Source organism: Salinispora mooreana, assembly GCF_000379065.1.
Classification (GTDB): domain Bacteria; phylum Actinomycetota; class Actinomycetes; order Mycobacteriales; family Micromonosporaceae; genus Micromonospora; species Micromonospora mooreana.
Map to the genome: position 1 here is coordinate 4,388,771 of NZ_KB900614.1, position 57,015 is coordinate 4,445,785.

Genomic DNA, 57,015 nt, shown 5'->3' on the forward strand with positions numbered 1-57,015 from the left:
GAACTACGCCACCTGTTCAACACCCTGATCATCGAACCCAGCCGCCGCCGCTGCGACCCACTGCTCTGGTCCGTACGCCGACGCCGTCACCAAGCACGAGCCATGACCAGCCACTACACCCGACAAGCCCTCACCGAACCGTGATCACAATCCCCGGCTGGAGTACTAGATCCGCTACACCCTTAATGGGAAGGACAGCGACGACGGAGAGTGCGAGTACTACGGCTGCGATGGTAGCGAGTACGGTCGGGCCCGCGACCGTGAAGAGCCACCCGGCGAGGGCAAGACCGATAGGCGTGAATGAGGTGTTGGCCAGGGAATCGACCGACATGACGCGCCCGAGCTTCTCCTTCGGGGTCGAGGATTGCAGCGCACTGAGCCACAGCACTGCGAAACCGCCAAGACCAGCGCCTGCGATAAACGAGAGAGGCACCATGAGAAGGCTGGAGGCGCCCAATGCCAAGCCTACGAGTTGGGGTAGCTGAGCTAACAGGCAGAGCATCGCCGCGTAGCCGGGTCGACGTGGGCGCCGGGTGCCGGCCGCCGTGGCCCCGATAAGTGAGCCAGCGGCTTCTGCCGCTACCACCAGACCATATAGCCGCTCACTTCCGGTACCGAGCACTAAGGGTAGGAGTATGAATATCGGGCCATTGACTAATGCCAACTGAACCGTACCCTGAATCATGATGGACAACATCCAGGGTCTGGTTCGCATATGTTGCAGTCCTTCGAGGAAGTCTTGCCAGACGCTCGCCTGCGGTTGGCCCGGCTGAGGTGCGGCATCGCGAATCACCAGCAACGTGCCGATACTGATCAAGAAGGTCGCCAGGTCAATGATGAGCGTGGTCCGCGCCGATGTCGCAGCAATCATGGCCCCTGCGGCTGCGGCTCCGGCTACTGCGGCGATGCGGTTCGACATCGCGCGTAGCGCGTTGCCCGGTGGGATGAGCTCGGGCGGGAGTAGTGACGGAAGTAGCGCCCCGTATGCAGGCCGGTATAGTCCGAGACCAAGACCCATCACGAGCGCCGAGGCGAGCAAGGTGGGCAAAGGAGCCTGTGGGCCGGCAATGAGGATCGCCGCGAGGGCCGCAAGCCGTATCAGGTCGGAGACTATGATCATGATGGTGCGGCGGCGGCGGTCAGCGAGGACGCCGCCAACGAGAACGGACACCACGCCGCCGAGGGCGACCATCGCCAGCACCAGACTGATAGCGCGAGCAGCATCGGGCCGTGGTAGCAGGAACAGCGCGATAGCGACCCCGAAGACCGCGTCGCCGAAGATGTTGATCGTCTGTCCCAGCCACGCCGCGCGAAAATCTTTGTGTCGCAACGGCTCAAGAATCTTCATTGCTGCTACTCCAACCGGGTGCCTGCAGTGCTCGCAGGGCCTTCGATGCCAAAGGTCACGCCAAACGGATCCAGGAACTGGGTGATCACCGTGTCCCCTGTTGCCATCAGTGGATAGTGAAGTTCAATGCATCCCCACTCACTGATATGCTCTCGGGCTCGGGCGAAATCATCGACGGTCCAATATACAACCGGCGAACCGCCCGGATTGTTGCGATCATCTGGCCTGAGTTGGCTCACGGTTTGCGGATCTTGAGGGCGGCACGGCTGTGAACTGCGGCGATGCGCTCGGGGCGGGTCGTTTTCACGCACTAAGGGATGTCTCGTAGGGTCGTGGGGTGGCGTTCGTACGGCGGGTGCGGACGGCTTCAGGGGCCACGGCGGTGCAGATCGCCGAGTACGTGGCGGGACGTCAGCGGATCGTGGCGCACGTCGGGTCGGCGCATACCGAGGCCGAGCTGGGTGTGCTGCTCGAGCGGGCTCGTGAGCTGTTGGTCGATCCCGCCCAGGGTGTGTTGGAGTTCCCGGTCGATCCGGTGCCGCGGGTCACGGCTTTGGTCAGGCCCGCCGAGGTGCCCGGGCTGTTCGACGGTCCGCGGCCGCCGGCAGGGGTTCGCGACGGTGTGGGCCGGGTGCTGTCCACGGATTCCAGGGTGCTCTACGAGGCCTTGGCCGGGGTCTATGCCGATCTGGGGTTCGACGTGCTCGGCGACGCGGTGTTCGCCGATCTGGTGATCGCACGAGTCGTGGAACCGACCTCGCTGCGCGACGCGGGCCGGGTCCTGACCGATCTGGGTCGGCGTCCTGCCAGCTACGCGACGATGAAACGCACCCTGGCCCGCGCCGGCCCGCAGGGCGGTTACCGGGATCGGGTCGCCTCAGCTTGTTTCGCCCACGCCGCGGCCAGCGGGGACATCACCTTGTGTCTCTACGACGTCACGACCCTGTACTTCGAGGCGGAGAAGGAGGATGACCTGCGCAGGGTCGGCTACTCCAAGGAACGCCGGGTCGACCCGCAGATCGTGGTCGGGCTGCTGGTCGACCGCGGCGGGTTCCCGCTGGAGATCGGCTGCTTCGCCGGGAACCAGGCCGAGACCGCCACGATCATCCCGATCATCACCGCGTTTCAGGCCCGCCACCGGGTGGCCGACATGGTCGTGGTCGCCGACGCCGGGATGCTCTCCGCGGGCAACCTGCGCAAGCTCGACGAGGCCGGTCTGCGGTTCATCGTCGGCTCGCGGGTGACCAAGGCCCCCCGATCGATCTCGCCAGCCACTTCCACTGGCACGGTGACGCATTCACCGACGGGCAGGTCATCGACACCATCACCCCCAAAACCGGCCACCACAACGAGAACAACAAGGCCGTACGCGCCGAACCGGCCTGGAACCCGCACACCCATCCCGGCTCGTGGCGCGCGGTCTGGGCCTACTCCCACAAACGAGCCGTGCGCGACCGGCGCACCCTCGCCGCGCAGGAGCAACGAGCCCGCGCCGCCGTCGACGGGCAGAAAACGGCCCGGACTCCGAGGTTCGTCAAAACCAGCAACGGGGCACAGACCCTCGATCAAGCTTCGCTGGACCGCGCCCGCCGACTGGTGGGCCTGAAGGGCTACGTCACCAACATCGCCGGCACCGTCATGCCCGCAGACGAGGCCATCAGCTCCTACCACGACCTCTGGCAGGTCGAGGCGTCGTTTCGGATGAGCAAGTCCGACCTGGCCGCCCAGCCCATGTCCCACCACACGCAAGACGCCATCGAGGCGCACCTGACCATCGTGTTCGCCGCCCTCGCCGTCTCCCGCGAGGTCCAAACCCGCACCGGCCTATCCATCCGCAACGTCGTGCGCCAACTTCGACCCCTGCGCTCCGCGACCATCGCGATCAACGGCACCAGCCAAACCCTCCCACCGGCCGTCCCCACCGACCAGCAAGCCATCCTCGACGCCCTGAACCTGCCAGACATCACGCACTAACCAAATGAGCCAACTCGGGAAGCACCGCAACTCTCAGAGGGTGGTTCGGAAGCGTATGTCCGGACTGGGTTTGACCGCTCATTAGGGGCCTTGGTGGTCGGGGTTACGTCGACGGTGGGGTCAGGGTGAACAGTCCGGCCTCGGGTTCGGTGAGGATCTGGCGGGTGACGAGGCGTTTGAGCTTGGCGCGGAGGTTCTCGGTGTCCTTCGCGGTGGTGCCGGTGCCCAGGGCCTGGCAGATGTCCTTGGCGCGCATCGGTGTGGTGGCGGTGTGGAACACGGTGAGGATCTGTTGGTAGGCGGGGCTGGCGATGGTCGGGTCAGCGGGTGGTGCCGCGTCGAGTGGGTCGCCGAGGCTCAGGAGCGTTTTGCGGGTGATGGCGAGTTCGGNGACTTCGGTCTCGGCCGTGGTGAGCTGTTCGTTGAGGGTGGCGATTTGGGCGCGGAGCCGTTCGACGGTGAGGCCGGCGGCGGTTTCGCGTTCGGTGAGCAGGGTCAGTAGCGACGGCGGGGTCACCGCTGCTGGCCTGTGTCGCGCCAGGACGTGGTGGCGGTGCCGGTGAGCCGGCGGATGAGGTTCGCTGTGGAGGCCCACCAGGTGCGGGACACCGCGGAGGCGGGTCGGCTCTCGTACTCGCGGACCAGGCGGCGGTGCAGCATCAGGGTGCCGTGGGTCTGCTCCACCACCCACCGGCGTTTCACCGGCACGAACCCGGCCGTCGTGTCGGACCGAAGGACCTGCTCGACGTCGATATTTCGGATGGCGCCGTGGATCTGCACGTCGTCTTTGAACCCGGCATCGACCCACGCCTTGGTAACCGTCGGGGTGTGCGCTACCACGTTGTCCAGCAGTTTCACACCGATCGTGTTGTCGGTGACCGACGCGGCGGTGACCACCACCGCGATGATCAACCCGAGGGCGTCGACCGCGAGGCCTCGCTTGCGCCCCGGGACCTTCTTCGCCGCGTCCTTGCCGGTCGTGGCGGCCGGGACGTGGTTGGCCGCCCGGATCGACTGGGTGTCCAGCGCCACCGCGGTCGGATCCTCCCGGCGGCCGGCCCGCTCCCGCGCCTGACAGCGCAGCAGATCGTGGATCACCTGGTCGGTGCCATCATCACGCCACAGGGCGAAGTAGTAGTAGGTGGCCGACTTCGGCGGCAGGTCGTGTGGCAGGTAAGCCCACTGACACCCGGTCCGGTTCTGGTAGAAGATCGCGTTCACGATCTCCCGCAACTCGTAGCGGCCCTGATGCCCCGACACCGACGGATGCCGGTCCTTCCACGCCTGCAGAAACGGCCCGACCACCGCCCACTGATCATCGGTCAGGTCACTCGGATACGCCGCACGTCCATTCATGATCAGCCCAACGCGGCCGGGCCTCCCCGGTTACGACTACGGCTCACATTCACATGCCAACCCAAACCTCTAAGGGACGAAAGCTACCGAACCACCCTCTCATCTCAAAGAGATTCCTCAACATCGTGAAGATCTTGGCTTGACTCAAGGTGAGTTTGTTGTTCACGTAGAGCAGTCGATCCCCTAGACTCGCCCTCTGGCCGACCTTGACGGGGAGGGCAGGCGGATGGACGACGACCTCCAGGACGCGCAAGACGCCATTAAACTGTGCGCACAGCGGTGGAGCCTGGAAATCCTCACGACCCTCGGCCAGCGGCCGATGCGATTCTCGGAGCTGCTGCGCGAGATCCGACCGGCGCCGAGTTCGAAATCCCTCAATGACGCCCTGCGCCGTCTGCGCGACGGTGGCTTAGTGCACCACGTTGACGACGCAGGTGCCGGTACCTACACTCTCACCGCCGCCGGCACCCACCTGCTGCCGCTGCTTTCATCGTTCATGCGGGAAATATGGCGTTGGTCAGAGACCTACCGCGTCGGTTGCGTGCGGTCGACAGGTGCAGACGCGGCACCGGCGTAGACCGAGGGTGCACCCCGAAAGCCACAGCCGATGAATCCCGTAGCACTGGGGCTGGTGCTCTCCGGCGGCGCACTTGCCGGCCTGACGCTGCCGCACGCGTACACGCGGCTGGCGACCAAGCCGGCAGTGGCCGCGGGCCCGTCGAAGTTGGGCGTGGCCGAAGGGGACACCTCGGCGGCGGCCAGGAGCGTGCGGCCAGTGGCCGTATCCGCACTGTGCGGTATCGGGATGGCTGTCGCCTCCGGCGGCCTCGCTTGGCTCCTGCGCGACGCCCGCGGCGGCCTGCCCCTGCTCGCGGTGTGGTTGGTGGTGATGCACAACGGCGTGCTGCTCGCCGCCGTTGACGTCGCGATCCGCAGGCTGCCTACGCTCGTGATAAGCATCGCCGCTCTCGCCGTCGGCACTGTGCTGGCCGGTGAGGCAGCGATCACGGGCCAAGCTCAAATGCTGGTCACCGCCACGCTCGCCGCGGCTGCGCTTGGCGGCCTATACCTGGCCTTGGTCATCGTGGCGGGCAGCGGAATGGGCCTGGGCGACGTGCGGCTGGCCGCGCTGCTCGGTGCGGCATTGGGTGCCATCAGCTGGCCTGCGGTGTTCCTCGGCGGCCTACTGCCCTTCGTGCTCGCCGTACCCGAAGCGCTAGCACGCCTGGCGCTGCGCCGTGCGCACAGCATTGCCTTTGGTCCGTACCTGGTCGCCGGGGCGCTGATAGCGGCTGTGTTCTGTAGTTGATCGAACGCCCTGACCAGACTCCGTGCCGACCCGCGGCACCCGCGCCTATGTCCAGCGACCAACCACCGAAGGCCGAACGAAACGCGAGATCCTCCGCTGCCTGAAGCGCTACCTCGCCCGCGAAATCTTCAGGACTATAATCGGGGTCGTCGGGCCAACGCTTGCTTGACCAAACACAGGGGCGTCGAGCAGGCCGCGTTGAAGTGTCTGTACCTGGTGACTCGCTCCCTGGACCCTACCGGAGCAGGCAGAACCCGATGGACGATGCGCTGGAAGCCCGTGTTGAACGCCTTCGCCTTGACCTTCAGCGACCGTTCCCAGCCGCTGAAACCTACATACCAAGTTGCCGGAACGTCCGACGGTGGACCGTCAGCGCTGGCCGAGAAAGACCCGCAAGCGTGGGGTGAAGTGGAAGTTTAGATCCTCGCCGACGGTGGACCGCCAGCGCTGGCCGGTTGGGCTCCTGGTCGACGTTCCCGCGCCGAGTCAGTTGAGATCCTCGCCGACGGTGGACCGCCGGCGCTGGCTGGCCGACGTTGGCCAGGAGCCGCCGACCCGGTTGAGATCCTCGCCGACGGTGGACCGCCGGCGCTGGCGGTCTCCAGCACCCCCGCTACCTTGGCGCACGCCGCGATGTTGAGATCCTCGCCGACGGTGGACCGTCGGCGCTGGCAAGGAGGTTGAGCGGCGGGGACAGTTCCCGGACGCGTTGAGATCCTCGCCGACGGTGGACGGTCGGCGCTGGCTGCAAGGTGAACAACACCTACGGCGTGCGGTGCCCGGTTGAGATCCTCGCCGACGGTGGACCGTCGGCGCTGGACGACGCCCGGATACAGCGGGTCGTCGGTGTAGGAGTTGAGATCCTCGCCGACGGTGGACCGTCGGCGCTGGGTTCGTGGAGCGGTGGCCGATGGTGTTGGGCACGTGTTGAGATCCTCGCCGACGGTGGACCGTCGGCGCTGGCGAACAGGCACGTGAGCTGCTAGCCAAGGCAGTAGTTGAGATCCTCGCCGACGGTGGACCGTCGGCGCTGGCTGAGCGGGACCGGGGCCGGGCTCATCGCGGCCTGGTTGTTGAGATCCTCGCCGACGGTGGACCGTCGGCGCTGGATGTAGCCGGTCTGCCCGCAGAACTGGATATACGGGTCGGGTTGAGATCCTCGCCGACGGTGGACCGTCGGCGCCGGCCACGCCGAGCAGGCCACGCCACTCCCGCGGAACCGTTGAGATCCTCGCCGACGGTGGACCGTCGGCGCTGGCGGAGGCCCTAGATCGAGAGGGAACCTCGACCATGAGTGTTGAGATCCTCGCCGACGGTGGACCGTCGGCGCTGGCTCCTGGGGGGTCAGTCATGCCCTGCGGGCACGCGGAGAGTTGAGATCCTCGCCGACGGTGGACCGTCGGCGCTGGCAACGACCTGCCGGACAGCCCGGAAGCCGCTTATGTGTTGAGATCCTCGCCGACGGTGGACCGTCGGCGCTGGGGGCGTACTTCCCGGCGGGACCGCACTGCCCTTCGGTGTTGAGATCCTCGCCGACGGTGGACCGTCGGCGCTGGGTAATCCGCTCCAACACGGCCGCCTCATCGGTGGTGTTGAGATCCTCGCCGACGGTGGACCGTCGGCGCTGGCGGGGTCGCTTCGAAGGACAACGACGAGATCACCGCCTGGTTGAGATCCTCGCCGACGGTGGACCGTCGGCGCTGGCTGTCGCGCTGACGCTGACGATGACCTCGACGAGCGTGTTGAGATCCTCGCCGACGGTGGACCGTCGGCGCTGGCAGACCGCGCCGACCTCGTCCGGGATCGAATGGCCAGTTGAGATCCTCGCCGACGGTGAACCGTCGGCGCTGGACGAAATTCCGTAATCTACTACGTAGATTCGTAGAGTTGAGATCCTCGCCGACGGTGGACCGTCGGCGCTGGTCATGTGTGAGCCTGACGCGCTGCGGCAGGGCTACGTTGAGATCCTCGCCGACGGTGGACCGTCGGCGCTGGCGGCGAAACGGCCGCAGCTTGCGCTACGACATAGGGGTTGAGATCCTCGCCGACGGTGGACCGTCGGCGCTGGTGGCCCGGATCCGAGATCAGCAGCGGCGTGCCGAGCAGGTTGAGATCCTCGCCGACGGTGGACCGTCGGCGCTGGCCACGAGGTGACCGCGAGGCTGGCTGGCCGGCTGTGGTTGAGATCCTCGCCGACGGTGGACCGTCGGCGCTGGCGGTGGGGTCTGGGGCTGCTCCCCTGACCGGCACCCGAGTTGAGATCCTCGCCGACGGTGGACCGTCGGCGCTGGTTCGGGGGGCGAGTGCGGGCATCAAGCCCCGACCGTTGAGATCCTCGCCGACGGTGGACCGTCGGCGCTGGCTGCAAGCCGTCGATATCGGCTACCTGTACGACAGTATCGTTGAGATCCTCGCCGACGGTGGACCGTCGGCGCTGGATGATCACCATCCCTCAGTGGTCGCGCGCAAAAAAGTTGAGATCCTCGCCGACGGTGGACCGTCGGCGCTGGAAGACGGGCGCGCTGCTGGCCGCGCAGGTCGGTGCGGGTTGAGATCCTCGCCGACGGTGGACCGTCGGCGCTGGCCGCCAGGACCCCGACATCCCTCGAAACACCCGTTGAGTTGAGATCCTCGCCGACGGTGGACCGTCGACGCTGGCTTCCGGGCCGCGTTCAATGCGATCTCAGGATTCTGGTTGAGATCCTCGCCGACGGTGGACCGTCGGCGCTGGCCGGCGCGTTGCTCATGATGGCCTCGACCTACCCCGTTGAGATCCTCGCCGACGGTGGACCGTCGGCGCTGGCTGCCCTTGGCCACAACCCGGCCCGCACCGTCCCGTTGAGATCCTCGCCGACGGTGGACCGTCGGCGCTGGCGGCCCGCGCCGGTGTGGTCGGCGAGCCAGCGCAACGGTTGAGATCCTCGCCGACGGTGGACCGTCGGCGCTGGCGTGGCGTCTGTCCATGCCTCGACTCGGTCCCGGTGCAGTTGAGATCCTCGCCGACGGTGGACCGTCGGCGCTGGCGAACAGGCACGTGAGCTGCTAGCCAAGGCAGTAGTTGAGATCCTCGCCGACGGTGGACCGTCGGCGCTGGACGTGGTCGTTGACCCCCGCACGGGAGAGATCGTGCCGGGTTGAGATCCTCGCCGACGGTGGACCGTCGGCGCTGGATGTCGACTATCACCGACCGTGTTCGATACGCATGCGAGTTGAGATCCTCGCCGACGGTGGACCGTCGGCGCTGGCAAGTGCCTCGACGGTGATCGTAGGCGGATGAACGTTGAGATCCTCGCCGACGGTGGACCGTCGGCGCTGGCAAGTGCCTCGACGGTGATCGTAGGCGGATGAACGTTGAGATCCTCGCCGACGGTGGACCGTCGGCGCTGGCAGGCCAACCCGAACCTCGGGTATCGGAAGAACACCCGTTGAGATCCTCGCCGACGGTGGACCGTCGGCGCTGGGCACCCGAGCCCACGAGGACACCGTGACCACACAGTGGTTGAGATCCTCGCCGACGGTGGACCGTCGGCGCTGGCTCGGTCGACTTTTCGCCGTCCGGAACATCCGTGATGTTGAGATCCTCGCCGACGGTGGACCGTCGGCGCTGGACCACTCCCAGCAAGGAGCACAACCATCATGACGCCTGTTGAGATCCTCGCCGACGGTGGACCGTCGGCGCTGGCTACCGCTGAGGGCGTCGGCGCTGAGGGTGGCGAGTCGTGTTGAGATCCTCGCCGACGGTGGACCGTCGGCGCTGGAGACGGGCGTACACGCGGGTGCTCAACCACATCAGCAGTTGAGATCCTCGCCGACGGTGGACCGTCGGCGCTGGTGTCCCACCTCGTCGCCCTTGCGGTTGACGCGGTACTGGTTGAGATCCTCGCCGACGGTGGACCGTCGGCGCTGGCCGCCGAGGGCTTCGTCCAGGTACGTCGGGTCGATTGTTGAGATCCTCGCCGACGGTGGACCGTCGGCGCTGGGCTTTCTGGGCTGCGGATTTGGTGTCGTGGCTGTCGCTAGCTTTGAATGGCAGGTGAGCGGTGTCCGCTTTGTTGGTTTTCTTGCCTGGGAACCTCGCGCTTGTTGCTATCGCGCTTGGGGTTCTTAGATCTTTAAAGTAGGTGGTCGCCGTGGTGGGGTGCGAGCTGTGCGACGCCGAGTCGTTCCACGTGGCGGAGTGTGTCTTTAGTGAGGTGGTAGAGCCGAATGTCGTCGGTGGTGTGGCTGATGGTGTCGGAGAGCTTCTGGCGGAAGGTCGGGTACTGGGCAGCGGTGCAGGCAATTTCGAAAACAGACTTTTGCACTCTGATGCCGTGGCCTTCGCAGATCTTGGCTACCTGCCGTAGGCGTCGTTGGCCTTCCGGAGTGGTGGTGTCGACGTCGTAGGTGACCAGGTACTCCATTATGCGGGGCTCCACGGGTTGTAGTGGGGTGTGTCGCTGCGTAGGTGCCGGGCGAGGAGTCGGGCTTGGATGAGTGGTAGGACGGCTGCGGGAATGTCTCTGCCGAGTTGCCGGTGGGCCCAAGGGCGGGCGCGGGCTTCGCTCCAGAGGGTCAGGTAGGCGCGGCGGCCGTCGTCGTTGATTTCGTGGGCTCCGCCGGGATGTTGGGTGAAGTGGTGAGGTGTGAGCTGGCGGCGGTTGAAGGCGGTGAAGACCATCCGGTCGACTTGGAGGTGGCGCATTTCTTCCATCAGGTCTAGGGCGAGAGCGGGCTTTCCTGGTCGGATGCCATGCAGGTAGCCGATGTAAGGGTCTAGGCCGACGTGTTCGAGTGCGCCGTGGACGGCGATGCGGAGCATGCCATAGCCGAAGGACAGGGCGGCGTTGACGGGGTCGGTGGGTGGTCTGCTGATTCGATGGGTGGGTGCGGTGACTTGAGCGTGGTCAACGAGTAGGTGTCGCCAGGTGGCAACGTATCGCTTGGCGGCTTGACCTTCGATGCCGAGAATGACGTTGATGTTGTTGGTGTCGGGGAGTTTGGCGAGGTCGTCGGCGATGGCGGATGCGGTTGCGCGAAGGGCCTGTTGTCTAGTGGTTCGGGCGTCGGCGGCGGCGCGTAGCAGAACCTGTCGGGTGTTGTGGAGTTTGCCGGCGACGAAGGCGCGGGCGACTGCGGCGCGGCGGTCGGGTTCGCGGAGGGCGTCGTGTTGGGCGACTCTCAGCAGGGGGTTGCCGCCTTGTGGGCCGATGACGCGGGCGCGGAACCGACCGTTGCTGGTTAGCCAGGTTACGGATCGTTGGTCGGCTGCGCAGCGGTGTAGGAAGTCATCGGTGAGGTTGACACCGCCGAAGGCTACGACGTGGTCGATTCGGACAAGGGGGAGACGTTTCGCGCCGTTTTCGGGGTGAAAGACCCGGACGGCGTCGTGGTCGAGGTGGACGCTGCTACCCGGCGTCAGGATGTAGAGGGTGTTTTTGATCAGTTCAGGCATCCCAATCACCGGTTGGTCGGGGTGTGTAGAGGTCGGTGGGGTTGGCTAGGGCCCGGGGTAAGCAGTCGTCGAGCAGTGAGCAGCGTCGGCATCGGCGGTCTGCTATTGGTGGTGGTAGTTGTGGTGCGAGCAGCATTGCGTGAAGTGCGCGGGAGGTCTGGTTGACGGTGGTGATCAAATCGTTGGTCAGCTGTACCCGGTGTCGTCGCCGGTCGAAGTGTGTGAACACCTCTGCATGGGAGACATCGAGGTCGCGGCCGAGTATTTCGCGTAGGCAGAGGGCTTGGGCGGCAGCCTGTACATCGGCTGGTCCCCCGGGCTGGTACCGGCCGATCTTGTGTTCGACGGGGATTGCAGTGCCATGGCCGATCTCGACGACATCACATCGGCCATAGAGACCGAGGATGTCGCTCCAGACGGGTACGGCGTAGTGCTGCCGGTACCCGGGGGCGGCCGTGGCGCGGGTGCCGGGCCGGTCGACGCGTTCGTGGGCCAGGTGGCCACGAACAGTGTTGATGTCGTCGGTGAACACGCCGTCGACGTGGATGAGGGCAGCCTGGCGGGGACAGTAGGCATAGTGCTCTAATGCCGACAGTGGGATGCGGCCGGCGTTGCGGTCCCCGTCGGGCCACCAGGTCATCGTCGAGACTCCTCAGTCCTGCAGGATGTCGAAGGTCACGCCAGCCGGCAGTTCGCTGACGTCGGAAGTGATCTTGTAGTCGGTGAAGGTGCGGGGGGTTCCGACGCCGCTGGCAAGAGCGACTTGGACCCGGTCCAGCAAGGGCTGGGCAGGGGCGTTGCCGTAGGCATTGGAGTGGCTGAAGACGTACAGGCCGCGCATGGTCATGATGCCGCGAGTCGCAGTGCGATCATGATCGAACATGAACTGCAGCGTCTTGTAGAGGGCGGTGAGGTCCTCGGTAGTCACGCCCGTTTTTTGGGCCAGGGCGGCGGAGTAGTGGAACTGCGCCCGGTACAGGCCGTAGGGCACAGTCCATTTGCTACCCATTTCGGTCTTTTCGCCCTTGTCAATGTCTTCCTGGCGTGTCTGAGTTACCCGGGTAATGGCGTGTGAGACGGGTAGGACGGGGTGGATAGAGCGGGCCATGCCGAACTGCAGGGGGCCGCGGATCTGACCCAGTGCTTTGGTCTCACCGGTGGAAAGCACCGCGCCGAACAAGCGTACGTCGATGTATCGGTCGGTCATCCACCGCCGGGCAGCTTCGGCTTGCTCGGGAGAGATCTTTCGAGATTTAAGTTCGATGCCAGTTGCTTTGTACGATTCGGCGGTGCGGGTGTTGAGGGCGTGTCCGGCCTCGACGAACACGTTATAGCGGTCGGCCTGGTAGTCGAGGGCGTCGGCGGTCAGCCCGATCGTGTCGCGGATCTTCCGCTTGAGTGCAACATCGGTGACTAGGCCGTGTCCGGTGGCTTCGTCGACACGGGGTCGGTTGCCGCCATCGGGGTCACCGTTGGGGTTACCGTCGGTAACGTCGAAGAAGATTACTGCATCGTGTCGGACCGCCGGATCGGTCGTCTGGGGCTTCACTGTTCGTGGTTCCCTTCGTTGGTGTCGTGCTCGTCGGTGGGTAGGTCGTCGGCCGGGACTTCTGGGGCTTTGCCGGTCATGGCCATCCGGATGTCATGTGCCTGCTGATGGAAGTAGCCGAGGATGAACCATGACTGGCTTTCCGTGTCATGTAGGGGAGCGACCGGATCGGTGAGCCGGTCCTTTAGTTCACGCACCCGTGCCCGGTAGCGGCCGGCGGCCCGACCGGCACGCTCGGCGTTCTGGCGGCTGATGGGATTGCTGCTGTCGTCGCCTGCGGTGCTGTCCAGCTTCTTGAGCCAGGCAGGGTAGAGCTGGCAGCCTTGCACAAGGGCGATCCGAGGGTTGGCCACCGCACCGGCGAAGTAGCGGTGAAAGAATGTGGTGTTGGGCTGCTCGCTCTGCCGGTAGGCGGTGCGCTGGAGTGACTCGAGTACGGCGAAGAGCCGCCCGTACAGGTAGGCCGGGTTGTCCTGCTTTTCGTCCAGCACGGCGGTGGGTCCTCTTCCTGTTCGTTGCGGGTGACGGGTGAGTACGACCCGTAGTAGCGCGGCCCGTGGGCCGTCGATTCGCAGGTCGGTGCGGATCCGGCGGATAGCATGGGCGAGAAGGTGGGGTGGGAGTGTTCCTCCGTGCAGGCCGCTGTGCAGGAGCAGTTGCGCTAGGTCATCAGGTCGGTCGGCGGCCTTGTCCCAGAGTTCGATGTACCGTCCGCCGCGTTCAGATCTGTCCGGCAGCCACTGGCCAGAGCATCGGACTAGCATCCAGATGGGGTATGCGTTTGGAACTTCTTGGCCTCGGGCGAGGATCTGGTGGTCGTTGAACCAGGCGTCGACGTTGTCCTCGGCCTTGGTGAGCGGCATCTCCAGCCAGTGGTGAACCACGAGCCGGGCCACGTTGCCGGACAGCGTGGCCGAGCAGAAGGTCAGTCGGTCATCGGGCCGTCTACGTTTCCGGCCGGTGACCAGCGAGTGGAGGTACTCGCTGATTTCCTCGGGCTTACGGTCGAGCATGGCGATGGTTTCGCTGTTGGCGCCGTTGCTGACCCACCAGGCGAGACGCGTTCGTTGGCGAGGGTAGGTGAATGTGAATCGCTGTTCGGACAGTATGGCGCTGAGGTTGGCGACGGCAGCCTGACCGCAGGACACGCAGATCGGCGATCCGGCGAGCCCTTCGTTGAAGTCGTACGTGTGGATGCGCTTGTTCGCCGACAGCAGCGCGACCTCTTGGTCTGCTCGTGGGACCAGGGCCTTGGGCAGCGATTGTGGTATCCGATCCAGCAGGGGCTGGTCCGGCTGGCCACAGACCAGGCACAAGCCTCGCTGACCACTCCCGTCGGCACTGGCGCCGCTCTTGCGTTCCTGTACGACCGCCTCCCACAGTGTCCACAGCGTGTCCTGTTCAGTCGCTCGCCTACCGCCGACTGATATGACGACAAGGTCGCGCGATGACCACTTCTCGTCGTCGGGCGGCTGGGGTAGCTCTCGACGGTCATAGAAGGCCACGAGTGCCCGTGCTGTCGTATCGTCCGGATGTTCGCGCAGCCAGCGACGGGACAGGTCGACGAACGACTCGTGTGCCTGCGCCACCCGTTCGGGTTTGGCTTTGTCGTCCGCCCAGCCGAGGACGTATTGGGCATCATCGGCGCCAATCGCCGGGGCGATCCCCGATGTGCGGCCGGCGTTTGGCACTAGGATCGGCAAGCCGGTCTTCGTGGGTCGTTCACCCGATGCCTTCAAAGGAACCAGTCGACGTAGCTGCCCCTCGCTGTTGAGGTTCAACTGCCACCGAACGTTTCGGATCCGACTGTACGGGCGGCTATCCTCACCGTCAGCATCGTTCGGGCTACGGAACTCAACCAGGTGGCGTAGCAACATCACGCCACCCCCGCTATCCCGACGCCATCACCTGGTATCCCGCGTGCCGGAACGTGTAGCACGCCCTTTTCCAAACGGGCGGTGAACCAGTCAAACTTGGTAGGTGGGCCGTAATGGATACGATGCAGCATGATTCCCAGGTCCTCAGTCAGGTCGATCGGCTTGCGCTCGTCCGGGGGGAAAAACGAGACGGGAAATTCCTTCGAGCCTAGGAAGGGCTGCTGGTAGCACGCGCCACGGTTGACCCGTCGCCGAAACTGCTCACGGTAGGCGACGTCCCTCTTGTCGGCGTGTGCTGCCAGCTCGACCTGGGCATAAATGCGGTACTCGACGTCCCGCAGGCACAACGCGCTACGTTGGTCTCGGCTAGCCACCGTGTTGATCCGACGTCCTTTGTTGACAGCATCGGCGAGGCTGGGAAGGTCGCTAGTCTCGTTGCGGCGCAGGTTGAACTGCTGGATTGGCCGTAGCACCTCGATTTTCACCGGAACCCAGCGGAATTCTGGCTTCCAGAAGATCGCATCCAGCACGCCGGTGGCCGCCGTAGGGGTCATCACGGGGTAGCTCACCCGCTCTACCCGTAGCTCGGGTCTCGTGAAGAGGGCAGCCTCGCCGCGCACCTGTACCACCACTGGCGGATGAGAACGCTGTCCTGGTTTGTCACTCACGGCTGATGATCCTTTTCCATTGATCAGGTGGAAGTTAGCCCTGTTGGCGAGCTATCGCCCTGCTCACCGCCGCATTCGTGGGTAGCGCGACGGGGTTGCTGACCTGGTGGGGCGGCGCAAGCCAGTCCAATGCCGTTCTGACTGCGGCGGCAACCTTCGGCGGCACGACGGTCTTGGTCGTGCGGCTGGTCCAGTTCATGCGGGGCAAGAGCAAGTAGCCCTGGATGGCGCGCTTGTCTGGCGAGCCGCTGCAGGGAGGCTCGCCAGACAGGCGCCTGCGCGTCGGGCTACCACAGGTAGTCCTTTCCTTCGTTGTCCAGGGCTATGCCGTATCCGTCGTCGTAGTCCCCGTACCACTCACACAGGTCACCGATGACAGGGAGGAGGTGGGGTGACACGTCTGCTGCTCGTGCGGTACTGCGGCGCAGGTTGACGATGTACGGCTGTAGGTCCCGCAGCATTCTCATGTCCGGGTAGGGGCCGCGTAGGGCCTGCAGGCACCTGTCAATGATCTTCGCGCCACTGTGGTCGCCGCCGTACCGGACGACGACCGGAACAGTGTCCTCGTTGATCATTCGGAAGGCCAACTCGCGCCGTCGTTGAGTGCTACCTGTGGCCTTCAAGGGGCCATCTGCCACGGCGACAAAGTCCCACCGGCTCCGGCTGGCCCTGATGGCTTTAGAGGTACTACCCGGGCCTTCGATGTCAAGAGTTCCGTATAGTTCTCTGAAGTACTCATCCAGGGCCGCCTGGTTCTCAGGGTCGCTATCGGGGCCGAAGTACATGTGCGCCACTTCGATCTGCGTGGGGTATGAGGGCGGAAGCCCCCCGTCGGCCGGGTCAAAGATTATGACCAGCCCGCCGCGCTGGCCAAGGTCACCTTCTCGATTACACCGGCCAGCGACCTGCGCTAGTGATTCGGGAGGTCCGATTGCTCGGAATGCCACCGGGAAGTTCAGGTCGACCCCTGCCTCGATCAAAGAAGTGCTGATTAGCAAAACCGACTTGCCATCTGCCAGTATGCGCTGGACAGCTCTTAGTGCACTCTTGCGGTGGGCCGGGCACATTCCAGTGGACAGGTGTAGCACCGCCATCTCGTCGCTGGCTACATTTTGAGCATGGCGAAAAGCAGTTCTCGCGTCACGCACAGTGTTGACCACCATCAGGGCCTGCCGATGTGTAGCGGCTTCATTCACCATGTCCACAAGGGATGGTTTCGGCTTGAGCCGCCAGTCGTACTTCACTCGCTGGCACTCGGCAAAAAAAGACTCCGGGTCCGGCAGAATCTCGCGCGATTCCAACGCCTTGAGGGGGTCGAGCGCGTGAACAGCAGGCTGAGTGGCCGATGACAACACCACGGTCACCCCAAACCGCTGCGTCAGGATCCGCAGCGCATCGGCAATCTGCGGTAACAGATCGTGCGGTAATGCCTGCACCTCATCTAGAACTAGCACGGAATCGGCGATCCGGTGCAGCTTGCGCATGCGAGACTGCGTCCGGCCGAACAGCGACTCGAAGAGCTGGACCGTGGTGGTAACGATGAAGGGCGCATCCCAGTTTTCCGACGCGAGGCGCCGCCACGAGTGATATTGACCGCTAGAGTCAGAATCGTTGATCTCAACGTGGCTATGATGTTCAAGGACAACCCGCTCGGCGTGTGGGTCCTCGGGGTCGAGGAGGTCTCTGTAGACCGCCGCATTCTGTTCGGTGATAGTAATGAAGGGAACCGCGACGATCACCCGTCGCTTACCATGCAGCGCTGCGTGCTTCAAGGCGAATCCAGCAGCGGCGATAGTCTTCGCGGTCCCAGTCGGAGCGGTCAACCGAAAGATGCCAGGCTCCCGCTCAGCGGCAGCGATCGCTGCGGCGAACAGCCGTTGTCGATGACCATCCATCGCACCAGGCGCCCGGAGCCGCAGATATTTCGCACGCCGGGCCAGGAAGCGACTGAGCAGGGCCGGAGCATCCAGGTCAGGGCCTACCCTCGGACGACTGCCCTCCACATGGGCCTTAGTGTCAAGCACATCGGCATCAACCAGGCAGGAGAACAGGAATCGTAGGAGGAACTCTCTCGTCATCGGCTCTGCACTGTCGTCAAGTTCGACAGGCATAACAGGAATTTGGGCAAACATTTCGGGAAGCGCTACTCGAAGAATCTTCTCAACCTCAGCCCACGGACCGGACCGCAGTCGTTCCTCCGCGGCAGCATCTTCACCAAAGAGGGCGTCAACCTGCCCCTGATTAGTCAAGCCGCCATGGTGTCCGGCCACAGCGAACTCCACCGGCCGGAGACGGTGACGACGGGCCAACTGCACGCCGAAAGACTTGTGATCCAAGCCCACCCGACCGTTCGTCGGCTCGACGAGCAGCAACTTGTCCTGCCACGCCTGCCAGCACTTGCCGCCGTCATGGACAAGGCCTGTCCACCACGCCAACTCGCCGAGCCCGAAGGGTGACGCGAACAGCCGAGCCAGATCCGCCGTGCCGCGTAAGTGATCTTCGAGCCGATGCCGAACTCCGAAGTGGTTCTTGCTGTGCGCCCACACCTGAAGACTCCTTGAGGTCAGTGAGACCGGCATGCAACCACGGCAGTACGACGAAATATCGCCCCGCTTCGCGGGACTGTAAAATTACTGACAGATTGATTGAGGTTGCCATCGCGCGAGCCCTGCTGGTTTGGGGCGTTACCGCGTCGGTCGTCGGCAAGTGCTTTGATCATTAGATCCGTCAGGCCGATGAAGGACATTGCGGCACTACATGCTGACTCGGCGTGGCGCCTTCGGAAGACCGTAACCACAGGGTCGGAGTGCTGGGATTGCCTTCGGAGCAGTGCTTATACCGCTACAGGAGATTTCGGTAAGCGAGCACAGCAACGTAGCGCCGCGACCTGTTTCCTTGGCGGGAAGTTCAGAAGTCGCAGGTAGTCAGCGTGCGGAGATGGGTGAGGCGTCGGGTTAGGAAACCGTTGCTCTATCCCCTGAGCTACGAGGGTGCGAGAGCCCAGTCTAGCGACCCGGGGGTTCACCTGGGGTGGCAGGGAGTGGCCCACGTTCACCCACGTCACCCGGACCACCGTTGTCGCAGCTCAGGAGCACACCCCGAGCACACGAATCCCGGGTTGCGACCGGCGGTCGGCCGTGGTGATCCGCGTTGGCACCGGTTCACCCCGGTTGGCATCCGCTGGAGAGCACACACCGCGCACATAATCGATGGTCATCGTCTCGAAATTTCCCTGCCAGGACTCGCGGGCGGGTGGGAGCGCTGCCCCCTCCGCGAGCTTCGGGCGGCGGCTCAGTCACGAAGCTGACGAAGGGTTGTCAGCGTTCGGCATGAGTCCCGTACGACGCTTAGGGCACAGCTCGACGTGCCCGCTGCGTTGCGGGGAACGCGGACCTCGATCAGTCCGACGTCCCGCACCGATGACGGGTCGAAGCCGACGCCGTAGCGCTCGCTCCAGACCAGGTCGCGGATGGATCCCGCGCCGATTCAGGCGTCCGGCAGACCGGAGTCCCGAACGACGCCCAGTGCCCGGATCAGCCACGGGCTGCGCCGGATCAGGTCCCGCAGTTCGTCTTTCCGCATTGTTTCTCCTGGGTGCCGCGGTTGGATTCCTGGTCATTCGAACAACCGGCCCACGAGAGCGCCCTGGCCGGACTGCAGGACGTGCGCGGCTCGTAGCGGTACCCAGAAGCACTCGAACCGGGTTGGCTGCCGCTCGCCGTCGTGCTCTTCCTGGCTCGCCCACCGTTCGGGCGTCGCCCCGTGCAGCGTCAACTCGAAGATGTGGCGACGCTGGATCTCGAAGCGGAGCGGGGTGATGTCGTACTCGACCTCGCCCAGCTTGCGCACGATGGTGAAGCCCGTTAGTCCGGTCTCTTCGCGGGCCTCGCGCAGCGCCGCGTCCGCGGGGTCCTCACCCGGGTGGACGCTGCCGCCGGGCACCTGGATGCCTACCTCCTCGTAGCTGAAGTCAGTGTGGCGGAAGACGAGCAAGTGCCCTTCCCGCACGACGTAGCAGAGAACCTTGCTGGTGATCACCTTCTCGGGCACGGTGCCTTCCTCCACTCCTTTCCTCTGGTGCGTCTATCCGGGGTCTGGCAGGTGTCTATCGGGCAGGCCCAAGATGGCTTCCTGGGCCGCTCGGGCGAGAGTGGCCTGGGTGGTGGCGGGTAGTCCGAGCTTGTTCCAGTGTGTCAACGCCGCCCCAATCCTGACCACCGTGGTCCGGCTGAATCTGGACCACCTCGGTTTGGTTGGTCTTTAGTTGTTGGTCTTGGTGGCTGCGGGGACGCGGCCGAGGTCGCGGTCTTTGAGTCGGTAGCTGTCGCCTTTGAGGGAGATGACTTCGGCGTGGTGGACGAGGCGGTCGATCATGGCTGCGGCGACGATGTCGTCGCCGAAGACTTCGCCCCAGCGGCCGAAGGGTTTGTTGCTGGTGACGATCAGTGAGGCTCGTTCGTAGCGGTTGGAGACCAGTTGGAAGAACAGATTCGCGGCTTCGGCTTCGAAGGGGATGTAGCCGACCTCGTCGACGATCAGTAGCGGGATCCGACCGAGTTTGACCAGTTCGTCTTGCAGGCGGCCGGCGTGGTGGGCGTCGGCGAGGCGGGACACCCATCCTGCGGCGGTGGCGAACGCGACGCGGTGTCCGGCTTGGCAGGCGCGGATCCCGAGGCCGGTGGACAGGTGGGTTTTGCCGGTGCCGGGTGGGCCCAAGAAGACGACGTTGTCCTTCGATGCTACGAAGTCGAGGGTGCCGAGGTGAGCGATGGTCTCCCGCTTCAACGATCGTTGGTGCTCGTAGTCGAACTCCTCGAGACTCTTGCGGGCCGGGAAGCGGGCAGCTCGGATTCGACCTTCACCGCCGTGGGCTTCGCGGGCCGCGACTTCGCGTTGCAAGCAGGCAGCGAGGAACTCCTCATGAGTCCACGACTCCGCCCGGGCCCGCTCGGCGAGGCGTTGCACCGACGCGGCGAGGGAGGGTGCTTTCAGTGCGCGGCTGAGGAATGTGATCTCGGAGGAGACGTTGCGGTTGCTGGATTTGGTGGCCATCACGCAGCCACCTCTTTCAGGCCGAATATCTGGTCATAGTCGCTGAGTTGCCGCTGCTCGACCTCGGCGGCGGCCGGCGCCGGTGCCTGCCGGGCAGCAGTGCGCAGATCGGCGGCGGCCAGACGGTGAGCCGGATCGGTGATGCTCTGATGCGTGGCCCAGCAGCGGTCGTGTCGGGCGACCTGGCGGCTGTCGCAGAACACCTGCACCCGATCGGCGTCAGCGGTGATATCGACACGACGCCCGACGACCGAGGGATGCACCGAATAGTCGTTGCCGTCCAGACGCACGTAGTGATCTCGGGGCAGCCGCGTGGTCTGTCGCCAGCCGACCACCGGCGCCACCGGAGGCAGCGACAGCATCGCGGCCCGATCGGCGTCCCACCGCTGCACCGGGCGGCAGCCCAACGCCCGGTGTTGGCGGTTGTTCGCCCGCACCAGCCACTCGGTGCGTTGAAGTCCTCCGGCGAGCCGAACCGACGCCCAGGCAGAAACGACGTCTCCAGATAGCCGTTGGCCCGCTCGACCAGGCCCTTGGCCTCCGGGTCCGCCGGCCGGCACTGAATCACCTTAATGCCGAGAGTGCAGGTCCGGCGACTGCCGCGACGGGATCATCACCGCCGACAGCCACCGCGAATACCCCGACACCATCACCAACACCGGCGGCCGACCGACCTGCCCGAAACCCAACGCCACATCCACCGGCGGGAACCACAGATCACACTGCGCCAACTCACCCGGCAGATACTCCGTCCGCTGGCTCGGGTCGGGCCGGCGGAACAACGGCCGCAACTGCTGCACCCGATCACAGAACACCGTCTTACCCCGGGTCCACCCGACCCGCTCCATGATCACCGTCGAGGGCATGTCCGGGAACTCCGCCAACAACGCCCGGATCTGCGGCTCGACCGCATCCACGATCGACCCCGTCGCCGCCCGCCGATACCGCGGCGGCTCATCACTGGCCAGGGCCTTCTTCACAGTGTTGCGAGACATCCTCAACCGCCGTGCGATGGCCTGAATCGCCATACCCTCCGACCGCCGCAGCCGCCGGATCTCTGCCCAGTCCTCCACGTTCAGCACCTCCCGATGCTTCAGGAGGTGGTCCCGATTCAGCCGGGGCGGATTCGAGCAGTCGTCGCAACGGTGACGATCGTCAGGGTGCCAGAGCGGTATGGAAGACGTCGGCCGGGGTGCGCCAGTTGAGGGTCTTGCGGGGCCGGTTGTTGAGGCGTTGCTCAACGGCGCGGAGGTCGGCCGCGGTGTGCTGCGATAGGTCCGTGCGCTTGGGGAAGTACTGGCGCAGTAGGCCATTGGTGTTCTCGTTCGTGCCACGCTGCCATGGGCGGCCGGGATGGGCGAAGAACACCCCGTCCCGCAGCAGCGGTGCAATCTGCTGGTGGTGGGCCATCTCCGCGCCCTGATCCCAGGTCAGAGTGAGGCGCGCGGCCTCGGGAAGTCCCGCCAGTACGGTCAGGAGTGCGTCGCGGACGGATTCGGCGGTGCGGTCGACGGGCAGGTGCACCAGCCGCAGGTATCGACTGGTGCGGTCGACCAGGGTAGCGATGGCGGACTGGCTCTGCCGACCGACGATGAGGTCTCCCTCCCAGTCACCGATCCGGGTGCGGTGCATGGCCGCAGCCGGCCGATGCTCGATCAACAGTGCGGGAGCCACGAAGCGGCAGCGGCGCTGATCGGCCCGACGACGCCGCTTCCTCAGCGGCCGGCCAGTGCGAAGTCGGCGAGTGAGCTGGCGGCTGAGTCCACCTCTGCCGCCGCGGTAGAGCGCCTGGTAGATCGTCTCGTGGCAGACGTGCCACGAGGGCTGGTCGGGATATGCCTGCCGAAGCCACGCGGCGATCTGCTGCGGGCTCCAATCCTCCTCCAGCTTGGTCTGAACAACGGCCCGCAGACCGATGTCGGCGAGTAGCCGGCCTCCCCGCGGGCGCTGAGCCCGCTGCCGGGCCCGCGCGTGCGCCAGATCGCCGTCATAGACGCCCTGGTCATGCGGACGGGTGTTGCGGCGCAACTCCCGACTCACTGTCGACGGCGCCCGGCCCAACTGCTCAGCGATCGCCCTGATCGTCAGGCCCTGCCTGCGCAGGGTGGCGATCCGTTGCCGTTCCAACAGCGACAGGTACCTGCCGGACCAGACGCCCTCAGCCAATCGGGCCGGCGGCACACCACCACTCTCCGCGCGCCACCGATAGCCGGTCTTGCGACCGATCCCCACAATGCGGCAAGCCTCGAACGTACCCATGCCTGACTGCAGCAGCCGCCAGTACTCCGTCTCCAGCTCGAGCCGGCGCTTCCGTCCTCGTCGTCCCATCAACACGCCTCACATGATCAGGTGTGTTGCGACAAGTACTGGAACCCGCCCGGAACCACGTGGTCAGTTTTCAGGCGGAGCCGACACAGTGGAAGATCACGTGCAAGGCGATTGCTGCCTGCAGACCACGGGTGAGGGTGCCCCTTTCCCGTTGACGGTGTAGAGCCGTGCCGGCGTGTGCCAATGCGGTGTGCCAGTCGCCGGAAGTGCGAGGTGCGCCGAGCAGCAGGCTTCGAACGTCTCCGGTGAACCTCGCCCACCTGCGGGCATCGGTTATGGGTGCCTGGTTGAGGTGTGCGGCGCGGTGCTCGGGGACTTGTGCCCAGACGTCGCCTTGCTCGTTGGGGTCCAGCCCTGCTGCGCGCATGAGGGCGCTGCACAAGATCAGGGAGTGTTCGCGCCGGGTGGTGGGGTGCTGGTGGAGGTAGGTGAGGAGGTGGCGGCTGTCGTGGTGGAACAGCGTGTGCGCGGTGGCCATTGCGTCGTGGCCGCCAAAGGCATGGGTTTCGGGTTCGTAGATGCCGCTGGTCCAGGTGGTCCCTTCGGTGAGTAGTCGGCTGGCCCTGTCTCCACTGTCGGGGCTGTTCGTGGGGAGGTAGCGGATGCGCCAGGCACCTTTACGGATGAACCACCAAAAGGTTATGAGGCTGGCGGTTCGGCGACGGGAAGGACTCGGCTGAGGTGGGCGACCGCTCGTTGCTCTCGCTCTTGGGCGGTCTGGCCGGGGTCGACCACGGATGACGGGTCGAAGTCGCGTCGTTCGTCAGCGGGTCACTCGCGCTCGGCTGGTTCATGGGGTGATGAGGCGATCGTCTATGCCGTAGTGGCCCCACCAGGTAGGCCGGTGTCTGCGGAGTGTGCCCCCGACGCGGGTCAGCAGGAGCCAGTTGCCGCTCTGGACCAGCGCCGCGTCCTCCTTCCGGGCGGTCAATACCCGGGCCACGGCCTTCATCATGTTCGGGATCCCCTTGTCGACCAGGTCGTCTGCCCGCATGGAGAAGTCGATGTCGACGTATGTCTGTGGCTCCCACTCCCAGCGGGCACCGTCGTCGGCCTCGGCATCGAAGTAGCCTTGGCTGCCTGAGGAGACGGTCAGCGCGTACCCGCGGGTGTCGTAGAGGCGGGCACTGAGCAGCTGTGGGGTGGTGCCGCTCGGCCTGGGCTTCTCGGCGGGTTCGGCTGACACGAGATCAGCCACGTGGTCCAGGGGCAGGTTACCGGCGAGGGTCAACCTGAACTCGACAGCCATCTCTGCGCCTCTCCTCAGTCTCGACGGACGATCTGCACGATCGTGCGGCTCGGCGTTACCGCGACGAGTTCTTTCAGCTTCTCGACGGGCCAGGTGTCGAACTGTGTCCGCAGGGCCGCGAGGTCTCCGTGCCAGTCGTGCAGGTTCAGCACCACGCGTTGGGTCTGCTCCCTGTCGACCTTGGCGCGGACCTCGCTCCAGACACCCCGTACCGGCTTGCCGAGAGTGGGCGAATAGCAGTCGAACACACGTGACCTTCGATCAGGTAGTCCGGGTCTTTGTCCGGGTTGCCGGAGTCGCCGGTGCGGAGCCGGGCGTCGGCGATCTCCTGCCTGGTGGGGTTCTGGTGGACCCGGTAGCTCGTGCTGGCGACTATATCGGCGCATTCGTTCTCGAGCTCCAACGGACGCCGCCCTTCGTCGTCCAACCTGGGTGGAATTCTGGTTCTCGGACCGGTCGGCGTCCCGCCCCTGACTCCGGTTGGCTGTCTGGTCCAGGGCGTGCCGTGGTCATGGTCATCCGATGGGGTGTCGTCGGCGGCATGAGGTGTCGGCGGCGGGTCACCGTGCTGGGAAGGGGTAGGGCTGGCCGGTGGGTGACCGCCAGCCCCTGTCAGTTTCCCGACGACCCCAACTGCCGGGCCTGCGCGATCGCCGCTTCGATGGCCTGCCGGGCCCCGCCGGTGCGCTGCACGACCAGCACCAGGACCTGCTTAATGGCCTCCAGGGCCTGTAGCAGCGGCCCGGGCTGCCCGCCCTGTAGGACCATGGCGACGAGTTGCTGCGCCTCACCGACTCCGGTGATGGCCCCGGCCGCCGCGTCACGGGCAGCGTCCACGGCACTCTGCACAGGCGCCAGCCCGGCGATCGTCTCCTGCGGGGTGGCTTCGTTCGGCACCGCAGCGGCGGCCGTCGTCGCCTCACCGATCGGACCAGCAAGTCTTCCCAGGCCGCCCTGGATGCCCGTGATCGCGTTGCGCACCCGTGCCACACCCGCCGCCACCGCAACGAAGCCCGCACCAGCAGCCCGCGACGCCGTCTCCTGCGCCTGACGGTCGGCGGCGGCGGCCGACCCCTGCGCGCGTTCCACCCCGGCCATCAACGCACGGAGTTCACCGGTGATCTTCTCGATCTGTGACACGTGGCCGGCATCCCCTATCGAGGAAAGTGGAAGTTCTCGACCGCTGAACCTACCGGGCTCCTCGCGAGGCCACTAGACACTGGGCGAGTCGGCACCGCAGGCGGCCAGTCGCATGAGCGGCTTCCGGTCCAGGTTCCAGCGCGTGTGGCGGGAGTGGATGCTACTGGCCTGTCAGTTGTCGCTGATACGCAACTGAGGCATGTCGTAGCGGCTCGCCTCGGGGATAAGAAGCATGACGGGCCCGCAAATCTCGATGATCAGCAAACGGATGGTTGACACGATCGGGGCCCGTAGCCCTTCGCGCGCATCGCGGCAACCCGTCAGTCCACAAGACGACGCCGCCATCTGAGATGGTCAGCCGTTGCCGAATTGTAGGAGTGGCACGTCGTACATCGTGGGATCGGGGACCCGGCGCATTGTCGGCGCGGCAACCTCCGTAACCAACATTTCGGTGAGGAACTGGACGGTGGCGGCAAGCAGGTGGCTGGTGTGGCCGGTGGCGCTGTGTTCCTTGAGGCCGACGCTGACGTGGATGTGCGGCAGGATCCGGTCCTCGGCCTCGTCGTAGGCGATGGTGCCGCCGCCGAGTGCTTCGACGTTGGACAGGTGCACGCGGTCCCACAGGGGTGCCTGGGGGTTGTCGAGGCGTTGGCATGTGCCGACGATCTCGACATTGCTGAAGCCGGCGATGAAGACGGGGATGTAGCCGTGGCGGATGCCGTTGATGCGGCAGGCGTCGGCGAGGGCGGTGAAGAAGTCCTCGCCGTGGTCGAACGTGACGCCGATCATGCGGCCGGGTGTGAGGTCGTGGCTACGCATACTGCATCTCCGGCTGTTGGCTGAGGGCCGGCCAGGGCCAGCGGGCAGGATCGCCGGTGCCGTAGGCGGCGAATGCGGCGGCGATGGTCTCGGGCTCGGCGCCGGCGGCGAGAAGGGTGTGCAGCAGGATGCGCGCCTTGTAGGGGTCGAGGAAGCCGGCGCCGATGAGCCCTCGGCGCTGCAGGTCGCTCTCGGAGCCGGGGAAGGCGTAGGTGGAGGCCAAGACCGGTCCGGCACCAGTACGGGAGGCGAGCACGACCGGGATCCTCGCCGCGAGGGCGGTGAGCTTCTCGACGAGGCGTTGAGGTACGTGGCCGACGCCGAACCCCGCCACGACGAGGCCGTCGAGCCCGTCGGCCCCGGCGAGGAGGGTGCCGTCGTCGCCCAGGGAGACGGTGTACAGCCCGACTCGTGGAACCCGGGTGACCGTCTCCAGCGGCACGGTCAGGCGGTGCGGTGGGTGGGTGAGCAGCCGTACTGTGCCTTCGACGACGTGGCCGAGCGGGCCGGTGTTCGGCGAGCGGAAGGTGCCGCCGCTGGTGGAGTGTGTCTTGCGGACGTGTCGGGCGGCGTGGATCTCGTCGGCAAAGACCACGAGGGCGCCAAGGCCGCGGGCGGCCGGGCTGGCGGCGGTGCGGATCGCGGCGAGGACGTTCGCGGGCCCGTCGGCGCCGGCGATCGTGGGGTTGCGCATCGCACCGGTGACTACAACCGGCGCCTCGCCGGTGTGGAGCAGGTGGAGCAGGTAGGCGGTTTCCTCGATGGTGTCGGTGCCCTGGGTGACCACGACGCCATCCATACCTCCGGTCGCGGTGTGGTCGGCGATCAGTGCGGCTAGCGCCGTGAGGTCGTCGAAGCTGAGCGAGGCGCCCGGCAGTTGGCGGAAGGTCTGGACGTACACGTCGATGCCAGTCTCGGCCAGTCCAGGTACAGCGGCGATGAGTTCCTCGGCGGTCAGGTTCGGCACGACGCCGCCAGCGTCGCTGCCGACGGTCATGGCGATTGTCCCGCCGAGGGAGAGCATCAAGACCGATGTCGGCTTCTCCGCCACCGCACCTCCTCGTCCGTGCCTGTGTGTCTGCGGCAGCCTGTCACAGTTTCTGAGTGAAGCGAAGGCTCAAGGGAGGCTGGCCAGGTAGCGGCAGGCTGCGTTGATCCCGTCAGTGGTCAGTAACCGGCTGCGCGGTCGGATCATCCCGTCGATGCCGACGGCGGCCAGCTCGGTGCAGCGTCGACGCAGCCAGGGCCATTCCAGGCCGAGGTACTCGGCGAGGACTCGTAGGCGGCGGGTGGACCGGCCCGATGCGGTGATGGAGCCGGCTTGGCCGCTGCGGGCAACGTCGTCGTAGCGGCGTAGCGCGACACGGCGATCGAGGGCGTCGACGTGCCAGAGTCCATCGGCGCGCACCCAGTTGGCGAGAATGACCTGCGTGTGTGGGGTCAGCACGAAGCCTTCGACGGTGGCGTACGCCGGGTCTGGACTCACGTGCACGGCGATGCGCAGGGATTCCATGAACGCTGCCGAGAGCAGCAGCAGGATGCGTTCCGCGTGGGGGCTGCCCCGCACGGCGGTTTCTGGGATGCAGAAGACGCGGGCGGCCGGGGCGGTGGGTGTGGTGAAGCGTTCGCTTGTGGCGTGCAGATAATCGATCTTGTGGCGGAAGAGCAGCCAGGTACTGGCTTCTTCGCCGTACTGCTCGCGGGTCCAGAAGACGGGCTGGTCGGTCGCGGCGTCGAGACGGTGGCTGATGTAGCGGGCGCAGAAGTCTGAGCCAAGCCACATCTGGCTCAAGGCGCTGAGGTCGGCGGCGACGTTGCGGCTGACTGCGGAGCCGGGTAGGTGGGCGTAGCGGCGGAGTTGGGGGACGCTGTCGGCGAGCGCGGCATCATCGGCCAGGAGAGCGTCGTCCATGCCGCACAGGGCCCACAGGATGCCGACGGTGAAGGCATCGAGGCGGTATGCCGGTACCGCCAATCCAAAGGTGGGCGTTGTGGCCACGGCGAGGATGGGCTCGTCGCCGTCCAGTAGTTCCGTCGCCACGAGTTCGCGCAGGCCGACGGCGGCGGCGTGGCCACCACCAAATGCCCGTGGGTAGCGGGCAGCGTGGAGACGGTCTTGGGCGGGGACGATGGTGAGGGTCAGGGTCGTAGCGGGTACGGCTCGGCCGTGCGGCAGGGTCAGCAATCGGTCGACCGGCCATGCCGGCGGGGGCGCCGTGAGTTGCACACCGGGCAGCGCTGATGCCCAATCCGCTGCCGCACCAGTGGCGATCCCACCCGGTGAGGCGGCGAACGCGGAAGCCGTCGGCGTGGTACGGCACCGCTGCTGGGAGACGGCGGCGCGCACCGCGCTGACGGTGGCAGCCACGGCGACACGCTCCTGGTGTCGCTCCAGTTCGACCAGCGCAAGCAGGTTGGTGAGCGCACCACCTGCGGCGAGCGCGGTGTCGCAAGCGGTTGCGAATTCCGAGGTCGGCCAGCGCAGGGCCTTTTCGATCTTCGCGATGAGATCCGAACTGACGTGCACGTGTTCACCGAGCCGCGCTTGTGACCAGCCGCGCTGTTCTCGCCATGATCGCAAGTGGGCGCCAAAGTAGTGCTTGGCAGAGGTATGCGGTGCGAGCTCGCGCGGAGTCTGGGCCATCCCAACCTCACGGATTGCGCCGGTTGTGTGCCCGGGGCAGCGGGCGGATTTGCCGGTCGCGGGGTAACGATTGGTGTTGCCCACGGTACACCGTGCACACAGCGACGTCCGTCCTACTTCACCTTCCCTGATCGGTTAGGTTGTGTGGCTGTGATTCTAACGGCGGTGGCGAAGATCTCGATCACAAGGAGACGTAGATCATTGTGGCCGACCAGCGCGATGGCTGTCTGAAAGTTCTCCTTTGCTTGGGCTAGCTGGTCGGACTGCCGGTGCAGATGGGCGGTGAGAAAGTCGCGTACGTCGGGTGGCGCGGTGGAGACGACGCGTGCGGCATACAGGACGGTGAGCGAAAAGGCTCAGCAGGCGTGGAGAAAGCCGAAGGCGGGTCGTTCAGTGGCTCGCCAGGGTGAGTAAAAGTGCCGGTCGTCGGGGATGGTGACGTGGTAGGCGACCAGGGCGTCGTTGAGCAAGGGTGGCCGGCTTCGTGGATGAGGTCGCGGGCGAGGACGATTGGGTGGTTGGTGTAGTCGGTGAAGACGGTGCCGGGCAGGCGGGGTGATGGTCCAGCTGAGCAAAGTGTCGTGGAGTGTCTTCCGTTCGAGGAGGCAGATGATTGGCGCGTGGTCGCGCAGGAGCGTGCCAAAGCCGGCCCTGACTGCCGCCACGAGCCCGTTCCGCACTTATCTCCAAGGCGGGTGGGCGGGTCGGCGTCGTTTCGGGATTGATGATGTAGTAGGGCGTGGTGGCGAGGGCCGAGCGGCGCAGTTGCTCCGGCTTCGGGTTGACCAGAATCGGGATCTTGTCACCAGGATCGGCGTGTAGGCGGGCGGTGTCGCTGGCCATGGCGTGGCGGTACCAGGCCAGCAGCGTGCCGTCGGCGGATCATGCCGCGGCTTCGGCACCTTCAAGCCAGTGGTGGGCAGGGCGTAGCTGAGCGGGGTGCTGGCGGGAGCGTTCGTGCCGAGGACGCGATGGATAGCGATGGTGCGTCGCCGGCGGTGCGGGTGAGCAGGAGTCAGTTGCCGTTCTGGACCAGTGCCACGTCCTCCTGTGGGGCGGTCAGCACCTGGGCCACGGCCTTCATCATGTTCGGGATCCCCTTGTCGACCAGGTCGCCAGCCTTCATGAAGAAGTCGATGTCGACGTACGTTTCCGGCTCCCACTCCCAGCGGGTGCCGTCGTCGGCCTCGGCATCGAAGTAGCCCTGGCTCCCTGAGGGGACGGTCAGCGCGAATCCACGGGTGCCGTAGAGGCGGGCACTGAACAGCCGCGGACGGGTACCGCTTGGTCTCGGCCTCTCGGTGACGTCGGCTCCCACGAGACCAGCCACATCGTCCAAGGAGAGGTCGCCCGCCAGGGTCAACCTGAACTCGACAGCCATCTCGACGGCCACCCTCCGTCTCAATCAACGATTTGCACCATCGCGCTTATTCGCCGTTACCGAACCGTGTTCCTTTGCGGCTCGCGATGCTGCGGCAGACGACGCCTCGCACGGCGGCGAGCCAGAACAAGCCCTCGCCGCCCCGATTCATAGGCGCGTCAGGGGTGGAGGATCCTGTCGTAGTCTTCGTCGTACCAGCCGTCGGTGTTGTGCTTTCGAAGGGTGCCCGCGACGCGAGTCAGCATCAGCACGTCGCCGTTGAGGGTCAGGGCCGCGTCCTCGGCCCTGCCGGCGAGGGTCCTGGCCACGGCCGCCAGCATATGGGTTTTGCCCTTGTCGGCCAGGGTGTCCTTGCGCATGTAGAAGCTGACGTCGACGTAGGTCTTCGGCTCCCATTCCCACAGAGCGCCACCGTCATTCTCGGCACTGTAGTAGCCGTGCCGGCCGCCGGTGATGTCCACGACGTACCCGCGCTCGTCGTTCAGGTCGGCGCTGAGCATTCTGCCGCCAGACGCCGTGGACGTCTCGACCGCTTCGGGAGCGGCCAGCTCCGCCACCTGTTCGAGCGGGATGTCGCCTTCCAGCGTCAGCCGGTACTCGACAGCCATCTGCACCCCTTCATCGGTCTCGCCGATCTCGCCGGCCGATGCGGATGAGGAACTCGTTGTCCTCGGTGAAGGTATCGGTGTCGCTGTATCGGGCAAGGGTGGCACGGACAGCGCTGTCGAACGCGTCGAGCCGGTCGCCAAACAGTTGTGGCGCGGCGAACGAGGTGGAGTGCAGGTACCCAAGGATGCTGTCCGCGGTCCAGGTTCGGATGACCGGCACGGCGTACTCCTCAACCTGACTGAACGGAGACTCACGCATGATCTCGCTGTACGGGCGGTGGTGATGCTGGAATAGGCTTTCGCCAGCGCGACGCTCCTCGCCGAGGAAGTCCTGGATGACCGTGCGGATTGCGGCCTTCCAGCCGTTGGTAGCAGTCCAGAAACTGTTGTCGGCGAAGATCGCGACCGCGCCGTCCGGGCTGACCTGCGCGTCCAACCGGGTTAGGGTCGCGGCCTGGTCGAGCCAGTGGAAGGCTCGGCAGATCGTCACCAGTTCGGCCTGCCATCCCGCCGGTGGCGTGAACTCCTCCGCCGTGACCTCCTGCAGCCGCAACTGAGCGTCGGCGGGTAGCTGCGGACGGAGCGCATCTTCGGCAGCAGCGAGCATGCCTGGATCGCTGTCGATGGCGATGATGTCATCGAAACGGCCAAGCAGAGCCTCCACCACGAGGCCGGTGCCGGTGCCTACGTCGAGAAGGCGCCGCGGCTGACAGTCAGGGACCGCAGCGTCCAAAACGTCGGCCACGATTGCCGGGATGCCGGGCCGGTACTGCCGGTAGAAATCGATGGTTCCGTCAAACAGACCCATGAACATCTCGGTGGGCGAGCTCGGTGATGTTGGCCGGGTAGCGGGGAGATCAGCTGCCACGGGCAGGCCAACGTCGTCGAGCCGTTCGGGCTGTGAATCGCTGGTCGTCCGTCCGATACCGGGATGACGATCATCCCGGCAGAGCCACCGGGAGCCTACGCCTCCCGGTGGGTGTTGCTCGTTGAGCGGAGAGGTATCGCGAAATGTGTGAGTTCAACCCGCGGTCATGCCTTTGACGTCGTAGTTGTCCCACCAGGTTGGCCGGTGTTCGCGTAGTTGTCCCGTGACTCGTGTCAGTAGGAGCCAGTTGCCGTTGAGCACGAACGCGGCGTCTTCCGGCCGGTTGGTGAGGACACGGGCCACGGCCGACACCATTGTTGGGACCACGTCTTCGGGTGGGTTGTTCTTGCGCAGGTCGAAGATGATGTTGGTGTAGGTGTCGGGTTCCCATTCCCACTGGGTGCCGTCGTCGTCTTCGGCGTCGAAGTAGCCGCTGCTGCCTGCGGAAACGGTGACGGTGTAGCCGAGTTCCTCCCCGAGGTCGGCGGTGAGCAGCCGGGGGTAGCCGGGCAGGGTTGACTCCTCGACGCCGTGCGGGGCGACGAGGGACGCGAGGTCTTCCAGGGGGATGTCGCCGGCTAGGGTCAGTCGGTATTCGATGCCCACGTGTTGCCTGCCTTCTCAGTTGCGTCGGACGATCTGAATGATCGCACCGTTTCGGGTCACTGCTGCCAGTTCCTTGAGGTGTGGGACCGGCCAGTCGTTGAACTGCATTCGCAGGCCGGCGATGTCGCCGCGCCAGTCGCACAGGTTCAACACCACTCGCTGGGTCTGTTGCCTCGCCACTTTCTGCGACACTTCCGTCCATACCCCGCGTACCGCCTTGCCGGCGGTGGGGGAGTAGCAGTCGAAGACGTGGCCCTCGATGAGGTAGTCCGGATCCTTGTCCGGCTTCCCCCTGTCGCCGGTGTTCTGGCGGGCGTCGGCGATTTCCTGCCGCGTCGGGTTCTGATGCACGCGGTAGCCGTCGTGGGCGAGAGTGTCGGCGCACTCGTTTTCTAACTCCAGCGAGCGTTGTACCACCGTGTCCTCTCGTGGTGGGATCTTCGTTCGGGGCCCAGTGGGCGAGCCGCCGGGAACGCCGGTTGGCGGCCGGCTCCAGGACGTGGGACTCGATTCGGGGATGGCTGGGTCATCCGTGGCGGCTGCTGTCGTGGTCGGGCCGTCGGCGGCAGCGGTGGAGTTGGGGGCGGGGCTGGCGGATGCAGGGCCACCAGCCCCGGTCAGTTTCCCGACGATCCCAGTTGTCGTGCTTCAGCGACCGCCGCCTCGATAGCCTGCCGGGTGGTGCCGGTACGTTCCACGAGAAGCACCACGATCTGCTTGGCTTCATTCAACGTCTGCAACAGGGGTCCTGGCTGCCCGCCGTGCAGAACGGCTCTGACGAGTTGCTGCACATCGCCGAGTTGACTAATCACCTGGGTCCCCGCATCGCGGGCGTTGTCCAGTGCGCTCTGCACCGGTGCCAACCCAGCGACCGTCTCCTGCGGCGTGCCCTGGCGGGGCACCGCCGCGGTCGCCTTTGCCGCCTCCCCAGCCGACGCGGAGAAGCGACCAAAGCCGGCCTGGACGTTCTGAATCGCGTCGTGGACCCGGGCCATACCGACGGCCACAGCGGCGAAGCCAGCGCCCGCGGCACGAGCGCCGACCTCCTGCGCCTGGCTACCGGCTGCGGCGGTCAGACCGCGAGCTTTGTCGACACCAGCGGTCAGGGCACCCAACTCGCTGTGGATCTTCTCGATGATCGACACGTGAAGCAATCCTCCGATCGGCGATGACGATGGCTGCGTCCTAACGGGTCGTGCCATCGTGCCAGTGACCGGCCTCGAGCGACTCGTCGGTCTGGTCTACATGGCACTGACTGCGGGCTTGCCGGTACCACGAAGCTGGGCGTAGACGCCGTGAGGCCCCTTGGCCTTGCACTCCACGAACATCTGCCGGATCACCCAAGACGTGCGCTCCGGGCCTTCCACGATCAACAGGTCAACGAGGTCCCTATCTCGCTCGAAGCGTGAGGTGGCGGTACTGCGGTCTACCGTCGGTATTCCGTGCTGCTGGCGCTATAGCCGAAGTGCCTGCCAGTCGAGCACGCCGTCACCGAGCGCGGCGACCGCCCCGACTAGGCCCAAACGGCGTGCTCGCACATCCGGGTCTTCTGCTATCACGAGGATGTCGTTGAAGAACGAGTCCACCGCGGCAGGCAGGTCACCACCTGCGGCGACAAGGTCACCGAGGTCTGCGTGTTCAGGAAGCCGGCCGACGGTCTTCCTGACGACCTCGTGCAGGTCGAGCTCCGCCGGTTCGGTCAGCGTCATCGGTTCGTATTCAGCGCCTCCGTTCGTCGCGATCCTTCTGGCTCGCTGCAGGGCGGCGGCGAGCCGCCGGAAGTCCGGGGTTTCGACGAGCTCGGTGAGTTGACGAAGCACGCGATCGGCGGTGCTGGGCTGGTCGGCGTGGATGATGACCGCGCGTACCCGGTCGACGGTGTGCCCCTCGTCGAGGAGTAGCTGCTCCAGCCGCCGTGTGACGAACTCAGTGACGGCGTCGATCGTTTCGCTGGTGACGGGCACGGGCTGTAGTCGAGCGGCTTCGGTGAGGGCGTTGCGCAGGGAAAGCCCGGCGAGGGAGGGTATGCAACGGTGGATCGCGATCGTCCCGACCGCAGCTCGACGGAGGGCGAAGGGGTCGCTGCTGCCGGTCGGCAGGCCCACCGTGGCGGCCAAGCCGATCAAAGAGTCCAGTCTGTCCGCCAAGGCCAGCAGGGCGCCAGGCGTGCTCTGCGGGAGCAGGTCGCCGGCGTACCGAGGCAGCTCAGCCTCGAACATGGCAGCGGCAACGGTTGCAGACTCACCGGCGTGCAGTGCGTACTCGCGGCCCATGACGCCAGCGAGGCTGGTCATCTCGGTCACCATCTGGGACCCGAGGTCAAACTTGACAATCTGCGAGGCTCGTTCGAGCGTCGCCAACTCACTGTCATCCAGGGGTACGCCGGACGCGAGGGTCTGGGCAAGGGCCGCGATGCGGTCTGCTCGATCGGACATGGAGCCGAGCTTGTCGGTGAAGGTAAGCCGGTACAGGCGTTCACGCATGGTGGTGATCGAAATTGTCTGGTCGGCGCGGTAGAAGTACGCCGCGTCCTCGAACCGTGCTCGCAGCACGGCCTCGTTGCCTGCCTGGACGGTCGTCGGGTTGATCGCGCCATTGGCGATCACGACGAAGTGGGGCAGGAGCTGGCCTTCGCTGTCACATACTGGCAGGTAGCGCTGGTGCTTGCGCATCACGGTGGTGAGGATGGCATCGGGTAGGCCCAGGTAGGTGGGGTCGAAGTCGCCCAAAATCGCCGTCGGTTGCTCGACCAGAAACGTGATCTGGTCGAGCAGGGATTCCTCGCCGTCGGCATCGATGCTGCCGCCGACGCTGGCGGCCGCCGTGCGGGCTGCATCGACGATGACCTGCCTGCGGACGGTCTCGTCAAGCACGATGCCGGCAGCGTCCAGTATCGGAAGGTACGCGTCGGCAGAGCTGACGGCGGCGATCCGCTGGTATGCGTTGCGATGCAGCCGCGTCTCGGTATCCGCCCGCAGATGTGAGGCGGTAACCGGGACCGGCTCGCTGCCCCACATGGCCAGCAGCCACCGGATCGGTCGGGTGAACGCCAACTCGGGATCGTTCCAGCGCATGTTCTTCGCCGACCGCAGGCCACCCACTACCGTGGACAGGATCTCGGCGAGGGCTTCGACGGCGGTACGGCCGTGCTCCTCGCGGTAGACGCAGACGTACTCGACGCCGTTAACGACGGTGGTGGACAAGGCATCCACGCTGACGCCGTTGGCGCGGGCGAACCCCTGGACCGCCGGCGTCGGCGCGCCATCTTTGAATGCTGCCGAGACACGCGGGCCACGCACGGTGGTGACAGCGTCGGTCTCCCGCTCAGCGACCTCGGCGACGATGGCGGTGATGCGTCGAGGCGTGGCGTGGACACGGATCGAACCGTAGGCGAGCCGGCCCGCTGCGAGTCGTGTGGTCAGCGCATGTTCGACCTGCTGGCGCGCGTCGTGAGCCTCGGTAGGTGGCATCTCTTCGATGCCGACTTCGAAGACGAGCAACTGCGGCCCTTCCTGCTTCGGCTGCTCCCGCCGGGCAGCGGCCGCAATCTCTGGCGGTACCACCTGACCGAGCGGGAAGCCCTCCTTCCTCCGGGTCTCAATCCACAGTCTGGCAACACTGTTGGACAGGCGGCGCATGCGGGCGAACTCACTGGCCCGGTCAGCGGTGGATACAGCGCCACGGGCGTCGAGGATGTTGAACGCGTGCGACATCTTGAGCACGAACGTGTGCGCCGGGATCGGTAGCCCGGCATCAATCATGCGTTGGGCCTCGGCCGCGTACGCCGACAGCAACTCCCGGTTGGTCGGCACATCGGCATCGTCGAGGTAGTAGCGCGACATTTCGTACTCGGCCTGCCCGAACACCTCGCCGTAGCTGACGCCGGGCGCGTACCTGATGTCCTTGAAGTGGCGTACCCCTTGCAGCGCCATGAGGATGCGCTCCATGCCGTAGGTGATCTCCACCGAGACCGGGTTGAGCGTGATGCCGCCGGCCTGCTGGAAGTAGGTGAACTGCGTGATCTCCAGTCCATCCAGCCACACTTCCCAGCCAAGACCCCACGCGCCCAGCGCCGGGGAGGCCCAGTTGTCCTCCACAAATCGCACGTCGTGCTTGGTGACGTCGATGCCGAGCGCCTGCAGGGAACCGAGGTAGAGCTCTTGGGCGTTGCCCGGCTCGGGCTTGAGGATCACCTGGACCTGGGTATGGCACTGGATCCGGTTAGGGTTCTGGCCGTATCGGGCGTCATCCGGACGAACCGACGGCTCGACGTAGGCGACCTTCCACGGCTCTGGGCCGAGGACCCGCAGGGCGGTCGCTGAGTTGAGGGTGCCCGCTCCGACCTCGGTGTTCATGGGTTGCACGGTCAGGCAGCCCAGTCCACCCCAGTAGGCGGAGAGCCGGGATAGCGCGTCCTGCATGGTCAGGTCGGTCACGGATGTCACCTCGGTTCGGTCAACTCGTGGAACGGATTCGATCTGCGGTCACCGTGGATTACGGTGGCCCGGTTCAACTGGGCCTCAGCGTGGTCGTGCAGCCATGTGCCGCCGCCGGTCGGCATCGGCTGCGCCAACAGCGAGTGGAAGAACGCGACGGTACGGGGCAGACTGTTCAACTTCCTGCCGTCTTCTGACTGGGCCTCCGGCGGATCGACGTGCAGCCCAATCGCACTTCGCACAGGTGCCACCTTGCAGCCCGCAGCGATGAGCTTGGCGCCGACGTAGGCGTCCTCGGCGCCCCATAAGCCGTGGAAGCCCGGGTGGAAGCCGCCGACATCGATGACCGCCTCCCTGGGCATGGCGACGAGGGCGGTGATCACGGTCCGTGGCAGCGACCAGTCGAACACCCATCGCCCGTTGCCGAGCCCACGAAGGTCGTCGGTCTCGTCCAGCAGCCGGCAGCGCTTCGGGCTGTCGAGGATCGTGCCGCTAAACGGCAGGAGGCCTGCGGGGAAGACGGTGCTAGCCCGAGGGTCCTGGTCGAGGTCGACGCTCGTCGGCGTGAGCGGCCCGGCGGCGAGCGCCGCCGCGGGCACATGCTGGCGGAAGCCGAGCAAGACGAGGCCGTCGGCGGCACGCGACGCCAACTCGCGCAGGGTGAGCGGCGGCAGGACCATGTCACCATCGACGTAGAGCACTGTCGGTGCGGACGTGAGGACCGTTCCGACGTTGCGGGCGACCGACGAGCCGACCGGCTTCGCCAGCCGGACTACGGTCGGTCGGGAGGGGTGCGCGGCGGCGCGGAAGGCCCCGTCATCGTCGCTGGCGTCATCGACAACGATGATCTCCAGGTCGACGCCTTCACTCGCGGCGAGTGCGTCCAGGACGTGCGTGATCGCGAAGGCGCGGTTACGGATCGGTACGACTGCACTCAGGGGTGCGCACCCACTGGTGCGGATGTGGTATTCGTTGTCCTGCTTTGTGATCATGGCCGTCACGCTGCCGGGCTTTGCTGGCGGTCGTGTCCGGCGAACGGTGCTGAAATCAACGGTCACTGCGGTTCCTCACCAAGAAATGAATCGGGTGCGGATACCGCAGCACGACGTCTGGAGGACGCCGGCCAATGCGGTGATAGTACCCGATCTGCGGGCTGGGGACTCAAGCGGTTATTCGTAGCGTCCGTTGGCGCTGGTCCGCGCTCGATATCGGCCGGTCGGAGCTGCACGGTCAGTCCGCCGTCCAGGGTGATCGTGTGGCCGTTGGCGCAGTCGAGCGCCGCAGATGCGACCGTGATCGCCGCTACGGCGACCTCGTCCAGGCGCGGGTACCGGCCGAGCGGCACGAGCCTGATCAGGGCTTCGGCAAGTTCGCCATCGGCACGGCTGGTGGCGGATTCGGCGATGGGTCCGACGGCAAGAACACGGGTGGTGATCCCGTGCGCGGCGTACTCCAGTGCGAAGGATCGTGCCAGGCTCTCCATGCCAGCCCGCGCCGCGTCGTAACTGATCATATAGCGGTGTGGGTAGCGGGCACCGACCGAGCCGATGAGCACGATCGAGCCGCCGATCGCGTACGACTGTGCGGACTTGGCGAACACGGACATCGCCCGGAACGTGGTCATAACATCACCGAGGGCCGCTTCCACATCAAGATCCGTGGCGTCGCCGACACGGACCAGCGGCGGAATGCTGCCACCGGCAAGGATCAGCTCGCACCGGGATGCGCCGACTAGCTCCGCCTTTAACCTGTCGCCGAAGGCGGGCGATCCGGCGTCGGCGCGAAGCAGTTCGACGCCAGGCGGAACCTCGGTAAGCAGCGGATCGACGGCGAGCGTGCGGTCGCCCTTCCGAGTCGAGGCGGCGGTGACCGCTGAGCCGAGCTGGCCTGCCGCCCCGGCGATGACGCGCAGGATCATGGCAGGGACTCCCTACGCAGTTCTGCGGCGTACTTCGCGCCCCAGGTCATCGTCTTGACCATGGTCAGCCCGGCCTCCTGCGCGTGCGCCTGCAGCGTCGGCGGATCGACCCAGAGCCAGGGAAACCAGTCCCCGATCCGGTCGCGGTATCGCAGGCGCAGGGTTACCTCGCCCGGGTACGCGTCGCGGCTCTGTGCGGTCTCGCCCCATGCGACGTGGCCAGGTCCACGCCAGTCGACGCTGGTGACGAGCAGGCGCCCGGCGGGTGTCATCCATCCAGCCAGATGGACGAGCCACCTGCCGAGTTGGTCAAGGGTGCCGCAGATGCCAAGACCGCCGCCGAGTGCGGCTACTACGTTGACCGGCTCAGGCGGAGACCAAGCCGTGGCGTCGGCCTGGACCGCGGTGAGCCCATGGGCCGCAGCGAATGCCACTGCGGTGGGGCAGGAGTCCACGCCGATGCTGGCGATGCCCCGGCGGTGCAAGATCTCCAGGTGGCGTCCCGTGGCGCAACCGACATCCGCGACCGACTGGCCCAGCTCGACCCAGTCCAAGATTTTGGTGTCGACAGGTGGCTGAGCGGCCGGTTCCCGACGCCACCAGGCCAGATCGGTGACACTGCGGTGGCCGTCACTGCGTTCGACGATGAGCGGGGCGTCGGGTTGTGGATCGCGTAGCGCGATCTCCAGAAGGTCAGTGGGCATGGTCGGCTCCAGACGTAACGTGAGGGGAAAGCCAGGCCGCATCGAGCCGGAACTCGTGCTCCCGGGCCGGGCCGGCCGGTCCTGACCGCACGATCAGGGAGTCGACTCCGTGTAGGCGGGACAGGGCGCGTACGGCGGGCACGTTCGCCGCCTGAGCCGCGAGCGCCGAGTTGGAGCGCAGGCCACAGGCGACAGCCATGATCGCTAGGTGGATCGCGTCGTAGCCGGTGAAAGCGGCTTGGGCGCGTCCGGGCTTGCCGTGCGGCGAGGCGGCGATGAGGTCTGTCATGGTCAGGGTTTCGAGTACTTCGTGAACGCGTTCGTGGAGGATCGCCGCATCGAGGTCGCCAAGGAACAACACCTGGCAGCCTGCTCCGGTTGCCAGGTTCCTGAAGCCGGCCCGGATGGCGTCGAGATCGACCGATCGGTATAGCAGAGTCGGTGTGATGTCATCGACAATGAGCGTCGCCCTGGCGAGCGTCGCCGCGGCCTCAACGAGCGAGTTGGTCGAATCCGAGATCTCCCGCGCTCCGAATAGAGGGACCGTGACCGTGGCGCGGCGCCTACCCGAGGCGACGACACGGCGGGCGTCCGATGGCTCTACGCCGTGGTGGATGGTCAGGCCGGTTCGGCGCAGCGCTCGCCACGCCGGCTTCAGTCGCTGCCGGACCCTGCGCGCGACATCGAGGCGTTCGTCGTCGGGCAGCGCCGTCGCGTTCGTCTCGCCGAGCGTGAAAGCGGCGCCCCAGATCTGGTCGTAGCCAGCGGGCCGCAACTTGGCCCCTCCTGGTGCCGGGGCGAACGGGTCGCCAGGTGTGTGCAACCGACCGATCGGTGCGACGGCGGGCAGCCGCCCGATGGAGCGCCCTCCGGTCACCCCTTCACTGAGATACACCGCGGATGCGCCGACGGTGTCGTAAGCGCCGGCGATGAGCAGGTCTGGCAGGTCGGTCGCACGGCGGGTGAAGGACGTGCGGCGGGCGCGCGCGGCCAAGTGCCATGTGCAGCCGTCGAGTTCCGCGACGTCGCCGCCGAACTCGACTGGCCAGCCCTCGTCGTTGAGGACTTCGCAGATCCCGGCTAGGTCGTAGGAGGTGTCTTCGGCGGGCTCGCCTCGGCCGACGGCCGCGCCGACCAGACAGACCCGCCGCCGGGTGCGGCGCCCTTCCTGGCAGGCATCAATAGCCTGGTGAAAAAGGGCGGAGGTGACACGGGGGCGGTGGTGGTAGAGCAGTGGAAAGAGCAATGGCCCTTCGCGTTTCGCCGGGATCGCGCGTGGCGCAGCCTCGGGCACGGAACCGTGGAGCGCCTCCTGCAACGTCCCGGCTGCGGACGTGTCGCTCAACCACCGACCCGAGACACTGGAAATCCAGTCAGTCAACTCTCGATGCCGAATCACCTCAAGGGCTCCAGCACATCGAGGCCACGCCAGCGCGGTGTCACCCGCCACTCACGGACGAGGTCGTGGTCCAGCCCGGTCAGCGCCACTGTGGCTTCGAACATTTCGGTCATCCGGGTCTGGTCGTGAACGGTGACGAGGCTAGCCTTCAACCTGCGGGTCGCTTCGGCGAGTCGATCCGGCTTGGCAGCAGAAAACCAGCGCCGATCCTCGTGGCCGGGATCGATGCTGACCGCGGAATAGAATCCTGGTAGCGCCAGCCAGGGCTGGTAGACCATGCCGACTGCGAGCGGAACCGGAATCCGATCAGCGACGCCGTCGAGAGCCCGCACCGTCTTTGACGCGACCGGGAGTTCCTCCGGGCGGCGTACCATCACCAGCAGGTCAAGATCCGAGCCAGCGTACGGTGGTTTGACCGACAACGGCGACTGCGAGCCCTCTACCACCACGGGAGCCAGGCCCGCCACGGCCGCGTGGATCTCATCGGCCAACGATCGCGTTAGGACGGCGGCCACCGGGGTCACTGACCGCGCAATCTCGAACGGCCCGATCCGCTCGACCCGATACGCCTCTGGTGCCTGGGTCAACGTCGTAACCAGTGACGTGAAATCCTGCGCCAGGGCACCCACCGGGTCGTCCCTGCGGAACGCTGTTTCCGCGCAGCGGAACAACACCGTCTCGTCGGGCTGTCGCTCGCTCCGACCCGCAGCGAAGGCCGCTGCGAATGCGGTGTTCACCTCCTCTGCGTGGGCGATAGCGGTACCGCCGACCCGGTCGGTGTCAGGCAGGAAGGCGTTAACGGTCACGTAGGTAACACCTTCCAGCGAGTCGGCAGCCACCGAGTGGTGCCAACCAACCGGAACGAAGACCGTGTCGCCGGGTAGACATCGGTAGGAAACCTGATCGCCAGCACGGCGAAGGGTCGCGGTGCCCACCCCGGACAAAAAGACAAATGTTTGCTCCATGTCGGAGTGCACGTGCCCGGGAACTGTGCCCAGGCCGGGTACGCGGACCAGAAACACCTCGGTCGACCGCGCCTGTTCGCGTTTGACCAGAAAATCGTTAGCATGTGTGCGGAAATCGAATGGTTCGCCCCTTGTCGCGGGCGCGTGGATGGGAACGAGGGAAGACATAGCGGCTCCTCAGACGGGGATGGACTCAGGAACGGCGGGGTGGGGCGGCGATGACGGCCGCGTAGAAGCTGACGAGTGCCGAAGCGGCATCAGGCCAGGTGGGCAACGTGATGCAGCTCCGCGAGACAACCGAGCGCCAGGCGCGGATCGCGGCTTGGTCGTCCCATTCGGGAAGCACCAGCCAACGATCATGCTCAAATGAGCCGTAGAGCGAGGCGCCGCCGAGCGGTGCGACACTGAGCACGCGTGTGCCAGCCTGGAGCGCCTCCACGAGCACCCCGCTGGAGTGCAACCGCTGGTACGGCAACACAACCCATTCCACCGCCGCTAGAAATTCACGGAACTCGGCGGTCGACAGAAACCCCGGCCGGTAGTCGAGCCTGAAATCCGCCTCAGCCATCGTGCGTAGGCGGCGGTCAGTCTCGGCGTCGTCGGGATGGCCCGCCACGAGCAGGCGTAGATTATCCTCGCCCGCGAGGACCGCTGCCGCGAACTCCGCCGTTCGTTTGTAGGGCCGCAAGCGCCCGAGGCAGGCCATTGGTACCGCGGGCCTTGGCGTGCTGTACCGGGGGTGCGGTAGATGGAGTGTCAGCGCGGGAAGTGCTGGCCGGTGTTCGCGAGCCACACGTTCGTGCTCGGCGCTGAAGTACTGGGCCCCGTCCGTCATCGCATCTATCGTGGTCCGGAAGCGGGCCAGATCAGGTTGCGGCTCATGCGGCGCCAGGTTATGTAGGGTCTGCACGATCCGCGTACCTGCCTCGCGGAGCTCGCCTATGAGCGCCAAGGCGCGCTGCGCCCCCAACGCCGCAGCAAGCTTTTCCGGCCAATGCAGGTGGACAATCGCTGGGATTGGGCCGTTCCACGTTGTTCGCGATGCCGGGGTGAGAGTTGGGGTGTCGTGGCAAAAGCGAGGATGCAGGACCGTCCATCCAGCAGATATAAGTGCCTGTTCCGCTTCGCGTACGTAGTCGTTCCAGTCGCAGGTCTCGGGGACCTGCCAAACGCTGGCAGGCATTGTCGGCACGTGCCCTCCCTCGGGTGTAATCCGATGCTCAGTTGCTGGTCGCGCCAGTGACCGGGCGGCCGTTGCCGGTACCTGAGACTTGGCAACGACAGCGAAGTCGAGACGACGACCCCTCATGGACCACCGTTTTTGTCACTGTCCCTTCAAGCGACGCCACTCAAGGTTGGGCTTGCCCTGTGCTCCACTGCACCTCCCAGGGGTGTGAAGAACTGGGGCGAGTTGGACGAGTGGACGCGCCCGCTCTCCCACCCTCGCCCTCGCTGGCGCTGTCGTGAATGCCGAGCATGCGGACGAAGTAGTTGTCCGCATGCGCCGCACCTCGTGGACTAGCGGTCTTGGCGGTTGTTTCCGGCGTTCCTGGTTGCGCTGGGCTAAACCCTGGGTGACTCTATGGGGCGATGTCCATGTTGCTCGATGTTGTTGCTCGCGAGCAGTCTGAAAGGCGGTGCCATGGGTCAGACCCCGCGGAGGCTCCAGCCATCTCTGTCCGAGCGCCACTTCTTTGGAGCCGAACTGCGTCGGCTGCGCGAACGCGCAAACCTCTCGCAGGCGCGGCTGGGCGCCATGATCCGTTTTAGTGCGGACCTGGTTCGTCGCGTGGAAACGGCCGACCGGTTTCCCTCCCGTGAGTTCGCCGAGGCCTGCGACAAGGCGCTGGCGACCGGGGGTGCCCTGATGCGCCTGCTGCCGCTGCTCGACAAGAACCGGGCCAGCGGCGGCAAGCCGGCCATCTTACGAGCCGGGGCCGGATTCAGCAGTGTGCTTTCCGACCGCCTGACGGCAACATCCGGGTTGGCCGAGATGATCGTTGGAGTTCCGTTCCAGCCGGGCGCCCTCGACCGCGCTGCTCTTGACTGGCTGAACGCGGCGACCGGACCTCGGCTGTCCCGGGCCGGACGGCCCGGTTTGCCTGACCAGGTTGATGAAGAGGATCTTTATTCGGCGGAGACTGCGCTGGCGATGTACCGGCAGCTGGACCATGCCCATGGAGCCGGACGAGTCCACGCTGACGTGCAGCGGTACGTCGAAGGTGAACTGAATCGGCTGCTGGCGAACACCCCCGTCTCCGAGACGGCGGGGCGGCGGCTCTACAGGCTTGCGGCAGGTTTCTTCGAACTGTGTGGATACCAAGCGGTCGACAGCGGTGCCCATGGCCTTGCCCAGCGCCGCTATCTTCGCGCTCTGCGTTTGACGGAAGCTGCCAATGATCGCTTGTACGGAAGCTACTTACTCGCCGTGAATATTGGGCACCTAGCGCTGCACTGCGGGCATCCCGAGCCGGCGCACAGGGTGGCGATGACGGCGGTGAGAGGAAGCGAAGCCCAAGTGACACCCGCTGTGGCAGCAGCGCTGCATGCGGTGGTGGCGCGTACGCACGCCCGTCTTGGCCGGGAAGGCGATTGTCTTACCCACCTCGGCATTGCTGAAAGGCAGTTAGCCCTAAGTAGGGTCGAGGACGAGCCTGTGTGGATTCGGTACTTCAACGCGGCGTATCTCGCCGACGAGATGGCGCACTGCTTCCATGACCTGGGTCAGCCGCGGCAAACCCAGCGGTACCTGGGCGATGCCCTTACCGCCCTGAGCCCCGCACATGTCCGGCGACTCGCCATCGACACCGCGCTCATGGCCTCGTCGTGGGCCGTGTCTGGCTGCATTGATGAAGCCTGCGCCACCGCACGACAGGCAGTCGATTATGCCGCACAAACTACCTCACATCGCTGCCTGCAGCGCATCGTCGAGGTGCAGGTTGACCTCGAGCCCTATCGGTGTGAGCCGGAAGTCCGCGAATTCGGCGAGTACGTTCGTCACCGGCTACCGCTGGCGGCCCTGTAGCTCCTGCTGACCTTTGCTCCATCAAGCATCACCGAGCGGTAGTGAGCCAGCTCGGCTTTCAGCGCCGCGCCTGCTCGATGGGATGACGCCACATAGTGGCCGACCTCAGGGAGAAGCAAAAGCTCAGCCGTCTTATCTGCAGATGTCAACTCGTCGGCGAGTTCGCGGACATCCTCGGCTACGGCTACTTCGTCTGCGGTGCCGTGAATGAGGAGCACCGGCCGTTGGATCGCGGCGGCGCGGACCGGGCCGGCGCCCCCGCGCAGCCGCATCGCGTGCGCCCGCTGGAATCGGGGTACCGTTTCCGCCCACCGGTCAGGATCCACAATCGCTGACACGGCGGTGGCGGCGGCGAACGGGGTGTCCTGTGCCACCGCCTGCAACGCGGTGTATCCGCCTGCGCTGGCACCGCGGATGAATACCTGTCCGGGCAGCGCCCGTCCCGTCGATAGCAGGTGATCCGCCACCGCGGCGCAGTCATCGACATCGTCCAGGCCCCACCGACCGTAGAGGGATTCCCGGAACGTCCGCCCGTACCCGGTGCTACCCAGGTAGTCGACGTCAACGACGGCGAACCCGCGGCTGGTGAAAAACTGCGCCTGCCAATCCAGCCGCAGCAAGCAGGAGTCGGTGGGCCCAGGATGTGCTCGCACGATCACTGGCGCCTGCCAATCCGTTGTGGAGCCCGTCGGTGGATACACCAGGGCAAGGACCTCCCGACCACTGGCCACTCGAACACGTAGCTCCGTCGGCGTGGAAACGCTTGCCCGGTCGAGTGCGCTGTGTTCCGAGCGGGCAAGCACCGCCACTTGGGAGACAGTGTCAGCCAAGTCCACGAGCGCCACCTGCGGGGCTACGCTCGGTGAGGATCCGATCAACGCCACCGTCGTCCCTTGAACAGCTAGGTACGGCTTGATCGACGTGTATGGCAGATCGACCGGGTGAACAGAGCCGCTGGCCTCGACGACGACGAGGCGGTGTCGCGGCCCCTCCTGCACCGCTATGACGATCCGACCACCGTCAAGGAACCCATACGACGCGTAGCCCAGTTCCCACGGATCTGCGGCGCACTCGCCCGCAAGCGGTGCCACCGCCTCCACCTGGTGACCGTCCCATCGGTAGAGGTTCCACCAGCCGTTGCGGTCCGACACGAAGTACAACGCCCCGTTGGGTCCCCACTGCGGCTCCAGCGCAGACTCATGCGGACCGCCGGCTATTCTCGCTGCGCCTTCGACCGATCCCTGCGGTGAGTAGGACGCCACCCATACCTCGCAGGCGTCCCAGGGCATGTCCCGCTCACTCCACGCGGTCCACGCCAGCAATCCCCGACTTGGCCGTGGCGCACCGAGAAACCCTTGCGACGAGACAAGAGTCCGCACCTGCGGAGGGCCGGAAAGCGACGCCGCGACGAGTTCGTCACCTTGCCCCGACTCCCGCACAGCCAGCAACTCACCGTTGCTGATCGTCAGGTCACCGAAGCATCCACCGCTGACCATGTCGGGTTCATCGCGGTGAAGGCTGCTCCGATAGAGGCCGTCTCCGCCGACACACCACAGAGTCCCTTCGCCGGCAGCGAACGATCCACCCCCGTACGCGTGAACGCTACTGGTGACATCGAAGCCCGCCGGACTGACAACACGCTTGCCCTCCTCGGACCGCCAACGCGTTACCGTAGTACCCACGCCTTCGGGGTGAGTCTCCAGCCAGTACAGGCCATCATCACCGGCACGTAGCTGGTCATAGCTAAGAGAGGCGCGAACGGCGTCGTCCAACGACACTTCAGCGATTCTGTCGCCCAGCCTCACGGGTCCTCCTCCAGCAACGTCAAGTGGGGCCGGACGACGGCCGGCTCGTCAACCGGGCGCCGGGACACCGGCGTGCCTACCGGCAGGACGAGGCTTTCCGAACTGGCGCAGGCGTCTGGACTTGGCGCCGCTACGTCTGCCCTCGTCCCTACCCGGCTTACTTGCAAGATTTCGTCACCCGATGGCTCTCCCGGGCGTCGCCGATGCGGACAGCAACCGCCGTCCCGTGAGCCCTGATCATGCTTTGGCCCTCGGCAGGAGGCCGTGATGGTCGGCGAAGGAGCGAACAAGCGCTTCAAGCACGGCTTTACCCTTGGCCGTGGTGGCGTGGGACGGCAGACCAATGACGCCGCTGGTGGTGTAGCCATCCATGCCCCGCGTGAGAAGGTGGCGTCGATCGTCGGCTAGGTGGTCGGCCTGCTCGTAGCCATCACGCACCACTTCAGGCGCAACGTGCAGAAGCAGCGAAACCTCGAGCTCACCAGCGTGCATGTCCTGGTGAGCTGTGCTGTGCATACCGGCGGCAATGCGAGCGTCGTCCCAGTCAGCCCGAGTTGGGAACAGCGTCATCGCTGGTCCGGCGACGTTGGCTTCCTGAACGACGTTGGCGAGCGCGTAATTTCCGCCGTGTCCGTTGATCACAGCGAGTCGATCAATACCAGATGCGCGCAGAGAGCGGGCGATATCAACGACCACGGCGGTGAGGGTGGTAGCGCTGATACTGACCGTTCCACGCCACGCCGCGTGCTCGTGGGAGCAGGAGATCGTCACAGGCGGCAGCAGGAAGAGGTCATAGCGCTCGGCGACTGCTTTCGCGATCGCGCACGCCACGACAGTGTCGGTCACNAGCGGTAGGTGGGCGCCGTGCTGTTCGAAACTCCCGACCGGGAGGACCGCGACGGAAGCCGCTCGCTCGGACTCGTCGCTGCTCGTCGCCGTGGTGATCAGATCCACGGGCTAATGGTTGCACGCTTCGAGAGTCGCCTGCCGATAGGTGAGCACAAAGGCCGCCGCTTCGGGAACGGCTTTCTGCTGGCGAAGGGCGACCGCTGTCGGGTTCAACCAGCGCAGGGCCCGTGTGGAGGAGGTGCCAGCGGCCAAAGCCAGGGCGTTGGCGGCCTCGGTCGCCGCGCGTTCGATGTCGCCGGTGTTGATGTAGGCGGTGGACAGGGCCGATCGCCAAAGGGCCTCGTCAACGCGCCACTGATCCGGCCACTGGTCCAGGAGCTGCTCGAAGAGATCGGCTGCGGCTGTCGGTTGGCCGAGGAGTAGGCGGCATTGCGCTTCGTGGGCAGCTATGTACACCGGGTTGCAGTGGAAGCCGAGATCGACCGGTAGTTCTGAACCCCAGTCGGTGCTGCCAGCGACGCTGTGCGCCTTGTCGATGCTGGCTGCGCAAGCGTTCTGGTCACCTCCCATGGCGTACGCCTGGGCTTGGCGGATCAGCAGTAGAGCACGGATGCGGCCGGGTAGCCGAACCTCCTCCAGCGCCCGCTGCGCCAAGGCAATGGCATTACCCGGATCGAAGCGCTCGAGAGCGCGCTGGCTCTGCCTCATCAGGACGTAACTCGCCAGCGTCGGCGCGTTAGCTTCAACGGCGTGCTGCTGGGCGTGTCGCAGCCAGGCGTCTGCCTCGACGGCGTCGCTTTGCTCGTCGATCCAGCTGAGGAACTCCGCCCACAACGCCTGCGCGATGAGTGCCTCGCGACGGCGGGCGGAACGGCTTCGTCGCCCGATGGTGGCTGCGATGCTGATCTGCGCATGGGCAGTGGAGGCCATCCCGGCGTATCCGATGCGGTTTCCGGTAGTGGCGAGAGTAGCGAGCTGTTCGTGCCACGAGCGGAGCAGATCGGGCGCGTCGGGATGAGGCATGACGACCCGGAGTTGGCTACGGGCATCGTCGGTCAGGCGGTAGCCGATGTCGGTCAGGCGACGTTCACGTTCGAGGTCTGGAAGGAGGCGGACCAGTTCACCAGCGGCCTGCAGTGCGGTAGTTGTCAAGTCAAACTGAGACGGTTGGTTCCTGCTGGGTTGGCTTGTTGATCCAGGCGTGGTCGGGCAGTTTCGGTGCGCGGGGCCTGCGGTTGAACCGGTCCGGGTGGGCGGCGTGGGCCGCGTCGAGGGTGTCCTGCCGTTGCTCACGGATCTGCTCGGCGGTGCCGTAGTGCACCGACGCCGGGGTGTGCCAGCCGATCCCGGAATGTCGGTGTTCATGGTTGTAGGCGGTGAAGAAGCCGTCGCAGAAAGCTTTCGCGTCAGCGAGGGACCCGAACTTTTCCGGGAAGTCCGGCACATACTTCATGGTTTTGAACTGGGCTTCGGAATACGGGTTGTCATTCGAGGTCCGAGGTCGGGAATGCGACCGTAGGACACCGAGGTCGACGAGCATCTGCGATACCGGCTTCGACACCATGACGCCGCCACGGTCGGCGTGGATGGTGTGCGGCTCGACCCCGTTACGGCTGATCGCATCGGCCAGGAAGTCGCGGGCCACGACCGCGTCCTCCCCGGCCGCGACGAGCCACCCGACAACATAGCGCGAGTAGATGTCGATAACGACGTAGCACCGGTACCAGAGGCCTGTGACAGGTCCTTTCAACGCGGTGATGTCCCAGGACCACACCTGACCCGGCCCCGTCGCGACCAGTTCCGGACGTACCCGGGGTGGATGGGCCGCCAGTCGACGTCGTTCCCGGCTCTGCCCGGCCGCACGGGCGATGCGATACATCGTGGATATCGAGCAGTGGTAGCGGCCCGCATCCAGTTCCCTCGCCCAGACCTGCGGGATCGCCAGGTCGGCGTAGACGAGCGAGTTCAGCACCGCCAGCACCCGGCCGCGTTCGGCCGGGCTGAGTGCCTGCGGTGGCGGGGTCCGGGGCAGCCACGGCCCGTGCCGTGGACCGACCGGCTTCACCCGCCGGTAGTACGTCGCCCGCGAGGTCCCGGTCAACGCGCACGCCCGCTGCACCGAGATATCCGCGCCGCGTAACTCGCCGAACACGGCGGTCAGGATCTCTTCGGCGGGTTGTCGTTGTCCGCGCTCTCGGAGAGTTCTTCCAAGAGCGCGTGCGCTTTTCCCATGATGTCCAACGCCATACGGGTCTTCTTCAGNTCCGCCTGCAGCTTCTCGTTCTGCCGGCGCAGCTTCTCCAACTCCACCTGCTCCGCGGACTTCTTCACCCGCGACCCCGCCGCAGCACCGGAACCCGTGACCGGAGTCCCTACCTGTCCGAGTTGCCCGGCATCCCGAGCCCGTGTCCACTCGATGATGTGCGACGAGTACAAACCTTCCCGTCGCAGGATCGCGCCTTTCTCCCCGTTCGCGGCGTTCTCGTACTCGGCGACCATCGCACGTTTGTACTCCGGGCTGAAAACCCGCCGCGACGGCTTCGGCGCCGGATCAACCCCGTCGCCGGACGCCGGCTGCTTGCCAGATGAAGTGGACACGTACACAAGGATCTCCGATCCCCGCCCTCAGCAGGCCCGCCACCCCACTCACACAGGGTGTCTCACACCATCTTGACCAAGAGGGGATCGCCATGCACGAAGGTCTGTCCATACAAGGAACTGCCACGATCACCGAGATCTCGACACCACGCTGACGAGGGCGACGGCTGGCACTCGCCGCACGACGATCCGCGTAGGCGACTGACACTGATTCGGGAAGCCCGGGCGTAACCCCACCCGCCATGGCCATGAGCGGATGGCGGCATGTGCGGATGCTCGGCTCTATCTCATGCTCTATGTACCTGCTGGCTGCACGAGGGCGATCGGCGCCGACTTGATCGTGTAGTCCTCAGCCAGGTCCGGTTGCACGTCGATCGTCGCGTCATCACCGACGTAGCGGACGGCGAACACCGTTTCGCTCGGCCGAGTGGCGCCATGGTCCGTCACGCTGGCTGGTAGTTCGCCTGCGAGTCGCACTCTGTCCCCTGGCGCTATCGCGGCACCCGCCTCGGCCTCACGACCTTGGATGTCCGAGATCAGCTGGATGAGGACCTCGATCGGTTCGGTGTCTGCGCCGTGGTGCACGAGGTGGCCCCGCATGGCCGAAGATCAAGCCAGCTTCGGACCTGCTCAGGCCGGTCAGTGCCGCGACCGCACCAGGCGCCAGCGCAGAGTGCTCCGACGCGCCAACCTGGGCCGCCAATGCCTTGATCAAGCGCGCCGTGCGGCCCGCCGGGCAGTCATCAGCCGGGACTGGATGTAGCCGAGCCGCTGCATCACCGTCGGCAGGTCTGCCAGGGGATTGCCGTAGCGGCGTTGGCCGGCGGTGTAGGCGACGGTGGGTTCGAGGATCGCCTGGTGGATGCCGAGGGCGACGGCGGCAAGGTTGGGTCTGCCGTACCGGACACGGAGGAGAAGGCGACGTCGAAGCCGTCACCTTCGGCACCGAGCCGGTTGGCTACGGGAATGCGGGAGTTGTTGAAGGTGATCTCGCCGGAGCTGAAGCCGTGTAGGCCCCCATGACGGGTTGGTGCGGGTGAGGCGGACGCCGGGTTGGTCGGCTTCGACCAGGAAGGCGGATAGTTCGCGGGAGCCGGGTCCGGTGCGTGCGACACTGCCGTGCAGGTGGGCGTGGTGACCCCTTTCGGCGGAACCGACAGGTTGGGTCAGCGGGGTTCCTAGGCTTGGGTTGGCTTCAAGGTCTTGACGATTCTCATCGGTGGTGGGGTAACGGTTCGTGTTACCCCTCGGACACTCAAATATGATCTCCTGCACTGCAGATCAGGCCCCCTCCAGCGAGGGGGCCTGATTCGTTGTAGGGGACAGGTAGGGGAACTCAGTTTTGGCCGTCGGTCCTGGGGCGCATGATCCCGTCGGCGTAGCCCTCCGCGTAGGTGGCCCGGACGGTTTCCTCGGCTTCGGCGGCGAGCTGTTCGCGAAGGTGAACCTCCAGCAGGCGCCGCTGATCGACGACCACCGTCCGCCTGCGGGCGTCTGCCTGGGCGAGCAACTCACCCAGGAAGAATTCCCGGCGCCGTGACTCCAGGTCGTGGCCCATCACCTCGATGACGTTGGCGCAGTGCCGGATCTCGTTCCGGAGCCGCCGAACCTCCTCCCTGAGTCGCTGATTTTCCTGCTGGTACAGGCGTTCGCGCTTACCGGTCCAAGCGCGCTGATAGGCGGCGGTGGCGGCGTGTGCCGCGCGGGCGACCAGTGGCATGGCGGGGCGACGGTGGGGGTGGGGGTGGGAGGGGTAGTTCATGGCGCTGTCGAAGACCTCCGGGTGAGTGCCGATGAGGAGCGTGCCAGTCGAACACATGTACGAACAGATGGGAAGACTGCTCGTGGGGTGTGTCGATGGATCCGCCCGGTTAAGGGCGGCGATGGTGCGCGACCGAGGGCCACGCCCCCGTCACCGTTGCTCGTGATCACTGATCAGCCGGAATGAGTTTAATAGCATATCCACAGTCGACAAGTCATATCGACGAATAGTTTCGGCTATGCCGGTGACGTTTTGAATGTCCGCTAAGAGGTAGCGGACAGCTCGAACCTGTCCGGAACCACAATTCCGTGGTAGGGCGTACGCCGTGACGCGCCGGAACATCCATACGGACAGGTGACGGCGTGACGTGCGGGCAGGGAGTACCGTCGATGGCGGCAGGGTGCCGGTTGTAGCGGTCGGCGCCCGCCACCCAGACCGCTACCTGGGAGCACTGATGCCGGCGATCGTTGACCCTTGTTTCGGAGCTGAACTACGCCAGTTGCGCACAGTCGCGGGAGTCAGCCTTCGCCAGCTCGCGTCCCTGGCCCTGTCCAGTCGAGGACATCTGCATGACATTGAAGCTGGCCGTCGACAACCCACCCTGGATCTCGCTAAACGGTTGGACGACGCACTCAACAGCGACGACCGGCTCACCAGCTTGATCCGTCCAGTCCCGCCGGTAGGGCAGTCGACGAACCGCCTGGCCTTTGCCCAAGAGCGCCCACGCCGGGTTGAGCCAGCCACTCTCGACGCCCTCGCCGATGCCCTCGCCGCGTACCGCCGTCTTGAAGACAGTATTGGCGTTGCCGCGGTGCTCCCAGCAGTTCGCATCCAACTTAACCTCCTCGCCACCTTGAGTACCGAAGTCCGCGGTGACTCGAGGGCCCGTCTCGTGGATTTGGCCGCCCAGTGGGCCCAGTTCGGGGGCTGGCTAAACGCCGCCGCCGGACATCCGCGCGTGGCTGGTCGCTGGTACTCCGCCGCTTTGGAATGGGGTACCGAGGCCGGAAATTCGGACATGATCGCCACAGTGCTCAGCATGCGTGGACACCTGGCATGGCAACACCGCCGCCCAGGGCCTTTGATCGGTTTGTCAGCAGCGGCCCTGCGCCAACCAGCCAGCCCAGGCGTACGGGCGCTCGCCGCTCAGCAGGAGGCGCGAGGTCATGCTCTGATCGGAGCGGCGTCCACCGCGATCGGGCTACTCGACCAGGCTATGGATCTCGCCACGCAAGCGACCGAGGCCCCAGACCGGGAGCCACCATGGATCTATTTTCACTCTCTGGACTATCTGAAGATGCAGCGCGGCTTGACCTATCGGCTGCTCGGTGACAACGCCCTGGCAGTCGAGCACCTTCGCACCGGCCTGCACGGATTGCCGCCGTACGCGAAAGGCGCGGCATGGACCGTCCCCTACAGAATTGACCTCGCGGCGACGTTGGCCGAACTCGGCGACGTCAGCGCCGCACGTGAGGCGTACGAACGCGTACAGGCCATCGCGGAAACGACCGGAACAGAGCACCTGGCTAGGCGTGTCGAATCTGCCGTCCGCAGCCTGTCCGCAGGAAACCTGCGGACATACACCACCTAGCAGTAGTCTCCCCCTCACGGAAAGCTCCCAATGGGGATGGCCACAGCCAGAGAACGGGCCGTCTCACCTCCATCGAGGCTGAGGGAGCACGCGCATGATCCGGCTACTCCGCCGACTCCGCCGCCGGCCCGGACGGCTGGACGCGGTCGGTCCTGCCACCGTGTACGCGGCGCGGGCCGGTGCCTACTCCTCGCTGCACAACCAGCCGACGGTCATCTTCGATAGCCGGCCGTTGTTGACCCCGCTTGCCCGGCAGCGGACGAACCGCCGCCGGTGATGGCCACCCACGCCCGGCCCCGCCCCGGCTTGTCGACGGTCCAGCTACGCAACCGGATGATCCTGTCCGCCCGGCGGATCATCACCGAGCACTGGCCGCGCGTGGACCGGTGCCCGACCTGCGGGTCCGCCTGGCCGTGCCCGCCCACCGAGACCGCCTACGACTACCTGACCTCGGTAGGGCAGGGCAACTGGGCACCCCCGCAGCGCGCCGGGAGTAGGCGTTGACACCGGCCGACGTGACCGTCCGCCGGTGGTGGCGGGACCTGCACGAGCACCGCCAGGTCGAGGGTCGCTGCCCCGTGTGCGGCACCCCGCGGCGGTGCTGGCCCTGGGCGGAGGCATACGCCGGGCTGCTCACCCATGACCTACTCGGAGCGCCCCCTATCTCCGCTCCGGGCTACGCGTGACCTCAGAGTGCGGTGGGCCGTTATGCCGGTACGCCGGGTCGGACGACTGTGACATGGTGGTGCTATGGGTGAACGGCTGCATGGAGTAGAGATCGTGGTGGATGCGCCGCGGCGTAGCCTGCAACCGCAGCGGTACATGAAGGTGCTCACGGAAACCCGGCTGGCGTTACGGGAGGTTGACCAATTAGCCCTGCCCGGCCGGGAGCCGAGGCTGGAGTGGGTCATTAACGACATCTCCGTCAACGGTGTGCATCGTGCCGTGTTCGTCCCTCAGCGTATTCCCCCAGAGCGCGCGGTCCCTACCGTCACGAGCACCACTGTGGGCCTCGTCCGTGGCGTCGAGTCGCTTCATCAGAAGGCAGAGGTTCCCCCGCTGTTCTCTGTCGCCACCGTCGGTCGTCTGCCGGCGATGGCGACGTTCGGTGACCGGATCAGGGCCGTGCACATCCGTGCCACTGACACTGATGAAGTGGCGACCGTCGACGAAGTCACCGTGGAACACGCCAAGCGGGCCACGCAGGTAGGGCGCCGCACCTTCGGTAGCGTCGAAGGCAGACTGGAAATGTTGTCCAGTAGTCGTAAGGGACTTCGGGCGCTGGTCGTTAATGAGCGAACCAGACGCGCGGTATCCGTGCGCACTGCCGACGATGCGAGAGAACAACTCCGCGTGGCTTGGCGCGAGCGGGTTCGGGTAGCGGGTGAGCTGTTTCGCAATCCAGCCGGCCAGCCCATCCGCCTGGACATGACGGAGATGCGAGTGCTTCCCGACCGGGAGCGCGTATCCGCGTGGGACATCCTCGGTGTCGCGCCGGACTACACAGGTGCCCTGACCACGGAGGAGTTCATCGAACATGCCCGCCGGGGGTAAGAAACCGCCGTTGGTCTACATCGACTCCTGCATTTTCCTCAATGTTATCAAGCGGGAGGCATCGTATTGGTCTGATTCGCTGAAGCTGCTGCTCGCCGCTGAGCGGGGCGACATTGAGATTGTGGCCTCGACTCTTGTTCTCGCTGAGGTCGCCTCGCACAAGGGTGACGTGGATCCGGCGAAACGTGATGAGATCATCGAGCGGTACCTGACGGCCGCGCCCGTTCTGTGGTATGAGTTGGACCTGTTCGTGGTTGATGACACGCGGCGTATCTGCGACGAATATAAGATGAGCGGGGCGGATGCCGCACACATGGCCACAGCGGTACGCGCCAAAGCTGAGTATCTGGTTTCTAATGACAAGCGCTTCCCGTACGGCCAGGCGGTCGGTGGTGTGAGGATCATCAGGCCGATGGTCCTGTGGGATGCGACGATCGATGACGTACACGTCGACCAGGAAGCCGCTGTGAGTCCATGATCCGAGGCCGGGAACGCCCGCGCTCTTCCCTGGCGGGAAGAGCGCGGGCGCTCGAGTTCACCGCAACGATCCGCCCCGCCTGGCCTCACGGCCGGGCGGGGCGTTGTGGTGCCTAGGTCGTCTTCGGCCGGCCCGGTTTGCGCTGCCAGCCGGCGCCGAACGCGTCGACGCTGGCGCAGCTGTACACGGGGCCGGCGGCCAGCCGGGCGACCGGGTCCGGGAACGCCTCGTTCTCTCGGGCGAGCTGCTCGACCCGCTGCCGTGACACGTTGAGGATTCGGGCGATCTCGGCGTTGCCAACGAGGCTCATCGGGTGCGGTCGGGAGATCTCCCGTTCGTGGTCCTCGGCCGTGATGATGCGTAGGGCGGTGACCTCGGGTGCGCTGCCGATTGCCTGACTGTGCGCGGTCCGGGCCGCGCGGACGGCCGCGTCGGCCGCTTGGCGGACGGTGGTCGCCTCGATAGTCATCTCCAGGCGCACTCGGTCCTGCCCGGTGTCAACGATGATGCCGTAACCGGGCAGGACGCGGGTGATCTCGGCGAGCTGGTCGTCGCTGGGCTGCGTGCTCCAGCGACGAATGGTTACGGCGGCGTGCCACTGCTGGGGTGTCATACTGGATTCCTCCATCCCCTTGTTCCTGTCAGATCTGGATGGGGAGGGGGGCCGCGCCGCTACGCGGCCCCCCTTGGCGGTTACCGCCGGTGGGCGGGGAACCGCAACGTCGTGGAACGGTGCTTCAACCGGTTCAAACAATGGCGCGACCTGGCTACCCGCTACGCCAAACGCGCATCGCTCTACCGGTCCAGTCTGATCCTCATCGCTGCCGTCATCTGGCTCCGGTAATCGGCAGCAACAGCTAGTTACCGCGAACCTCGCCAGAGTCAGGCAGGTCGAGGTACGCCAGCAGCCGCAAGAGCCCGCTCACGTGCGGGATGTCGTGCCACAGCGATACGACGTCCTCCGGATCTCGCTGGAGGAGGCTGGACAGCTCCGCGAGATCGTCGCTGCTCTGCCCGCAGTCGATCTCCAGCTCCGGCCGCGGGACCATCGCGAATGCCGCACGAAGATCGACGTTCCAGTAGTAGTCAACGCCGAGCTGTGACGGCTGGATCTGAGGACCGAACCGGCTCTCCGCCGCGTCCAACAGCATCGAGCACGCTCGGCGCAAATCCGCGATCCTCAGCACCGCATCAGCATCGGTCACGCCTCATGATCCCTCGGGGCGACGTCACCTGACCAGTCGATTCAAGATCGACAGGACAGGCCCTAGCCATGCATGGCCAGAGCCTCGGGGCTCTTTCGTCAGACGGGGTCGCGCGGCTTGGTCGGCGCCGGCCGGGACATCACCGGCGGCACCGCATCGACAACCCTACCCGGGCGCGTGTTGAGTGGTGGCGTCGGCGATCCGCTGCCGTGCAATCTGGGCGTAGTGCGCGCTGGCCTCGATCCCGACGAACGGGTGGCCGGCGTTGACGGCGGCAACGCCGGTGGAGCCGGAGCCGGCGAACGGATCGAGGATCGTGCCGCCGGGCGGGCATACCTTCACCAGGTCGGCGAGCAGGCTGACGGGTTTCTGGGTGATGTGCTGCCTGCCCTTGCCGCGGGGCTGGCTGGCGCTGTAGAGGCCGGGCAGGTAGACGGGGTTACAGGTGGCGTCGATCGGCCCGTTGCTGCCCCACAGCAGGTACTCGCAGTCGGCTTTGAACCCGCCGATGCGGGG

Annotated in this window: 49 protein-coding genes, 9 pseudogenes and 1 CRISPR repeat array (1 of these 59 running past the window's edge); of the genes and pseudogenes, 15 read left to right on the top strand and 43 right to left on the bottom strand. The window is 65.9% G+C overall.

Features of this window, described 5'->3' with window-relative positions:
• Positions 1-130: 130 nt before the first annotated feature.
• On the bottom strand, positions 131-1,348 hold the full coding sequence (locus SALPAC6_RS0120990; RefSeq protein ID WP_018255297.1) for an MFS transporter: 1,218 nt from the start codon (positions 1,346-1,348) through the stop codon (positions 131-133).
• Between the two features lie 337 nt (positions 1,349-1,685).
• On the opposite strand from SALPAC6_RS0120990, the pseudogene SALPAC6_RS26430 reads away from it, so the two are divergent.
• Positions 1,686-3,322 (top strand): annotated as a pseudogene (locus tag SALPAC6_RS26430) (IS1634 family transposase).
• Positions 3,323-3,835: 513 nt separating this feature from the next.
• Here SALPAC6_RS26430 and SALPAC6_RS0121010 read toward each other — a convergent pair.
• On the bottom strand, positions 3,836-4,678 hold the full coding sequence (locus SALPAC6_RS0121010) for an IS5 family transposase (RefSeq protein ID WP_018251394.1): 843 nt from the start codon (positions 4,676-4,678) through the stop codon (positions 3,836-3,838).
• A 226-nt stretch (positions 4,679-4,904) separates the two neighbouring features.
• Between SALPAC6_RS0121010 and SALPAC6_RS0121015 the strand changes: the two genes are divergently transcribed.
• From SALPAC6_RS0121015 to SALPAC6_RS29175, 4 genes and pseudogenes are all read left to right on the top strand, one after another.
• Positions 4,905-5,255, top strand: coding sequence for a winged helix-turn-helix transcriptional regulator (locus tag SALPAC6_RS0121015; protein ID WP_018255298.1), 351 nt, complete (start codon positions 4,905-4,907; stop codon positions 5,253-5,255).
• A 30-nt stretch (positions 5,256-5,285) separates the two neighbouring features.
• Positions 5,286-5,987, top strand: coding sequence for a prepilin peptidase (locus tag SALPAC6_RS0121020; RefSeq protein WP_018255299.1), 702 nt, complete (start codon positions 5,286-5,288; stop codon positions 5,985-5,987).
• 9 nt (positions 5,988-5,996) lie between these two features.
• A pseudogene (locus tag SALPAC6_RS30460) lies at positions 5,997-6,156 on the top strand (IS110 family transposase); the annotation flags it as partial.
• A gap of 5 nt (positions 6,157-6,161) precedes the next feature.
• Positions 6,162-6,322: pseudogene (locus tag SALPAC6_RS29175) on the top strand (IS256 family transposase); the annotation flags it as partial.
• Positions 6,323-6,401: 79 nt separating this feature from the next.
• Positions 6,402-9,967: a CRISPR direct-repeat array (repeat unit 37 nt; unit sequence GTTGAGATCCTCGCCGACGGTGGACCGTCGGCGCTGG).
• A 132-nt stretch (positions 9,968-10,099) separates the two neighbouring features.
• Here the strand turns inward: SALPAC6_RS29175 and cas2 are convergent.
• The 6 genes from cas2 to cas5c are packed head-to-tail and all read right to left on the bottom strand — an operon-like array spanning position 10,100 to position 15,515.
• Positions 10,100-10,405 (bottom strand): CRISPR-associated endonuclease Cas2, encoded by a 306-nt coding sequence (gene cas2 / locus SALPAC6_RS0121025; RefSeq protein ID WP_033667140.1) that lies wholly within the window; start codon positions 10,403-10,405, stop codon positions 10,100-10,102.
• Entirely contained in the window at positions 10,390-11,421 is a 1,032-nt protein-coding gene (cas1c, locus tag SALPAC6_RS0121030; protein WP_018255301.1) for a type I-C CRISPR-associated endonuclease Cas1c, read from the bottom strand. The genes cas2 and cas1c overlap by 16 nt, the downstream gene beginning before the upstream one ends.
• On the bottom strand, positions 11,414-12,061 hold the full coding sequence (gene cas4, locus SALPAC6_RS0121035; protein WP_018255302.1) for a CRISPR-associated protein Cas4: 648 nt from the start codon (positions 12,059-12,061) through the stop codon (positions 11,414-11,416). Before cas4 ends, cas1c begins: the two co-directional genes overlap by 8 nt.
• A gap of 12 nt (positions 12,062-12,073) precedes the next feature.
• Complete coding sequence (gene cas7c / locus SALPAC6_RS0121040; protein ID WP_018255303.1) at positions 12,074-12,970, bottom strand: type I-C CRISPR-associated protein Cas7/Csd2; 897 nt, start codon at positions 12,968-12,970, stop codon at positions 12,074-12,076.
• A complete protein-coding gene (locus tag SALPAC6_RS0121045) occupies positions 12,967-14,847 on the bottom strand; it encodes a type I-C CRISPR-associated protein Cas8c/Csd1 (protein WP_018255304.1) in 1,881 nt (626 codons plus the stop codon). The genes cas7c and SALPAC6_RS0121045 overlap by 4 nt, the downstream gene beginning before the upstream one ends.
• Positions 14,847-15,515 (bottom strand): type I-C CRISPR-associated protein Cas5c, encoded by a 669-nt coding sequence (gene cas5c / locus SALPAC6_RS0121050; RefSeq protein ID WP_026189922.1) that lies wholly within the window; start codon positions 15,513-15,515, stop codon positions 14,847-14,849. The genes SALPAC6_RS0121045 and cas5c overlap by 1 nt, the downstream gene beginning before the upstream one ends.
• A gap of 77 nt (positions 15,516-15,592) precedes the next feature.
• Between cas5c and SALPAC6_RS29490 the strand changes: the two genes are divergently transcribed.
• Positions 15,593-15,733, top strand: coding sequence for a hypothetical protein (locus tag SALPAC6_RS29490; RefSeq protein ID WP_018255306.1), 141 nt, complete (start codon positions 15,593-15,595; stop codon positions 15,731-15,733).
• 69 nt (positions 15,734-15,802) lie between these two features.
• On the opposite strand, the gene SALPAC6_RS0121060 is transcribed toward SALPAC6_RS29490, so the two are convergent.
• The 25 genes and pseudogenes from SALPAC6_RS0121060 to SALPAC6_RS0121205 all read right to left on the bottom strand — a co-directional run bounded on the left by SALPAC6_RS0121060 (position 15,803) and on the right by SALPAC6_RS0121205 (position 42,815).
• Entirely contained in the window at positions 15,803-18,061 is a 2,259-nt protein-coding gene (locus SALPAC6_RS0121060) for a CRISPR-associated helicase/endonuclease Cas3 (protein WP_018255307.1), read from the bottom strand.
• A 1,069-nt stretch (positions 18,062-19,130) separates the two neighbouring features.
• Positions 19,131-19,565, bottom strand: a complete 435-nt coding sequence (locus SALPAC6_RS0121070) for an NUDIX hydrolase (protein WP_026189924.1) — start codon at positions 19,563-19,565, stop codon at positions 19,131-19,133.
• 210 nt (positions 19,566-19,775) lie between these two features.
• On the bottom strand, positions 19,776-20,567 hold the full coding sequence (gene istB / locus SALPAC6_RS0121080; protein ID WP_018255311.1) for an IS21-like element helper ATPase IstB: 792 nt from the start codon (positions 20,565-20,567) through the stop codon (positions 19,776-19,778).
• A pseudogene (locus SALPAC6_RS28270) lies at positions 20,567-21,649 on the bottom strand (IS21/IS408/IS1162 family transposase). The gene istB and the pseudogene SALPAC6_RS28270 overlap by 1 nt, the downstream one beginning before the upstream one ends.
• Positions 21,650-21,722: 73 nt before the next feature.
• On the bottom strand, positions 21,723-22,895 hold the full coding sequence (locus SALPAC6_RS0121095; protein WP_018252772.1) for an IS30 family transposase: 1,173 nt from the start codon (positions 22,893-22,895) through the stop codon (positions 21,723-21,725).
• A gap of 88 nt (positions 22,896-22,983) precedes the next feature.
• Positions 22,984-23,630: pseudogene (locus SALPAC6_RS28275) on the bottom strand (thiopeptide-type bacteriocin biosynthesis protein); the annotation flags it as partial.
• Between the two features lie 55 nt (positions 23,631-23,685).
• Positions 23,686-24,144 (bottom strand): SitI3 family protein, encoded by a 459-nt coding sequence (locus SALPAC6_RS0121105; protein ID WP_018255313.1) that lies wholly within the window; start codon positions 24,142-24,144, stop codon positions 23,686-23,688.
• Positions 24,145-24,158: 14 nt separating this feature from the next.
• Positions 24,159-24,571: pseudogene (locus tag SALPAC6_RS26445) on the bottom strand (CdiA C-terminal domain-containing protein).
• 185 nt (positions 24,572-24,756) lie between these two features.
• Positions 24,757-25,284: a DUF6244 family protein gene (locus SALPAC6_RS0121115; RefSeq protein WP_018255315.1), complete on the bottom strand. Its 528-nt coding sequence runs from the start codon at positions 25,282-25,284 to the stop codon at positions 24,757-24,759.
• A gap of 354 nt (positions 25,285-25,638) precedes the next feature.
• Positions 25,639-26,103, bottom strand: a complete 465-nt coding sequence (locus tag SALPAC6_RS0121125) for a PPC domain-containing DNA-binding protein (RefSeq protein WP_018255317.1) — start codon at positions 26,101-26,103, stop codon at positions 25,639-25,641.
• A complete protein-coding gene (locus SALPAC6_RS0121130) occupies positions 26,096-27,154 on the bottom strand; it encodes an asparaginase (RefSeq protein WP_018255318.1) in 1,059 nt (352 codons plus the stop codon). The genes SALPAC6_RS0121125 and SALPAC6_RS0121130 overlap by 8 nt, the downstream gene beginning before the upstream one ends.
• Before the next feature lie 66 nt (positions 27,155-27,220).
• Positions 27,221-28,747: a helix-turn-helix domain-containing protein gene (locus SALPAC6_RS0121135; RefSeq protein ID WP_026189926.1), complete on the bottom strand. Its 1,527-nt coding sequence runs from the start codon at positions 28,745-28,747 to the stop codon at positions 27,221-27,223.
• A 1,018-nt stretch (positions 28,748-29,765) separates the two neighbouring features.
• Positions 29,766-30,128: pseudogene (locus SALPAC6_RS26455) on the bottom strand (SitI3 family protein); the annotation flags it as partial.
• A gap of 158 nt (positions 30,129-30,286) precedes the next feature.
• A complete protein-coding gene (locus SALPAC6_RS0121145) occupies positions 30,287-30,736 on the bottom strand; it encodes a SitI3 family protein (protein WP_026189927.1) in 450 nt (149 codons plus the stop codon).
• Positions 30,737-30,746: 10 nt separating this feature from the next.
• On the bottom strand, positions 30,747-31,550 hold the full coding sequence (locus SALPAC6_RS0121150) for a class I SAM-dependent methyltransferase (RefSeq protein WP_026189928.1): 804 nt from the start codon (positions 31,548-31,550) through the stop codon (positions 30,747-30,749).
• Positions 31,551-31,757: 207 nt separating this feature from the next.
• Positions 31,758-32,210: a SitI3 family protein gene (locus SALPAC6_RS0121155; protein WP_018255323.1), complete on the bottom strand. Its 453-nt coding sequence runs from the start codon at positions 32,208-32,210 to the stop codon at positions 31,758-31,760.
• A gap of 15 nt (positions 32,211-32,225) precedes the next feature.
• Positions 32,226-32,627: a CdiA C-terminal domain-containing protein gene (locus SALPAC6_RS0121160; protein ID WP_018255324.1), complete on the bottom strand. Its 402-nt coding sequence runs from the start codon at positions 32,625-32,627 to the stop codon at positions 32,226-32,228.
• A gap of 200 nt (positions 32,628-32,827) precedes the next feature.
• Positions 32,828-33,355, bottom strand: coding sequence for a DUF6244 family protein (locus SALPAC6_RS0121165; RefSeq protein WP_018255325.1), 528 nt, complete (start codon positions 33,353-33,355; stop codon positions 32,828-32,830).
• A 309-nt stretch (positions 33,356-33,664) separates the two neighbouring features.
• Positions 33,665-36,646: a glycine--tRNA ligase gene (locus SALPAC6_RS0121175; RefSeq protein ID WP_018255326.1), complete on the bottom strand. Its 2,982-nt coding sequence runs from the start codon at positions 36,644-36,646 to the stop codon at positions 33,665-33,667.
• 5 nt (positions 36,647-36,651) lie between these two features.
• A complete protein-coding gene (locus tag SALPAC6_RS0121180; protein ID WP_018255327.1) occupies positions 36,652-37,638 on the bottom strand; it encodes a glycosyltransferase in 987 nt (328 codons plus the stop codon).
• Between the two features lie 62 nt (positions 37,639-37,700).
• Positions 37,701-38,564, bottom strand: a complete 864-nt coding sequence (locus SALPAC6_RS0121185; protein WP_018255328.1) for an SDR family NAD(P)-dependent oxidoreductase — start codon at positions 38,562-38,564, stop codon at positions 37,701-37,703.
• Entirely contained in the window at positions 38,561-39,268 is a 708-nt protein-coding gene (locus SALPAC6_RS0121190; RefSeq protein WP_018255329.1) for a class I SAM-dependent methyltransferase, read from the bottom strand. Before SALPAC6_RS0121190 ends, SALPAC6_RS0121185 begins: the two co-directional genes overlap by 4 nt.
• A complete protein-coding gene (locus SALPAC6_RS0121195) occupies positions 39,258-40,613 on the bottom strand; it encodes a hypothetical protein (RefSeq protein WP_223874332.1) in 1,356 nt (451 codons plus the stop codon). The genes SALPAC6_RS0121190 and SALPAC6_RS0121195 overlap by 11 nt, the downstream gene beginning before the upstream one ends.
• A 50-nt stretch (positions 40,614-40,663) precedes the next feature.
• The gene (locus SALPAC6_RS0121200; RefSeq protein ID WP_026189931.1) at positions 40,664-41,800 is read right to left on the bottom strand and encodes a cupin domain-containing protein; all 1,137 of its coding nucleotides are present in this window, start codon (positions 41,798-41,800) and stop codon (positions 40,664-40,666) included.
• A gap of 25 nt (positions 41,801-41,825) precedes the next feature.
• Positions 41,826-42,815 (bottom strand): glycosyltransferase family protein, encoded by a 990-nt coding sequence (locus SALPAC6_RS0121205; RefSeq protein WP_223874334.1) that lies wholly within the window; start codon positions 42,813-42,815, stop codon positions 41,826-41,828.
• A 459-nt stretch (positions 42,816-43,274) separates the two neighbouring features.
• On the opposite strand from SALPAC6_RS0121205, the gene SALPAC6_RS0121210 reads away from it, so the two are divergent.
• Positions 43,275-44,657 carry a helix-turn-helix domain-containing protein gene (locus SALPAC6_RS0121210; RefSeq protein WP_026189933.1) on the top strand — a complete coding sequence of 461 codons (1,383 nt, stop codon included), beginning with the start codon at positions 43,275-43,277 and terminating at the stop codon, positions 44,655-44,657.
• Here the strand turns inward: SALPAC6_RS0121210 and SALPAC6_RS0121215 are convergent.
• The 7 genes from SALPAC6_RS0121215 to SALPAC6_RS0121250 form a co-directional block, all read right to left on the bottom strand.
• Positions 44,630-45,817: an alpha/beta hydrolase family protein gene (locus SALPAC6_RS0121215; RefSeq protein WP_026189934.1), complete on the bottom strand. Its 1,188-nt coding sequence runs from the start codon at positions 45,815-45,817 to the stop codon at positions 44,630-44,632. The genes SALPAC6_RS0121210 and SALPAC6_RS0121215 overlap by 28 nt on opposite strands.
• A gap of 882 nt (positions 45,818-46,699) precedes the next feature.
• Complete coding sequence (locus SALPAC6_RS0121225) at positions 46,700-47,416, bottom strand: creatininase family protein (RefSeq protein ID WP_018255336.1); 717 nt, start codon at positions 47,414-47,416, stop codon at positions 46,700-46,702.
• Between the two features lie 3 nt (positions 47,417-47,419).
• Positions 47,420-48,463: a hypothetical protein gene (locus tag SALPAC6_RS0121230; protein ID WP_018255337.1), complete on the bottom strand. Its 1,044-nt coding sequence runs from the start codon at positions 48,461-48,463 to the stop codon at positions 47,420-47,422.
• Position 48,464: 1 nt separating this feature from the next.
• Positions 48,465-49,463 (bottom strand): IS3 family transposase, encoded by a 999-nt coding sequence (locus tag SALPAC6_RS0121235; protein ID WP_018255338.1) that lies wholly within the window; start codon positions 49,461-49,463, stop codon positions 48,465-48,467.
• A gap of 740 nt (positions 49,464-50,203) precedes the next feature.
• Entirely contained in the window at positions 50,204-50,509 is a 306-nt protein-coding gene (locus SALPAC6_RS0121245; protein WP_018255340.1) for a hypothetical protein, read from the bottom strand.
• 111 nt (positions 50,510-50,620) lie between these two features.
• Positions 50,621-50,773 (bottom strand): hypothetical protein, encoded by a 153-nt coding sequence (locus SALPAC6_RS30465; protein ID WP_223874398.1) that lies wholly within the window; start codon positions 50,771-50,773, stop codon positions 50,621-50,623.
• A gap of 472 nt (positions 50,774-51,245) precedes the next feature.
• Positions 51,246-51,728, bottom strand: coding sequence for a hypothetical protein (locus SALPAC6_RS0121250; protein WP_018255341.1), 483 nt, complete (start codon positions 51,726-51,728; stop codon positions 51,246-51,248).
• A 397-nt stretch (positions 51,729-52,125) separates the two neighbouring features.
• Between SALPAC6_RS0121250 and SALPAC6_RS31335 the strand changes: the two are divergent.
• The 7 genes and pseudogenes from SALPAC6_RS31335 to SALPAC6_RS0121275 all read left to right on the top strand — a co-directional run.
• Positions 52,126-52,263: pseudogene (locus SALPAC6_RS31335) on the top strand (helix-turn-helix domain-containing protein); the annotation flags it as partial.
• Positions 52,264-52,482: 219 nt separating this feature from the next.
• Positions 52,483-53,262, top strand: coding sequence for a tetratricopeptide repeat protein (locus tag SALPAC6_RS28290; protein ID WP_026189936.1), 780 nt, complete (start codon positions 52,483-52,485; stop codon positions 53,260-53,262).
• Positions 53,263-53,356: 94 nt separating this feature from the next.
• The gene (locus SALPAC6_RS0121260) at positions 53,357-53,539 is read left to right on the top strand and encodes a hypothetical protein (RefSeq protein WP_018255344.1); all 183 of its coding nucleotides are present in this window, start codon (positions 53,357-53,359) and stop codon (positions 53,537-53,539) included.
• Positions 53,539-53,766: a hypothetical protein gene (locus tag SALPAC6_RS0121265; protein WP_018255345.1), complete on the top strand. Its 228-nt coding sequence runs from the start codon at positions 53,539-53,541 to the stop codon at positions 53,764-53,766. The genes SALPAC6_RS0121260 and SALPAC6_RS0121265 overlap by 1 nt, the downstream gene beginning before the upstream one ends.
• On the top strand, positions 53,763-53,948 hold the full coding sequence (locus SALPAC6_RS28295; RefSeq protein WP_080636104.1) for a hypothetical protein: 186 nt from the start codon (positions 53,763-53,765) through the stop codon (positions 53,946-53,948). The genes SALPAC6_RS0121265 and SALPAC6_RS28295 overlap by 4 nt, the downstream gene beginning before the upstream one ends.
• A 64-nt stretch (positions 53,949-54,012) precedes the next feature.
• The gene (locus SALPAC6_RS0121270) at positions 54,013-54,816 is read left to right on the top strand and encodes a hypothetical protein (protein ID WP_018255346.1); all 804 of its coding nucleotides are present in this window, start codon (positions 54,013-54,015) and stop codon (positions 54,814-54,816) included.
• Positions 54,817-54,826: 10 nt separating this feature from the next.
• Positions 54,827-55,294, top strand: coding sequence for a type II toxin-antitoxin system VapC family toxin (locus SALPAC6_RS0121275; protein ID WP_162561531.1), 468 nt, complete (start codon positions 54,827-54,829; stop codon positions 55,292-55,294).
• A 112-nt stretch (positions 55,295-55,406) separates the two neighbouring features.
• Here SALPAC6_RS0121275 and SALPAC6_RS0121280 read toward each other — a convergent pair whose 3' ends face one another.
• The gene (locus tag SALPAC6_RS0121280) at positions 55,407-55,907 is read right to left on the bottom strand and encodes a hypothetical protein (RefSeq protein WP_018255348.1); all 501 of its coding nucleotides are present in this window, start codon (positions 55,905-55,907) and stop codon (positions 55,407-55,409) included.
• A 102-nt stretch (positions 55,908-56,009) separates the two neighbouring features.
• Here SALPAC6_RS0121280 and SALPAC6_RS31070 point away from each other — a divergent pair.
• Positions 56,010-56,138, top strand: a pseudogene (locus SALPAC6_RS31070) (transposase); the annotation flags it as partial.
• 13 nt (positions 56,139-56,151) lie between these two features.
• On the opposite strand, the gene SALPAC6_RS0121290 reads toward SALPAC6_RS31070, so the two are convergent.
• Together SALPAC6_RS0121290 and SALPAC6_RS0121295 are read right to left on the bottom strand one after the other, a co-directional pair.
• On the bottom strand, positions 56,152-56,499 hold the full coding sequence (locus SALPAC6_RS0121290; RefSeq protein WP_018255350.1) for a hypothetical protein: 348 nt from the start codon (positions 56,497-56,499) through the stop codon (positions 56,152-56,154).
• Positions 56,500-56,664: 165 nt separating this feature from the next.
• Positions 56,665-57,015 carry the end of a DNA-methyltransferase gene (locus SALPAC6_RS0121295; RefSeq protein ID WP_018255351.1) on the bottom strand. It continues 387 nt past the right edge of the window, so the window shows 351 of its 738 coding nt (coding positions 388-738); its start codon lies off the right edge, out of view; it ends in the stop codon at positions 56,665-56,667.

Excerpts from the sequence above, each read along its gene's own strand:
- SALPAC6_RS0120990 (WP_018255297.1), bottom strand. The coding sequence starts at position 1,348 with ATGAAGATTCTTGAGCCGTTGCGACACAAAGATTTTCGCGCGGCGTGG.
- SALPAC6_RS0121010 (WP_018251394.1), bottom strand. The coding sequence starts at position 4,678 with ATGAATGGACGTGCGGCGTATCCGAGTGACCTGACCGATGATCAGTGG.
- SALPAC6_RS0121015 (WP_018255298.1), top strand. The coding sequence starts at position 4,905 with ATGGACGACGACCTCCAGGACGCGCAAGACGCCATTAAACTGTGCGCA.
- SALPAC6_RS0121020 (WP_018255299.1), top strand. The coding sequence starts at position 5,286 with ATGAATCCCGTAGCACTGGGGCTGGTGCTCTCCGGCGGCGCACTTGCC.
- cas1c (WP_018255301.1), bottom strand. The coding sequence starts at position 11,421 with ATGCCTGAACTGATCAAAAACACCCTCTACATCCTGACGCCGGGTAGC.
- cas4 (WP_018255302.1), bottom strand. The coding sequence starts at position 12,061 with ATGACCTGGTGGCCCGACGGGGACCGCAACGCCGGCCGCATCCCACTG.
- SALPAC6_RS0121045 (WP_018255304.1), bottom strand. The coding sequence starts at position 14,847 with ATGTTGCTACGCCACCTGGTTGAGTTCCGTAGCCCGAACGATGCTGAC.
- istB (WP_018255311.1), bottom strand. The coding sequence starts at position 20,567 with ATGGCCACCAAATCCAGCAACCGCAACGTCTCCTCCGAGATCACATTC.
- SALPAC6_RS0121095 (WP_018252772.1), bottom strand. The coding sequence starts at position 22,895 with ATGGGACGACGAGGACGGAAGCGCCGGCTCGAGCTGGAGACGGAGTAC.
- SALPAC6_RS0121105 (WP_018255313.1), bottom strand. The coding sequence starts at position 24,144 with ATGGCTGTCGAGTTCAGGTTGACCCTCGCCGGTAACCTGCCCCTGGAC.
- SALPAC6_RS0121125 (WP_018255317.1), bottom strand. The coding sequence starts at position 26,103 with ATGCGTAGCCACGACCTCACACCCGGCCGCATGATCGGCGTCACGTTC.
- SALPAC6_RS0121135 (WP_026189926.1), bottom strand. The coding sequence starts at position 28,747 with ATGGCCCAGACTCCGCGCGAGCTCGCACCGCATACCTCTGCCAAGCAC.
- SALPAC6_RS0121145 (WP_026189927.1), bottom strand. The coding sequence starts at position 30,736 with ATGGCTGTCGAGTACCGGCTGACGCTGGAAGGCGACATCCCGCTCGAA.
- SALPAC6_RS0121150 (WP_026189928.1), bottom strand. The coding sequence starts at position 31,550 with ATGTTCATGGGTCTGTTTGACGGAACCATCGATTTCTACCGGCAGTAC.
- SALPAC6_RS0121180 (WP_018255327.1), bottom strand. The coding sequence starts at position 37,638 with ATGATCACAAAGCAGGACAACGAATACCACATCCGCACCAGTGGGTGC.
- SALPAC6_RS0121185 (WP_018255328.1), bottom strand. The coding sequence starts at position 38,564 with ATGATCCTGCGCGTCATCGCCGGGGCGGCAGGCCAGCTCGGCTCAGCG.
- SALPAC6_RS0121190 (WP_018255329.1), bottom strand. The coding sequence starts at position 39,268 with ATGCCCACTGACCTTCTGGAGATCGCGCTACGCGATCCACAACCCGAC.
- SALPAC6_RS0121200 (WP_026189931.1), bottom strand. The coding sequence starts at position 41,800 with ATGTCTTCCCTCGTTCCCATCCACGCGCCCGCGACAAGGGGCGAACCA.
- SALPAC6_RS0121205 (WP_223874334.1), bottom strand. The coding sequence starts at position 42,815 with ATGCCTGCCAGCGTTTGGCAGGTCCCCGAGACCTGCGACTGGAACGAC.
- SALPAC6_RS0121210 (WP_026189933.1), top strand. The coding sequence starts at position 43,275 with ATGGGTCAGACCCCGCGGAGGCTCCAGCCATCTCTGTCCGAGCGCCAC.
- SALPAC6_RS0121245 (WP_018255340.1), bottom strand. The coding sequence starts at position 50,509 with ATGCGGGGCCACCTCGTGCACCACGGCGCAGACACCGAACCGATCGAG.
- SALPAC6_RS0121250 (WP_018255341.1), bottom strand. The coding sequence starts at position 51,728 with ATGTGTTCGACTGGCACGCTCCTCATCGGCACTCACCCGGAGGTCTTC.
- SALPAC6_RS0121260 (WP_018255344.1), top strand. The coding sequence starts at position 53,357 with ATGATCCGGCTACTCCGCCGACTCCGCCGCCGGCCCGGACGGCTGGAC.
- SALPAC6_RS0121265 (WP_018255345.1), top strand. The coding sequence starts at position 53,539 with ATGGCCACCCACGCCCGGCCCCGCCCCGGCTTGTCGACGGTCCAGCTA.
- SALPAC6_RS0121270 (WP_018255346.1), top strand. The coding sequence starts at position 54,013 with ATGGGTGAACGGCTGCATGGAGTAGAGATCGTGGTGGATGCGCCGCGG.
- SALPAC6_RS0121280 (WP_018255348.1), bottom strand. The coding sequence starts at position 55,907 with ATGACACCCCAGCAGTGGCACGCCGCCGTAACCATTCGTCGCTGGAGC.